We start from the raw sequence: 57,049 nt of genomic DNA, 5'->3' as shown, positions 1-57,049 counted from the left end.
ACCGCGTCTTCGAGATCTTCGGTGCCGTGGAGACCGCGCTGCGGGCGACCGGCGCAAGCCCCGAGGCACCGACCTTGAACGGGACCGTCCTGTGGGCGCATCTGACGCGCGCGTCGCTGCGCCAGTACTTCACCGACCGGGGCTCTCGGGCAGCCCTGGGCTTCACGGTGTCCTGCCACGCCCGCATCTGAGGAGGAGTCCAGTCATGGCGCGAGTGCGCTACCTGGGGCCCGAGCAGGTCACCGTGCCCGAGCTGGGCCGGACCGTCGAGCCCGACGAGATCGTCGAGGTCCCCGACGCCAGGTTCGAGGGCTACGCGTGTCAGCCCTCGAACTGGGAGGTCGTCGAGGAGCCCGGCGCCACGAAGAAGAAGACCACCGCGGCCAAGACGCCGCAGAACCAGGAGGGCTGATCCATGGCGATCGGATCCGGTCTCGGCGCCCAGCTCGGCATCGCGGCCGAGACCACGTACGGCACGTTCGTCGCGCCGACGAAGTTCATCGAGTTCTCGAAGGAGTCACTCGCGCTCAAGAAGACGACGGCTCTCAGCTCCGGTATCGCTGCGGGGCGGCTGCTGGGACTGTCGGCCCGCCGGGTCCTGACCCGCCAGGAGGTGCAGGGCAACGTCGACTTCGAGGTCACGAACAAGGGCATGGGCATCCCGCACCAGGCGCTCATGGGCACGACCGTGACGCCGGTGCAGCAGGGCGTGACGACCGCCTACCTGCAGACCCACACCCTCGCCTCGGTCGCGGGCAAGAGCCTGACGATCCAGAAAGGGGTGCCGCTGACCAGCGGCACCGTGACCGACAAGTCCTTCGTGGGCTGCAAGGTCACCAGCGCGGAGTTCGCGTGCGCGGTCGGCGAGATGCTTACGTGCTCCATGGAGTTCGACGGAAAGAACTCCGACGAGAGCCAGACCCTGGCCACCGCCAGCTACCCGTCCATGACGCCGTTCCACTTCGGGCAGATGTCCCTGAAGACCGGCACCTTCGGTACGGAAACGGCGCTCGACGGCATCCGCAAGGTGTCGTGCAAGATCGAGCGCCCGCAGGACGTGGAGCGCTTCTACGCCGGGCAGGCCGGGCTGAAGAAGGAGCCCATCGAGAACGACCTGGTGAAGATCTCGGGCACGCTGGAGACGGACTACGTCTCGACCGCCCTCGACGACCTCCACACCTCCGACGGCGCGACCAGCATGGTGTGGGAGTTCGTCGGCCCCCTGATCGCCTCGACGTTCTACGAGACGTGGCGGCTGACGCTTCCCGCGATCCGTCTCGACGAGGGTCCCCCGGTCGTCGACGGCTTCGGCGTGGTCAAGCCCAGCTTCAACTTCGTCAGCCTCTACGACGGCACCAACCAGCCGAAGATCGAGATCATCTCGACGGACGTCACGCTGTGAGGTGAGCGCCCCATGGTGCAGAACGTCCGCATCACCGGCACCGGCCAGCTCCTGGAGCTGGCCCGCAAGCTGCGGGCCGCCGGCCACGAGAACATCCGGGCCAGCTACATCCGCCGGATCCGGCGGGCGGCCGAGCCCCTGCGCAGCGATCTGCAGGACGCGGTCCGGCGCCAGCCCCTGCAGTCCGGCGGGCGGGGCGCCGGGAAGCGGGGCGGGCCGTCGCCCACCACGCGGCCCTTCCGGGAGAGCATCGCTCAGGCCATCCGGCTCAGCGTGCGGACCGCCGGGAACCCCGGCGCCCGGGTCTGGCTCGACAAGGGCCTTCTGCCGCCGGACATCCCAGTCGGTGCGGTGAATCAGATGAACGACCTGGGGCGCCTGCGGCACCCGGTCTTCGGCAACAAGAAGCGCTGGTCTACGCAGACCGCGGAGCGCGGGTTCTGGGAGAAGACCATCCGCGCGCACCAGGGCCGCATCACGCGCGAGGTGGAGCGCGTCACGGACGACGTGCGCCGCCGACTCGAATAGGAGCAACCCCTTGATCGTCATCTACACCCCGGCCGGCGGCGAGCCGGAGCACTACGACGCGCGGGACCTCCGCGTGTCCGAGGCTTCGATCGTGCAGCGCACCGTCGACATGAAGTGGGACGAGATCCAGAAGGGCCTGGAGGGCGAGGATCTGGACGCGATGCGCGGCATCGTGTGGGTCATCAAGAAGCGGCAGACGCCAGAGCTGCGCTTCGGCGACTTCGACCCCCGGGTCAGCGAGATGGTCACCCGCATGTCCGAGCGCGAGGTCGCCGACTACGTGGAGAACGCGTTCTCGATGGTCGGCACCGACCCGGACCTCACCAGGGAGCGAGTCGCGGAGATCCTCTCCGAACTCCCCGACAGCGCGGCCGCGACCCCGGAGCACGCGCGAGCGCTGATCGCGCGGCTGGCCAAGGACCCAAAAGACCAGCCCGACCCGGAGCCCGGCGAGGCGGAGGAGAACGGCGAGTCGTCGAGCCCGACCCCGACATCGAGCGCGCCCGAGACTCCTACCTCCCCCTCTTCGGACACCTCCTCAACTACCCCCCAGACGTCGTCGACGGCCTGACCGTCAGCGACTTCTACAACCTCACCGCCTGGATCGACCTCCACAACCAGGCCCAGCAGGAAGGCGGTGAGTGATGCCCTCAATGACGTTCCTGCTGACCGGCCGCGACGAACTGAGCGACGTCTTCGACGACATCGGGGATGCGGCCAGGCGGCTCGGCCGCCGCATGACGGTCATGTCGATCGAGGGCGACCGGGCAGTGCGCCGGATCTCACGCAACGCCTCCCGCGACCTGGCCGCCCTGCGCCGCGACACTGACGCCGGCGGCAAGGCGATGGACCAGCTGAAGAAGGCGACGTTGCTGCTGGCGCCGGCCGCGATCCCGGCGGCCGCGTCGCTGGCACCGATCGCCGCCGGGGCCGGGACCGTCGCGGTCGCGGTCGGTGTGATGGGCGCGGCGATGATCGCGCAGGTCTCGCAGATCAGCGAAGCCTCCGAGGCCCACAAGGCGTACCGCGAGGCGGTCGACAAGTCGGGAGCCTCCTCGCAGGAAGCTGTCACGGCGCAGCTGGAGTACCAGCGGCTGATCGCGAAGATGCCGCCGGAGACCCGGCAGGCGGCGGCCGCGGTGTCCGTGCTGAAGGACGAGACCCGCGCCTGGTCGGACTCGCTGGCAGGCGACACGATGGCCCCGTTCGTCAAGGGCGTCGGCCTGGCCAACGCCCTGCTGCCCAAGACGAAAGAACTGGTCAAGGGAACGTCGGCCGAGACCGACCGTTTCATGACGATCATCGGCGGGCAGGTGGCCTCGCCGGGGTTCGACGCCCTGAACGACAAGTTCACGAACTTCTCGAACCGGACGTTGCGCAACATCAACAGCGAGCTGGTCGGCCTGATGCGGACGTCGGGCTCCGGCGAGGTCGGCCAGAACGCGCGCCGCTTCATGGACTTCGCCCGGGCCCAGGGCCCGACCGTGGCGAGCGTGCTGACGAACGTGGGCACGGCCGTGATGAACGTGCTGGAGGGTGGCAGCGACGTCGGGGTCGGACTGCTGCAGACCATCGACGTCATCTCCCGGCTGGTATCTGCGGTGCCGCCCGGCGCGATCGCGATCTTCCTTCAGCTGGCGATCGCGCTGAAGCTGACGAAAGCGGCGGCGCTCGGCCTGGTCGCCGCCCGCTCCGCCCTCGCCGCATTCGGCGGGGGGCTCGTCGCGATGAACGCGGCGGCGGCCGCCACGCCCGGCCGCCTGGCTGCGGTGCGGGCGAGCGTGCTGGCGCTCAGCCGCACCACGAAGATCGCCATGGCGGGCACCGGGCTCGGCCTCGCGATCCTCGCGATCTCCGAGCTGGCCGAGCGCAGCGGGAGCGCGCCGCCGGACGTCGACCGGCTCACCACGTCACTGCGTGAGCTGGGTTCCACCGGCAAGGTGACCGGCGAGGCGGCGAAGCTGTTCGGCAGCGACCTGGGTGCGCTGTACGGCCACGTGAAGGCGCTCACCGACCCGGGCACCGCCGACAAGGTCCAGCAGTTCCTCGTCGGCTGGACCGGCTGGGACTCCACACCCGTGAAGGAAGCCAAGGAGGAACTCGGCGCGGTCGACAAGTCCCTGGCCGGCATGGTGCGGGACGGCAACGCCGACCTGGCGGCGGCCGCGCTGCAGAAGCTGACCAAGGCGTACGGCAAGGGCGGCCGGGACACCAGCGGGTTCACCAAGAACCTGAAGGAGTACAAGACTGCGCTGAAGGACGCTGCGTTCGAGCAGGAGCTGGCCGCCGCGAGCCAGGGCCTGTTCGGTGCGCAGGCGCAGAAGACGCAGGCCGCGCTGGCCGCGCAGAAGGCGTCGGCGGACGGGTTGCGGCAGTCGCTGCAGGCGCTCAACGATGTGCAGCGCCAGGGCCTCGGCGGGATGATCGGGTTCGAGGCGAGCATCGACGCGGCGGCGAAGGCGGCCAAGGAGAACGCCGGCGCTCTCGACATGGTCAACGGCCGCCTCGACTTGAACAGCCCGAAGGCACAGGCCGCGGCCGGTGCCCTGAACGACCTCGCGTCGAAGACCGACGAGGCGGCGGCGTCGGCGCGGGAGTCGGGCGCCAGCTGGGAGACCGTCAGCGGCATCTACTCGCGGGGGCGCGGCGAGTTCATCAAGTCCGCGCGGGCGATGGGCCTGACCAAGAGGGAGGCGGGTCTCCTCGCCGACCAGATCCTGAAGATCCCGGACAAGAAGACCCGGATCAAGATGGACAAGGAGGATGCGCAGAAGGGTCTGGAGGCTTTCAACGCTGCGGTGAAGCGGTCGCCGGGTTCGAAGTCAGTGACGCTGAAGACGCTGTCCAAGGGCGCCGAGCAGATCCTGGAGAGCTTCGGGCTGAAGGTGCGGCGCCTGCCGAACGGCAAGGTCTCCGTGACCGCGGCGACCGGCGGCGCACTGAGCGGCATCCAGAACGTGTCAGGCGCGCTGAGCCGCCTCAACGGCCGCACCGCCAACACCTATGTGAACACCTTCTACTCCTACAAGGGGAAGAAGATCGCCGGGGTCTCGGCGGGCCGCATGGCGACCGGCGGGCCCGTCGGTTTCCCCGGCGGCGGTGCAGTGTCCGGGCCGGGCACGGGCACCTCGGACAGCATCCCGGCGATGCTGTCCAACGGCGAGTACGTCATCAACGCCCGCTCCACCGCGAAGCATCGCGCGCTCGTCGAGGCCATCAACGAGGACCGTCTCGGTTCTGGGGCCGGGGCTGGCGGCGCCGGTGCGGCGGTCGCGGCCGGGCTCGCCGGGGGCATGGGCTCCGGGCTGCCGATGGTGAAGGGGTCCGCCCGTCGGCTGGCCGCGGCCGTCATCGCAGGCATGCGCGAGGAGCTGCAGATCTCCTCGCCGTCGAAGAAGGCCAAGGCTCTGATGGCCGATCTCGGCAAGGGCCTGATCGCTGGTATGACCGGCTCCCGCGACAAGATCAAATCGACGGCGAAGGATCTGGCCAAGGACATCTGGGCCGCGTTCGACGGGAAGAAGGACAACCGCCTGGTCGCGATGGTCAACCGGCAGACCAAGCGGCTCCTCGACCTCGCGAGCAAGCGGGACAAGATCGCAGAGACGATCAAGCGGGCGAAGGAATTCTCCGAGTCGACCCGGGCCAAGGCCAAGCAGGACGCCTCGCTCGGCGGGATGTTCGGCGGCGAGGAGGAGGTGAGCGCGGGCGGCATCAAGGGCAAGCTCGCCTCCCGCCTGGAGAAGGTGAAGCAGTTCTCCCGGTACATCTCCGAGCTGGCGAAGCGCGGTCTGAACAAGACGATGCTGCGGGAGATCCTGGAGATGGGCCCGGAACAGGGCTACGCCTACGCGTCCGCTCTGGCTGGCGCGGACAAGGCCACGTTCAACCAGATCAACTCCACTCAGTACAAGATCAACGACGAGGCGAAGAAGCTCGGCCGCAAGGGCGCCGACGCCTTGTACGACTCCGGCAAGAATGCGGGCAAAGGGTTCCTCGCCGGGCTGGCGTCGCAGCAGAAGGGCATCGAGGCCCTGATGCTGAAGATCGCGAAGGGCATGCAGAAGGCCCTGCGCAAGGCGCTCGGCATCAGTTCGCCTGCCAGGGCGATGATCCCCGACGGCATCAACACCGCTCGCGGTGTCGAGGTCGGCGTGCTGCAGGGCCTGCCGTTCATCGACCGCGCCATGGACACCATGGCCGGCCGGATGACGGGGCGGGCGGCCCCCGGTCTCTCGGCGACGGCCGGACGTCCGACCGTCGCAGGCGGGTCCGGTGTGCAGCGGGTGCAGGTCGACATCAACGTGTCCGGCACGTCGGATCCGGTTGCGATCGCCCGCGAACTCCAGAAGCAGCTGCTGCAGCTGAAGCGCGCGCACGGCATCAACGTCTCTCTCGGAGTGGGGTGATCGGATGCCGCTGCTGGTGGAGATGGGGTGGGGCGGCCTGGTGCAGGCGCCCACCACCATCACGTGGACGGACATCACCACCCGGGTCGACGAAGTCCAGGGCGTCAGCATCACCCGCGGCGCGTCCGACGAGCTGAGCGAGACCCAGGTGGGCACAGCGACCCTGTTCCTGGACAACCAGGACGGGGCGCTCACCCCCGGCAACGCCGCCTCGCCGTACTACCCCTACGTCCGGAAGCTGGCCCCGATCCGGATCTCAGCTGCGGTCATGCCGACCCTGTCCGGTTCGGCCCCCTACCCGATGGCCATGCTGGGGGACACCTTCGACGACGGCCGCGTGAACTCCACGCTGTGGCCGACGAACACCGGGGGCGCCGGCGTCGAGACGGCGGAGGGCCGCCTGCGTATCACGCTCGCCCCCGGTGTGGACACGAACTTCACCAGCGTTCGGCAGTGGTCCCTCGCCTCCAGCAAGGTCACGGCGAAGCTCACGAAGGTGCCCGCGGCCAACGGCTCGTCGAACTGCGCGGCGTCCATGTGGGTGCTGTCCACCACGTCGGGCACCCGGATCGGCTGGCGGTACGACGCCCTCACCGGCGTCCTCGCCGCGATGTCGCAGACCGGGTTCTCGGACGGCACGCCGACGAACCTCACCTACTCGGCGATCGACCACGCCTGGCTTCGGGTACGGGAGTCGGCGGGCACCGTGTACTGGGAGACCAGCGGGGACGGCTTCATCTGGACGACCCGCCGCACCCTGGCCACCCCGGCCTGGGTCACTTCGCAGCAGCACGCGCTGGACTTCCCCACCACCCGCACGGGCGGCACCTCCGGGTACATCGAGTGGGACCTGATCGGCGCGGAGATCCGGCCCCGCTTCTGGGGCGTGGTCAACGAATGGCCGGTGCGGTGGAAGGGGCTCGGCTCGAAGGTGGTCATCACCTGCTCGGACATGCTCAAGCGCCTGGGCACCGCGCCCGCCCTGCGGTCGGCGCTGGCCGAGGAGATCCTGCACCAGGACGTCGCCGGAATCACCGACGTCGTCTCCGCCTACTACCCGCTCTCCGAGCCCGCCGACTCAGCTTCGGCGGGTGACATCTCCGGCGGCGGCTGCGGCGCCCTCGCCCTCACGCAGGTGGGCAGCGGCGGCACCCTGGAGTTCGGCGGCGAAGGGGTGCCCGCCACCGGTGAGGGCGCGGCCACTTTCGCCCCGGCGAGTGCGTCGGCGGGCAAGTACCTGACCGGGGATGTCGGGGCAGTGTTCCAGTCGAACGCCGACGCCTACGCCTCGCAGACCATCGAGTGCTGGTTCAGGACCACGACGCCAAGCCGCGTCATCTTCGGGCTGTTCGAGACGGGCCTGGACCATCAGATCGTGGTGGCCATCAACGCGTCCGGACAGCTGACGGTGGAGTACACAGCAGCGGGCGGCACTCTGGCCGTCGACACCGCGCCAGCCGTCACCGTCACCGACGGCGAGTGGCACCACGTCGCGCACGACATCGGGCTGAACCCCCGGTTCTACATCGACGGCGCCCCCTCCACCTTCACGAACAACGTCCCCGTCATGACCGGGATACGCAACCTGCATGTGGGCGGCTACCGCGGCGGCCGGCTGTTCGCCGGGGACATCGCCCATGTGGCCGTCACGCATGCGGCCTCATCGGTCGTCGACGACATCGCCCCGCTGCACTGGGAAGCGGGGACCGACGGCTTCGGCGGCGAGGACGCCGACGCCCGCGTCGAACGCCTGGCCCGGTACGGCGGCGTGCCCAGTGTGACGGTGTGGGGCAGCACCTTCGACCCGGTCGCCTCTCAGAGCCCGGCCGGATCCAACGCCCTGTCACGACTGCGGGAGGTGGAGGCGACCGAGTCGGCGAAGCTGTTCGCCGAACGCGACTACTACGGCCTCGCCTTCCAGTCCCGGGACATCCGCTACAACCCGAGCCCGGCCAGCGAGGTGTTCACGATCTCGTACGCCGACCTGGACACCGACGAGGTCGAGGCGTCCGACGACGACCAGAAGATGGTCAACATCGTCGAGGCGTCCCGGCCGGGCGGGGCCACGCAGCGGGTGACGGCCCCGGCCTCCGTCCTGGCCTACGGAGAGAAGACGCAGCAGCTGGCACTCCTGAAGACCACCGACAATTCCGTCCTCGACGCGGCCGCGTGGATGGTGTCCCGGTACGCGGACCCGCCGACGGAACTGCGGGAAGTACCGATCGAGGCGTACACGATGTCCACCTACCTGGACATCCTCGACGCGGACATCGGGTCGTACTTCTCCGTCACCGACCTGCCGTCGCAGGCGCCGGCCTCGTCGATGCGGAACACCGTCGAGGGCTACACCGAGGTCATCAAGGACACCAGCCACAAGATCCAGTTCCACACGAGCAAGAGCGCCACCGACTCGGTGTGGGTGCTGGACGACGCCGTGTACTCCGTTCTCGGGTCGACGACCCGCCTCGCCTACTAGGAGGTCACGTGGCCCTCGGCATTCCCGTCGTCCGGGCGGAGACGTTCTACCTGCCGTCTCACCCCCAGCGCCCGGACGCCTGGGCCCTGGTCGCCCCAGCCGAGCGCGTCTTCCGCTGGTACGAGGACCGCGTCCAGCGCCGGGTCCGGCTACCCGACGGCTTCGTGATCGGACAGAAGGCGTACGCCCGGATCAACCACAACCGGTGGGTGGCCGACTGCCCGTGCGGCTCCGCGCAGGTCGTCACCCCGGCCGACCCCCGGATGGCGTGCACGGAGTGCGGTTACGGCTGGCTCGCCCTCACCTTCCCCGAGGGCGTGGCAGCGGTCGAGGCGTCGGTCGCCGATGAGCTGCCGCACCTGCGGAACTGGTGGCACCCCGACGACCCGGTCTCCTGGGGGATCCCGCCGTCCGATGCTGTTGACCCACTGGGTGAGGAGGTCAGCCCGTGACGTTCGCCCCGAGGACGTGGGTGGTGGGTGAGGTCGTGACCGCGGCCCTGCTCAACCAGGAGATCCGCGACCAGTTCAACAGCTTCTTCGGCGCGTGGACCGACTACTCCGGCACGTTCGTGTGGGGGGCCGAGTCCGGCACAGCGCCCGCGATCGGCAACGGCACGATCGTCGCCCGCTACCTGAAGGTGGGCCGCACGGTCGACTACCTGCAGCGGCTCACCATGGGCAGCACCACGACCTACGGCAACGGCGGCTCGGCCGCCAACTACTACTTCTCCCTGCCCGCTGCACCCGCCGCCACCTGGTCCGGGCACCGCGGGCAGTGGGTCGTGTGGCGAGACGAGTCCGCCTCCCTCAACCAACAGGGGACAGCCCAGTGCTCCACGGCCAACCACGCCAACGGATCACTGCGGCAGCTGGCCACCCCGGGCACCGCCTCCGCACCGTTCTGGGACTCGGTCGCCCCGTTCGCGTCGCTCGCGGCCGACGACGTGATGTGGCATCAGGGCCGCTACGAAGCAGCCGCATAAGGAGGAACGTGGACTACCCGTTCATAGAGGTGCAGGCCCGGAACACCGACGGCTCCCGCGCCACCGTCACCTTCCAGCTGGCGGGCGGCGACCTGCCCGTCTCCGAGGCCGACATCGTCACCGCGCTGGCCGAACGGCTGGCGGCGGTGCCCGGCGTCACCGGCGTCACGGCCACCCGCCACCACGTCGTGCAGACCGACCTCTGACCGCACCACCCCTGCCCGCGCCCCGAGCCACCAGGCCGGGGCCTCTCTCATTCCTGGAGGTCTGTGTGCCCGGCGTCCGCGTCGTCTCGCTCAAGGTGGAGACCCCACAGTCCATCCCTGCTGATGGGCAGTACCACCTGCTGAAGTTCCCGTACGACACCGAGTCGTACGACCCGTGGGAGATGCACAACCCGCTGCAGCCCGACGCCTACCGGGTCCCGGCCAGCAGCTGGCAGACCCAGCCCCGCTCCGGTCTGGTGTGGCCGTGCTGGCCGGACGGCGTCCCCGGCTGGGGCACCGTGCACGGCCTCGTCTACTGGGAGGCCGGCGACTACACCGAGGTCCGCTCCCGCATCGTCCGCGACCCGCTCGGCCTGGCGGGCGCCGCCGACTCCACGTGCACCGAGGACCACGCCGCCACCCCGGGCGGGCAGTTCCGCGCGAAGACGTGGGGGCTGTTCGTCGACCCGCAGGTGCCACTCGGACTGATGGTCCGCCACAACGCGAGCACCGCGAAGTCCGTGACCCTCGCCGAGCTGAAGCTCGTGATCCACCCGGTCGAGGAGCCTCCCGCGTAGCTCCCCGATCGCCGCCACACACCACGCCCCGAGCCACCAGGCCGGGGCGTTCCTCATGCCCAGGAGGCACCCCATGAAGCTCGTCACTCGCGCCCAATGGGGGGCGCGCGCGTACCGCACACCGAACGGGGCGACGCCGTACAGCGGGGCCCGCCGGGGCGTGAAGCTGCACTACCTCGGCACCGCCTACGCGGACCGGACCCACGACCGGTGCGCGGCGTACGTACGCCTGCTCCAGGACCAGCACATGGACGGCAACGGCTGGTCCGACATCGGCTACTCGTTCCTGGTCTGCACGCACGGCTACGTGTACGAGGGCCGCGGCCTGAAGCGCCGCAACTCGGCGAACGGCAACACCGGCCTGAACGAGCAGGACTACGCCGTGTGCCTGCTCGTCGGTTCCTCGGATCTGGTGAAGCCGACGGACGCGCAGCTGCACGGCGCCCGGGACGCCATCGAGTACTGCCGGAAGGAGGGACCGGCCGGCGCGTGGCTCGGCGGCCACCGGGACGGCTACGCCACATCGTGCCCCGGCGACGCGGTCTACGCCTGGGTCAAGCAGGGCGCCCCGCGCCCGAAGACCAGCGAGGAAGCAGACATGGACAAGGTCCAGATACACGACGCCGTGTGGGAGCAGGACCGGGCGCCCGCCCCGTCCACCTCCCCGAACGCAGCGACGAACAAGACGTGGAAGCCGATCAGCTTCCTGCGGGAGATCTACGACGGGATCACCCGCCTGTCCAAGGACGTCGCCGCGCTGCGCGCCGAGGTGGCCGCACTGAAGAAGGGCAACTGACCATGAGGATCTCGAAGTACGCCAAGGCTGTCGTCGCCGCGCTCGCCGCCGGCGCCGGATCCCTGTCCGTCGCCGTCACCGACGACGTCGTGTCGGCGGCCGAAGGGTGGGCCGCACTGATCGCCGTGCTGGCCGCGCTCGGCTTCACCTGGGCGGTACCGAACCGGCAGGACGGCGAGGCCGACGGATGACCACGCCCGACCCGGGCGTGTACATCAGCACGGCCCAGATGTACCAAGAGGTGAGGGACCTGGCTCAGACGGTCGGCCGCATCGAGTCCAAGGTGGACAGCTTCCTCGACGAGACCAAGGACATCCGCGGGGACCTCCAGGACCACGAGATCAGGATCCGCACCCTGGAACGCGCCCGGTGGCCCATGCCCACGATCGGCGTTCTCGCCGGTGTGGCCGGAGCCGCCACGGGCGCAGTCGCCCTGTTCTCACGCTGAACGACTACGCCCCCTGCACGGCCCACGCGGCCGTGCAGGGGGCGTTTCGTCATGCCCGGGGTCAGTGCAGTGCCTCGATAGCCCTGAGGATCAGGGCCCGCGCCTCCGCCCCGTACACGGCCATCCCCCGCAGCTGCTCGAACGCCTTCACGTACAGGGCGACCTCGGAGGGCTGGGTGACCCGCACCTGGGCGGAGAGCAGCTCAACCGAGACGAGCGTGTCGTCGTACACGTGGAACAGCTCTTGCGGCCACGAAGTCCGATCTGCCGTCGCGCTGGGGATGATGCCCAGGGACACCGAGGGAAGCGCCCCGGCGGTAAGCAGGTAGCCGAGCTGTGCGGCCATCGCGTCCTCGTCCCCCAGCTGGTAGCGGAGGACGCTCTCCTCGATCACCATGACGAACCGGTGCCCCGGCTGGTGGATCACCTTGGAACGCTCAAGGCGGGCCACCGCAGCCTCGTCCGAGTCGTCGGGCAGATCGAGCAGCTGGGCGGCGTTGCGCAGCACGGCGCGCGCGTAGCCCTCGGTCTGGAGCAGGCCGGGGACGAGGGTGGGCGAGTAGACCCGGAACAACTGGGTGGACTGGTAGAGCTCCACGTAGCTGTCCTGGAGACGCTTCAGGCCAGAGCGGACTCTGCGGCGCCATTCGACGTACTGGGCTTCGGCGTCCCGCGACTGGGCAATGATGTCCGGGGCCTGGTCGTCGGCGCCGCAGGCTCGGCACCAGCGGCGAATGTCGTCGGGGGTGGGCGGTGTGCGGGCGTTCTCGATGCGGGAGGTCTTCGGATGCGTCCAACCGCAGCGCACGGCCAGCTCAGTCCCGGTGATCCCGGCATCGGCACGCAGGTCTCGCAGGCGCTGAGCGACCCGCTCACGGGCGGCCTGGGCCGAGGACGAAGGGGAGATGGGCATGAGCTGGCCTGTGCACCTTCCGCGCTAGCTGATCTTGTACTCGTCGTGCGGGACCGCCCGCGCCCACACCGCTTCGAATGCGTCAGCGCACAGTTTCGCGGCGGCCTGGTCCTCGCTGATCTCGCCACCGCCCGAGGCTCCGTCGCCGGTGAAGTGGTTCCAGCGGATCAGCCGGCCGTCGATGAGCCAGAAGTCGTTGCCCGGCAGGGCGATGTCCGAGGCCTGTCGGCGCGGTAGCCAGCGGACGAGTTCACCGGCCCCGATGTTGACGACGGTGGCGGCGTGTTCGTAGCGGATGTACTCGGTGACCGGCTCGGACACGATGCGGGCCCGGCGAACGACCACGCCGCGGGCCACGGTGCGGCGGATCAGGTCAACCCACGGCAGCCAGTAGGCCGATCCGGGGTCGATGTCCCGTTCTCCTGTGCGCTGCCATCGCGCGAAGTCGTCGGCTTCGCTTGCGACCCCGTAGGAGTCCCGCATTTCCAGGTGGATGGCGGAGCGCTGCGCGCCGTCCAGGAGTTCATCGAACGTCGGCACGCTCGACGGCATCGCACGCCTCCCTGATCATCGACACCATCCTGGCGGGGATACGGATCACGGCTTCATGGTCCGGGATGCCCCGGGCGTGGCCCGGTACCTCGAACGCGGCACACTCCGCTTCCAGTTCGGCTCCCGGCTTCCAGCCCTGGAAGACGAGTTCCTTCTTCTCTTCGTCGACCCACACGGTGGGGCTCTCGCCTTGGCCTGTGCTCGGGTCGATTCCGATGAACCGTAGTGTCATCGCCGCCTCCAACGCTGGTGGTGTGCATGGATGTACAGCACCGTCAGTCCTGCGAGCTCAGCGGTCAAGAGGGCGAACCCGCCAGGGACAGGAGAAACGGATCCTCGTGAACATCCGTGTACATCAATGGATGTGGCGCGGTTCACCTTCCTAGCGTCGGGAGGTACGAGAAGACCCCGGCGAGGTGTCAGCCTCCCGGGGCGCGGCCCACGCTGCTGAGGAGCGCCGACGTGACCACTTCTACCACCCGCCCGGTGCAACAGACCACGGTGGACCGGCCGATCACGCTCGGCCTCCCCCTCGACGATCCGGAACCGCCGGCCGACTGCGGAGTCTGCGCCGCACTGGCCGTACAGCGCACCGACGCCCGGGGCCGCGGCGACCTGTCGAAGGTGTCGGACCTCAACGTCGAGATCCGGAACCACCACCAGCCCCGCCCGAAGCGGAGGCGGTGACCATGGCAACGCAGCTTCCGGACGCCGAGGCCGGCACCTCGATCGCCTGGTGCTCGTGGCATGAGGACTTCAGCCGCAGCGCCCGCCTCGTACGCCTGCCCGCAGACCAGGGCTCGGGCCGCGGCGCCCCCGGACTGTTCGCGTGCGCCTCGTGCCGCCACGCCTACGACTTGGCCCCGCTCGCGGACCAGCCGCTGTGAAGGCCGCCGAGAAGACCCCGGAGTGCGAGGCTCTGCTGCACCGTCTGTGCGAGGGCCCCGGCGACATCCGCCGCGAAGGCGCCCCGTCGTGGGAGGCGCCCATCATGACAATCCGCTGCGGATGCTCCTGCCACACGCGGAGGCGCTGAAGACTCCCGCCCGTCCCTGCACCCCGTGAGATCTGGGGGCGGGCGGGACCAGGCCCCGACCGGTGATGTGCGTCCCGGCCGGGGCCGCTCCATGTCAGTGGGGGCTGAGAAAGTGGGGGGCATGCCCCGGAACCTGCACCCCGCACGCGATATCTCCGCTCGGGTCCGCCGCGAAGTGCTGGACGCCTGCTGCGCGTACTGCGGCGACCCGTTCCCCACGGAGGTCGACCACATCGTCCCCGTGGCCCAGGGCGGCACGTCGGACCGCGAGAACCTCGCTCCCGCGCGCAGTCCGTGCAACGGAGAGAAGCTCGACTTCACGCCGGAGGAATGGAAGGCGTGGCGGCTGGAGATGGGCTGGTGCTGGCCGCCGAAGTCCCGCGCGGCGCGGATCCAGGAACTCGTCGAGCAGTACATGGCGAGCGCATGATCTCTGCGCTTCGGTTGAGCTTCGACTGAGCTATCGATCACTGAGCCCCTGAAAACGCCGTGAGCCCCAGCTCAGATGCGCTCTGAACTGGGGCTCAGCGGTAGGCCCTGTGGGACTCGAACCCACAACCAATGGATTAAAAGTCCACTGCTCTGCCAATTGAGCTAAGGGCCCAGGCGATGTTGCCTCCCCGAGCATAGCCGGACGTGGCCGGGAGTCCGATCGGGTATCGGTGACCCGGCCGCGTCGGAGTGCCGCAAAAAGGTCCGCCGCAGAACAGAACGGACGGAAGATCGCCGGAAGCAGGGCGAGTTGGCCGTTGCCGGGCCCGGCAACCGGTCGCCGCCCTGTCGCCCCGTCACCGGGTCATGGATCCATCGGCTCCGGCACCCCCTTGCGCGCCGCCGCCCGCGCCACGCTGCGCGCGTGCCCGGGGTTGAGGAACCAGTGGCGGGCGGAGGCGGCCCACCAGATCGCCGCGAAGCCCAGCACCACCAGGACGGCGACGGGCGCGTAGTTGAAGTTCTCCCAGGTGACCGGGGACAGCTGCGGGAGCATGAACAGGACGGTGATGAAGAGCACCCAGACCACCGCAATGACGCCGATCACCCGCGACCAGCGGCCCAGGTGCCAGGGGCCGCGCTCGAACGCGTCGCCCTTGCGCAGCCGCAACAGCGTCGGGATGACGTACGCGATGTAGAGGCCGATCACCGCGATGGAGGTGACGGCGGCGTACGCCGTGACATTGATCAGGTAGGGGAGGCCGAGGAGCAGCGCGCCGCCCGCCGCCAGCCAGACCGCCGCCACGGGGGTGCGGGTGCGCGGGCTGACGGTGTGCCAGACGTGCGAGAACGGGAGCGCGCCGTCGCGCGAGAAGGCGTAGATCATGCGGCTGTTGGCCGTGACGGACGCCATGCCGCAGAACAGCTGTGCGCCGATGACGACGAGCAGGAGCAGTTTGCCGCCGGTCGCGCCGAGCGCGTCGAGCAGGATCTGCGCGGGCGGCACCCCGGTCGTCGACTCGCGGGCGCCGTCGTAGGACTGGATGGCGAAGGTGAAGCCGAGGAGGAGGACCAGGCCCGCCACCCAGGACGTCCAGATGGACTGGACGATGCCCTTGGGGCCGGCCGTCGAGGCGTCGTGCGTCTCCTCGGTCATATGGGCGGAGGCGTCGTACCCGGTGAAGGTGTACTGCGCCATCAGCAGGCCCAGCAGCACCACGTACAGCCCGCTGCCCCAGCCCGTGTGGTTGACGAACTCCGTGAACACGAACGACGCCGACTGATGGCTGTCGGGGACGACGACGAGCGCGCCGACGATGACGATCACGCCCACCACGTGCCACCACACGCTGATGCTGTTCAGCAGACCGACGATCCGGACGCCGAAGGTGTTCAGCAGGCCGTGCAGCAGCAGGATCGCGGCGAAGAGGAGGATCGTGCGGCCCGGGGTCACCTCGAAGCCGAACTCCAGGTTCAGATAGGCCGCCAGGAAGGACGCCGCGCCGAAGTCGATGCCGGCGGTCACGGCGACCTGGCCGAGCACGTTGAACCAGCCCGTGAACCACGCCCAGGCGGCCGCGCTGCGCTCCGGCGCCAGTCGGTGGGCCCAGAAGTACAGGCCGGCGGAGGTCGGGTAGGCCGAGCAGATCTCGGCCATGGCGAGGCCCACGAAGAGCGTCATCAGGCCGACCGCGACCCAGCCCCAGGTGATCACCGCGGGCCCGCCGGTGTTCATGCCGAAGAGGTAGAGCGTCATACAGCCGGAGAGGACCGAGATGATCGTGAAGGAGACCGCGTAGTTGGAGAACGCGGACATACGGCGGGCGAGGACCTGCGTGTAGCCCAACTGGGCCAACCGCTCCTCGTCGGACACCGAGACCGACACAGAGTCCGGAGCCGAAGCCCCGGCCGCCCCACGGGCTATGTCGTCATCTGTCATGCCCCCAGCAATTCCCTCTCCGGGGACGTGACATGCGCCACACGGTGGCCGAAAATCGGCGGGGACCGGCCGGCACGGGACCGGGGCGGAACCTGTGGGGCGGAACACACGCGAAGGGCCCGTACGACCGGAGTCGTACGGGCCCTTCAGCGGAACTCAGCGAGTGGATCAGCCGTTGCGCTTCCAGCGCGGCTTGTCGTCACGGCGTCCGAAGGACGAGCCGGTGCCGGTGCCGGTGCCGGTGCCGGAGCCGGAGCCGGAGCCGCGGTGGTCGTCACGACGGCCGTACGGACGCTCGTGGCCGCCGGAGCGGAAGCCCGGACGGTCGCCGCCCTGGCGGTCGCGGTTGAACGGACGGTCGCTGCCCCGGTGGCCGCCACGCTCGTCGCGACGCTCGAAGGAGCGGCCGCCACGGTCGTTGTCGCGGCGGAAGCCGCTGCCGCTGCCGCTGCCGCTGCCGCCACGGTCGTCACGACGCTCGAACGAACGCCCACCGCGCTCGCCGTCCCGACGCTCGAACCCACCACGGTCGTTGTCCCGGCGGAAGCCGCTGCCGCCACGGTCGTCACGACGCTCGAAGGTACGGCCACCACGGTCGCCGTCCCGACGGTCGTTGTCGCGGCGGAAGCCGCTGCCGCTGCCGCTGCCGCTGCCGCCACGGTCGTCACGACGCTCGAACGAACGCCCACCGCGCTCGCCGTCCCGACGCTCGAACCCACCACGGTCGTTGTCCCGGCGGAAGCCGCTGCCACCGCGGTCGTCACGACGCTCGAAGGAACGGCCACCACGGTCACCGTCCCGACGGTCGTCACGGCGGTCGAACCCGCCGCGCTCGCCGTCGCGGCGGAACCCGCCACGGTCGTTGTCCCGGCGGAAGCCGCTGCCGCCACGGTCGTCACGACGCTCGTACGCCGGACGCTCGTACGCGGGACGCTCGGCCGGCTGCTCGGCGATCGCGGCCGGAGCCTCGGCCGCCGGGGCGTCCGCCTCGACGGCGGCGACGGCGGTGCCCTCCGCGGCGGCGGCGACGGCCGCCTCCGGGTCCTCGCCCCGCTCCCGCGCGGCACGCGCGGTCAGCCGGGTGGCCTCGTCACGCAGCTCGGCGGCGCGGCGCGTGACCCGCTCCAGCTCCTTGGTGAGCTGGGCGACCTCGCGCTCGGCCTGCTGCGCGGCGTTGTCGACCGACTCGGCCTGGACCTCGGTCATCGACCGGGCGCCGGTGATGTCGGCCACCTCGGTGTCGAAGGCCGTACCGCCCTGGATGATGTGGCGCGAGGCGTCGACGCCCGCGTCCTCCATCAGGCGGAAGATCTGCCGGCGCTGGTGCGGCAGGGAGAGCGACACGACCGTGCCGCTGCGGCCCGCACGGGCCGTACGGCCGGAGCGGTGCAGGTAGTCCTTGTGGTCGCCGGCCGGGTCCACGTTCAGGACCAGGTCGATGCCGTCGACGTGGATGCCGCGGGCGGCCACGTCGGTCGCGACCAGCGCGTTGACGTAACCGTCCTTGAAGTCGGCCAGCGTCCGGGTACGGGCGCCCTGGGTCATGCCGCCGTGCAGCGCGTCGGCCTTCACACCGGAGTCGCGCAGCTGCTCGGCGATGCGGTCGGCGCCCAGCTGGGTGCGGACGAAGATGATCGTGCGGCCCTTGCGGGAGGCGATCGCGGCGGTGACCGGCGCCTTGTCCTTGGGCTTCACGATGAGGATGTGGTGCGACATGGTCGTGACGTTGCCCTGGGCGCTGTCGACCTCGTGCGTCACCGGGTTGCTCAGGTAGCGCTTGACCAGCGTGGAGATCTCGTTCTCCATCGTGGCGGAGAACAGCATCCGCTGGCCGCCGGCCGGGACCTGGTCGAGCAGCTCGGTGACCTCGGGCAGGAAGCCCAGGTCCGACATCTGGTCGGCCTCGTCGAGGACGGCGATCTGGGTGTTCTCCAGCGAGCAGGCGCCGCGGTTGATGATGTCGCGCAGGCGGCCCGGGGTGGCGACGAGGATGTCGACGCCGCGCTCCAGGGCGTAGATCTGGTTGCCCATCGACGTACCGCCGCAGACGACCTTCATCTTCAGGCCGAGGACGTCGCCGTACGGCTGGAGGGCGTCCGCGACCTGCATCGCGAGCTCACGGGTCGGGGTCAGGATGACACCGCGCGGCTTCTTGCGCTCGGTGTGGCCGCCGGCCAGCTGCGCGAGCAGCGGCAGACCGAACGACAGCGTCTTGCCGGAGCCGGTGCGGCCGCGGCCGAGGATGTCCTTGCCGGCCAGGGCGTCCGGGATGGTCGCGGCCTGGATCGGGAAGGGGGTGGTCACGCCGTTCTGCGCGAGCTTGCGCACGACGCCCTCGGGAAGACCGAGCGTCGCGAAGGTCACCTCGGGAGCCTTCTCGGCGGAGCCGTTCTCGACGCTCGCGAGGGTGTCGACGTCTTCGCCGTTCTCGGGCACGACGACGTGATCAGTACTGGAAATGGACATGCGTATGCGAAACCTTCCGGAGTCTCGTCGGCACGCGCCCGTCAACTCCGTGATTCGCACACGACCGCCTCTATGCGGTCCGCCACGGCAAGGGAGAGTACGCGCCACACGGCGCGCTTCTGTGATGGCGCCGGGCAATGGGGCAATGGGATCAAACGATCTGCCACCATACGCACCCGCCACCCCTCTAGGCAAACCGGGCGGATGTCCGCAGGTCCGGGCCCGATCGATTCGGGCGGGGGTGAGGGCCGACGTCAAACGGCGGCAGATACATCATCGTACAGCATCCGGGGGCAGCTCTCCGACACACTTCTGCGGAGCGGCCCTACACCGCGTCCCCCGCCTGCGGCGCCGGCTCCCGTTCCATCAGCTGCGCGCCCTGCTCGTGCGCCGACGACGACGGCTCGGCCGAGGGCTCGGGCGGGGGCGACGGCGACTCCGCCGGCCTGGTCGGCTCCGGTTCGGGCTCCACCACCGGCGGCGGGGACGGTTCCCCCTCCGGCGGCTCGGGCTTCTCCGGCCGCTCCCCCTTCCCCTCGTCCCCGTCCCCCTTCGGCGGCGTCGCCCTGCCGGAGGGCCTGGCCTTCCCGGAGGCCGACGCGGACGCGGAGGGGGACGGGGAGGAGGACGGGCCCGGCGAGGCGGAGCGGGACCGCTTCCCCTGCCCGGACCGGTGTCCCGTGCCGCCCGCGTCCGTCACCGCCGTACCGCCGTCCGGCTTCTCGCCGCCCCGCTGCCCCGCCGTCGGCGACGGCCCGGGCGTCCGCGCCTCGTCCCCCACGCTCATACAGCCGGCCGCCGCCGCTACGGCCATGACCGTGGCGGCCAGACGGACGGATACGTTCAAGGCGCGCACGGCGGCCACCTCCGAGGGGGGCGTGAAGGGGAGTCCCCCTGCCCAACTCCCGCCGCCCGCAAGAGGACACGCGACCCTCCGGCGCCCGCGGCTCCTAGCCGTACCCCAGCGCGTGCAGCCGCGCGTCGTCGATCCCGAAGTGATGCGCGATCTCGTGCACCACGGTCACCTCGGTCTCCGCGACCACGTCCTCCCGCGACGCGCACATCCGCAGCGTCGGCCCCCGGTAGATCGTGATCCGGTCCGGCAGCACCCCCGCGTACCACTCCCCGCGATCCGTGAGCGGAGTCCCCTCGTACAGCCCGAGCAACTCCGGGTCGTCGGCGGGCGGCTCGTCCTCGACGAACACCGCCACGTTGTCCATCAGCCGTGTCAGCTCCGGCGGAATCCGGTCCAACGCCTCGGCGACCAGTTCCTCGAACTCCTCGCGCGTCATCTCCAGCACACGGCCATTGTCATGCACGACTCGCGGGTACGAGAGTCGCGGGCGGCACCCGGGCCCCGCCGGACACGGCCAACCCGGCACACCCCGTACGACGGCAGGGCCGCGACCACACCCCGTACGACGGCCGGACCGCGACCGCACCGTGCGACGACCGGGCGAAACCCCCGGCCCCCGCCCGCCCCCTCCGCATATCCGCCCCCACCCCTGGGCATACGCGACCAATGGCACGCGTCCCCGCCGACCCCTCCGCCGCCGACACCCCGCGCACGCCCCTGCGCCGGCTCCGCCGCGCCCTGGCCCGCCCCCACCGGTCCCGCCGCGCGCACCCGACCGCCGAGCTCGCCCAGCGCCCCCACCCCTGGAAACGGGCGCTCGGTCTGGTCGCGGTCGTCCTCGTCGGCGCCTGGCTGGGTCTGCTGGTCGTGGGGAACGTCCGCACTCCTGTCGGCCCCATGAACACGACGATGACGCTGCGCCCCTCCCTCACCGGCGGCACGAAGATCAACGTCTCGCCGCTGGGCGCCCTGGAACTGAACAGCCACCACGCCCCCGTACGCCTGGACGTCAACGTCGACCAGCTCGACCCGGAGCGCGCCCAGGCCCTGGTCGACCACCCCGAGCGGATCTCCGGGCTGCAGGAGGAGATCGCGGGCGACGTGCGGCACGGCACCATCGACCTGGCCGTACGCTCCGGCGTCGCCGTCGTCTCGGGGGCCACCGCGCTCGGGCTCGCCGTGTACCGCCGCCCCCGCCGCGCCCTCGCCGCCGGCGGCCTGGCCCTCGTGCTGCTGGCCGGCGCCGGAGGCACCGCCGCCGCCACCTGGAACCCCAACTCCGTCCTGGAGCCGAAGTTCTCCGGCCTGCTCTCCTTCGCGCCGTCGCTGGTCGGGAACGCGCGCAGCATCGTCACCGAATTCGACGTGTACCAGAAGGAGTTGGCCCGCCTGGTGACGAACGTGACCAAGCTGTACGACGTCACGTCCACGCTCCCCGCGTACCAGCCGGACCCGACGACCATCCGCGTCCTGCACGTGTCCGACATCCATCTGAACCCCGCGAGCTGGAAGATCATCGCCTCGCTGGTCGAGCAGTACGAGATCAACGTCATCGTCGACTCCGGCGACACCATGGACCACGGCAGCGCCGCCGAGAACGGGTTCCTCGACCCGATCGCCGACCTCGGGGCCCCGTACGTCTGGGTGCGCGGCAACCACGACTCGCTGCTGACCCAGCGCTACATGGAGGGCATCGACCACACCCACGTCCTCGACGAGGGGAAGGCGGTGACCGTGGGCGGGCTGCGGTTCGCGGGAACGGGGGACCCGCAGTTCACCCCGGACCGCTCGACCGGGAAGGCGGGCCTGCCGTCGGAGGAGGAGGCCGGGCAACGGCTGGCGGACGCCCTGCGCGCCCAGAAGGCGGCGGGCACCCCCGTGGACATCGCGGTCGCGCACAACCCGGACGCCGCCCGGGAGACGGACGGCCAGGTCCCGCTGGTGCTCGCCGGGCACCTGCACCACCAGGAGATGGAGATGCTGGGCCAGGGGACCCGGCTGCGCATCGAGGGCTCGACCGGCGGCAGCGGCCTGCGGGCCGTTGAAGGCAGGAACCCCGATCCGATCGAGGCGTCCGTCCTCTACCTCGACCGTGACACGCGCCGCCTCCAGGCGTGGGACGAGATCAGGCTGGGGGGTCTGGGGCTGACGACGGCGGAGGTCAGCCGTCATCTGCCGAAGGAGAACCAGCCGGGGGCCCGGCCGGGGGACGAGCGGTCCCCGTCGCCCTCCGGAAGGACGTCCACGGGCGGGTCCCCGAGCGGGTCACCCGGTGGCCCGTAAACCGTTTTGGCGATACCTCCTGCCATCCCATATGCTTCTCACGTCCCCGACGCGCTGACAAGGCGCCCAGGCGGGCCGATAGCCCTCATCGTCTAGCGGCCTAGGACGCCGCCCTTTCAAGGCGGTAGCACGGGTTCGAATCCCGTTGGGGGCACGCAAGATCGTGTGCGAGACTAGTCCCGCACAAGCTTGGTCCTGTGGAGCAGTTTGGAGTGCTCGCCACCCTGTCAAGGTGGAGGCCGCGGGTTCAAATCCCGTCAGGACCGCTGGTGTTTCTCACGAAGCACCGCGGCTGGGTAGCTCAGTTGGTACGAGCGATCGCCTGAAAAGCGATAGGTCGCCGGTTCGACCCCGGCCCCAGCCACATCGCGCGAAAACCCCCTCCGGGTAACCGGAGGGGGTTTTCTTCGCTCACAGTGAGGCCGCCGCGGAGCCGCGGCCCACCGAGAACCATGGGGGGTTCTTGAGACACATCACCAGGGGGCTCGTGACGGCCGGTGCCGTCCTGCTCTCCACCTTCGCGATACCGGGCACGGCCCACGCGGCCGCTCCGGTCGTCCAGGAGGCGTCCAGCGACTCGGCGGACTGGTCGGTCATCGACGTACGCCTCGGCCACGGCAGCGCGGCCGGCGAGGACGTCAAGAAGATCACCGCGAAGCTGCGTCCGCTCGGCAGCGCCGACACGGACACCCCGGTGGCCACGGTCACCGAGTTCACGCAGACGTACTTCGCGAGTCCCTGGGCGGGCACCTGGTCCTCCCCGCCCGTCCACCTGGACACCCTCGGCGAGTACACGATCGACGTCGAGGCCACCACCAGCGGCGGCGAGACCACCGTCCAGCAGAACGCGGGCGTGCTGCGGTACCAGAAGCAGCCCGTGATCTCGGGCTTCTCCGTCACACCGACCGAGCCGACCATCGACGACAAGCTCGTCACGGCCACCGGCGATCTGCTCCTGCGCGATCCCGCCACGCGGGCGACCGAGGCCATGCCCGACGCCTCCGTCGACATCGACCTGGGCAGTTCGGTCGAACAGACCGTCACCACCGACGACCAGGGCCACTTCTCGCTCGCGCGCGAGGTGAGCCAGGGCGGCTGGGCCCGCGCCGAGTACCGCAGCGACCTGGGCTACGCCACGGTCCCCTGGGTCAGCATCACGCCCAAGGCCGCGGCGACCCGCCTGCTCCTCGACAAGAGCAGCTTCCATGTCGTGGCGAACGCCGAGATGAAGGTCACCGGACGGCTGGAGTACCGCAGCGGCACCGAGTGGAAGCCGCTGGCGGGCATCCCGCTGGAGCTGGACTACAAGAACAGCAGCATCACGGACGCGACCGAGGCGACCAGCGACCCCGCCGGCCGCTTCACCTTCGTCAGGCGCGTGTACGGCGACACCACCTTCGAGGTCGGCTTCCCGCCCTACCCGTACAACCCCTGGATCCAGCGGACCGCGACCGCCGACGTGAAGGCCAAGGTCACCTCCACGAGCAGGTTCACCGAGTTCACGGCGGCGCAGGACGAGCGGGCCCAGCTCGACATCACCGGCAGCGTCGACCTGTCCGGCAACTACTACAGCGGCCGGATCAAGGTCGGCATCCAGTACTCCGCCGACGGAAAGACCGGCTGGACGACCAAGAAGACGGTCACGACCGGCTTCGGCTCGCAGTTCATCGTCGAGGGCCTCAAGGGCAACCCGGACGGCTACTGGCGACTGCGGTACGCCGGTGACACGAAGCGGGACTTCAAGGGCACCACCAGCAAGGCGATGCGCAAGGTGAAGGCCCTCACCCGGATCAAGGGCGCGGGCGCCTCGCCCGAGCCGGTCCGCAAGAACCACACCCTCACCGTGAAGGGCGTCCTCCAGGAGGCGAAGCCCGCGAGCACGGTGGGCTGGACGAGCTGGAAGGCGTACGGCGGCAAGCAGGTCCAGATCCTCTTCCGGCCCCGGGGCGAGAAGGACTGGTACCTGATGGGCACCGTCAAGACCAAGGCGAACGGTTCCTTCGCCAAGGGCATCAAGGCCCCGATGGACGGCACCTGGGTGCCCGTCCACCTGGAGCCCGACGGCAAGCACTTCGCGGGCGCCGGCGCGGAGGACTACGTCGACGTGCGGTAACGCGCATCACAGGCACACGGCGAGGGGCGGACGCAAAAGCGTTCGCCCCTCGTTTCGTCGAGGTGAGATCCTGGGTTCCGTATGTCTACGCCACCTGCCCCCGCCTTCGGCGCCCTCGCCCCCCGCCTGGCCGAGCTGTCCCTGCGCGACGCGCACCGGCTCGGACGCAGGCTCGAAGGCGCGCGCAAGATCCGCAAGCCCGAGGCCCGGGCCGCCGTGCTCGCCGAGATCGAGGCGGAGGTGGCCAAGGGCGAGACCCGCATGGCCGAGCGCGCCGCGCGCGTGCCGGCCGTCTCGTACCCCGAGCAGCTGCCCGTCAGCCAGAAGAAGGACGACATCGCGGCCGCGATCCGCGATCACCAGGTCGTCATCGTCGCCGGTGAGACCGGCTCCGGGAAGACCACGCAGATCCCCAAGATCTGTATGGAGCTGGGGCGTGGCGTACGCGGCATGATCGGGCACACCCAGCCCCGCCGTATCGCCGCCCGCACGGTCGCCGAGCGCGTGGCGGAGGAGCTGCGGACGCCGCTCGGCGAGGCCGTCGGCTGGAAGGTGCGGTTCACCGACCAGGTGAACCCGGACGCCACCTTCGTCAAGCTGATGACGGACGGCATCCTGCTCGCCGAGATCCAGACGGACCGCGAGCTGCGCGCCTACGACACGATCATCATCGACGAGGCCCACGAGCGGTCCCTCAACATCGACTTCCTGCTGGGCTACCTCGCCCAGCTGCTGCCCAAGCGCCCCGATCTCAAGGTCGTCATCACCTCGGCGACCATCGACCCCGAGCGCTTCTCCCGCCACTTCGGCGACGCGCCGATCGTCGAGGTCAGCGGCCGTACGTATCCGGTGGAGGTGCGCTACCGCCCCCTGCTGGAGGAGGACGGCGACGACGCCGACCGGGACCAGATCACCGCGATCTGCGACGCCGTCGAGGAGCTGCAGGGCGAGGGGAAGGGCGACATTCTCGTCTTCCTCTCCGGGGAGCGGGAGATCCGTGACACCGCCGACGCGCTGATCAAGAAGAACTACCGGTTCACCGAGGTCCTCCCCCTCTACGCCCGGCTCTCGCACGCCGAGCAGCACCGGGTCTTCCAGCCGCACACCGGCCGCAGGATCGTGCTGGCCACGAACGTCGCCGAGACCTCGCTCACGGTCCCCGGCATCAAGTACGTCATCGATCCGGGCTTCGCCCGCATCAGCCGCTACAGCCACCGCACCAAGGTCCAGCGGCTCCCCATCGAGGCCATCTCCCAGGCCAGCGCCAACCAGCGCAAGGGCCGCTGCGGCCGTACGTCGGACGGTGTCTGCATCCGCCTGTACAGCGAGGACGACTTCGAGACGCGGCCCGAGTTCACGGACGCGGAGATCCTGCGGACGAACCTCGCCTCCGTCATCCTGCAGATGACCGCCGCCGGTCTCGGCGACATCGAGAAGTTCCCCTTCATCGATCCGCCGGACCACCGCAACATCCGTGACGGCGTCCAGCTCCTCCAGGAGCTCGGCGCGCTCGATCCGGCGCAGAAGGACGCACGCAAGCGGCTGACCCCGATGGGCCGCAAGCTCTCGCAGCTGCCCGTCGACCCGCGGCTGGCCCGGATGGTCGTCGAGGCCGACAAGAACGGCTGTGCCCGCGAGGTCATGGTGATCGCCGCCGCGCTGTCCATCCAGGACCCGCGCGAGCGCCCCGCCGAGAAACAGGCGCAGGCCGACCAGCAGCACGCCCGCTTCAAGGACGAGACGAGCGACTTCCTCGCCTATCTCAACCTCTGGCGGTACGTCCGCGAGCAGCAGAAGGAACGCGGTTCGTCGTCCTTTCGCCGGATGTGCAAGCAGGAGTACCTGAACTTCCTGCGGATCCGCGAGTGGCAGGACATCTACAGCCAGCTGCGCACGGTCGCCCGGCAGATGGACATCCACCTCAACGAGGACGACGCCCCCGAGCAGCACGTCCACCTCTCCCTCCTGGCCGGTCTGCTCTCCCACATCGGCATGAAGGACGTGAAGGAGACCGGGGGCGAGAGCGGGCGGAGCACGGGCAAGAACGAGTACCTGGGCGCCCGGAACGCCAAGTTCGCGATCTTCCCGGGCTCGGCCCTCTTCAAGAAGCCCCCGCGCTTCGTGATGTCCGCGGAGCTGGTGGAGACGAGTCGCCTCTGGGCCCGCGTCAACGCGAGGATCGAGCCCGAATGGGTCGAGCCGCTCGCCGAACACCTCCTGAAGCGCACGTACAGCGAGCCGCACTGGGAGAAGGACCAGGCGGCCGTGATGGCGTACGAGAAGGTCACGCTGTACGGCGTGCCGATCGTCGTCCAGCGGAAGATCAACTACGGGCGGATCGACGCGGAGGCCAGCCGTGAGCTGTTCATCCGCAACGCGCTGGTCGAGGGCGACTGGCGTACGCACCACAAGTTCTTCGCCGACAACCGCCGGCTGCTCAGCGAGGTCGAGGAGCTGGAGCACCGGGCCCGGCGCCGGGACATCGTGGTCGACGACGACACCCTCTTCGACTTCTACGACCAGCGGGTCCCCGAGCATGTGGTCTCCGGCGCCCACTTCGACTCCTGGTGGAAGCACAAGCGCCATGAGCAGCCGGACTTCCTGGACTTCGAGCGCGCGATGCTCATCCGGGAGTCGGCGGAGGCGGTCACCAAGGCCGACTACCCGGACTCCTGGCGGCAGGGGCAGCTGAAGTTCCGGGTCACCTACCAGTTCGAGCCGGGTGCCGACGCGGACGGTGTGACGGTCCACGTCCCCCTCCAGGTCCTCAACCAGGTCACCGACGAGGGCTTCGACTGGCAGATCCCGGGGCTGCGGGAGGAGGTGGTGACGGAGCTGATCCGTTCCCTGCCCAAGCCGATCCGCCGCAACTACGTGCCGGCGCCCAACTTCGCGCGCCGCTTCCTCGACCAGGCGGTACCCCTCCAGGAGCCGCTGCCGGTGACGATGGCCCGCGAGCTGAAGCGCATGGTGGGTGTCCCGGTGACGCCCGAGGACTTCGACTGGTCCCGGGTCCCCGACCACCTGAAGATCTCCTTCCGGATCGTCGACGAGCGGCGCCGGAAGCTGGCCGAGGACAAGGACCTGGAGTCGCTGCGGCTGCGGCTGAAGCCGAAGGCCCGTCAGGCCCTCTCCCAGGCCGCCGCCGCGACCGCCGAACGCGAGGGCGGCGAGTCCCTGGAGCGCAAGGGCCTCACCGACTGGACGATCGGCTCGCTCACCCGTGTCTTCGAGACCCGCCGCGCCGGGCAGCCGGTGAAGGCGTACCCCGCTCTCGTCGACGACGGTCCGGCGGCCGGCACGGTCTCCGTCCGCCTCTTCGACACCGAGGCGGAACAGACCGAAGCGATGTGGAAGGGCACCCGGAGGCTCATTCTCCGCAACATTCCGGTCAACCCTGCGAAGTTCGCGAGCGAAAAGCTCACCAACGCTCAGAAGCTGGCACTGTCCGCGAATCCGCACGGTTCGATCCAGGCACTGTTCGACGACTGCGCGATGGCTGCGGCCGACAAACTGATCGCCGACTTCGGAGGACCCGCCTGGGACGAGTCGTCGTACCGCAAGCTGTACGACAAGGTGCGCGCGGAGATCGTCGACACGACGGTCCGTACGGTCGGGCAGGTGCAGCAGGTGCTGGCCGCCTGGCAGGCCTGTGAGCGCCGTCTGAAGTCCACGCGCAGCCCCGCCCTCCTCGCCAACCTGGCGGACGTACGGGGGCAGCTGGACGCCCTCGTGAAGCCGGGGTTCGTCACGGAGGCGGGCCTGCGCCGGCTGCCGGACCTGATGCGCTATCTGGTGGCGGCCGACCGGCGGCTGCAGCAGATGCCGACCGGCGTCCAGCGGGACACGTCCCGGATGGAGAAGGTCCACGAGATGCGCGACGAGTACGCCTGGCTGCTGGAACAGCTGCCCCAGGGACGGCCCGTGCCCTCGTCGGTCCTGGAGATCCGCTGGATGATCGAGGAGCTGCGCGTGAGCTATTTCGCGCACGCCCTGGGCACGGCCTACCCTGTCTCCGACAAGCGGATCGTGAAGGCGATCGACGCGGCGGTGCCGTAACCGCCCCCGCACGGAAAGTGAGTTCGCGCGGGGGCACCCGCTCCTGTACAGTCTCTTCTCGCAGGCCAGCGCGGCAACAAGGCGCGGACTGCGAAACCTGGTCCTGTGGAGCAGTTTGGAGTGCTCGCCACCCTGTCAAGGTGGAGGCCGCGGGTTCAAATCCCGTCAGGACCGCACGAAGAAGAAGGCCCGCATCCGAACGGATGCGGGCCTTCTCGCTGTTCGGCCCCAAACGCGACCCCGCCGACCGAGGGCCGGGCGCACGCCGGCTCCCCCTTCACCCTCGTGGAGGCGGACGGGGGCGTGCGGGGCGCCTGTGCCGGATCGTGCGACTCCCGCGCCCGCAGGAGGGGCCCAAGGCCCTCCCTCCGGCCCGGCGGGGTTGACGGCGTCACATTCCGCCGGTACCTCAGACTCAGGGCCCCGAGACCCCGGAGGTGGCGTATGACGACGTCCGCTCGGCACGAGACCCGCGCACTGCTCCGCGCTCACCTGTCGGCCGCATCGTCGTACCGCCACCTCACCCGCCACTGCCCGATCTGCCACCGCCTGCTGCGGCTGGCCACGGAGCACGGGACGGGCGGCGAGGACGGCGCGGAGGGCGCCACGGAGGACGGGGCGCCCTCCAAGGCGTGAGACGCGCCCCGGAGGGAACGTACTCGGCTGGGGCGCGCGACGGGCAACTCCCGCCCCCTTTACCGCAGATGCCGATCGGGCAACAAGCACCCCGCCATGTGACGGGTGTCACTGTATGAGTTTTCGGAACGCGGGTTCTTACCGGTCTCCTACAACTGGTCAATTTAATATGTGCAATTGCACCACTCTCCCGGGGCCTGCACAGGAGATCCGACAGGCCTCCCCAGAGTCCGACAAGCCCGCGCACAACCTGTCGCTTCCGGACCGGAAAACCGCGGTTCGGCGCACAAAAAAGATCGCGCTGGACCCGGCGGAGTCCAGCGCGATCTACGACGCACCCTTGGTGCTTGCCTGACCGATACCCGGGGGACCTGGGGCCTCCCGGAAAGTTCTGTGTGGCTGGGGCGTGGGATCTGTTGGGGCAGAACCCGCGTCGTTCAAAGCAGTTCGAGCGGTGGTGCTTCCGGGCGCCCGGCCGATGGGGGACCAGCCGAAATGCCCTGTCGGGCGAGGTTTCAGGCCTCGCTGCGCTGCTGCGGGATACCCGCGAGCAGTGCGCGGACCTCAGCCTCGCGGTAACGGCGGTGTCCGCCGAGCGTGCGGATGGACGTGAGCTTGCCGGCCTTCGCCCACCGCGTGACCGTCTTGGGGTCGACGCGGAACATGGTGGCGACCTCAGCCGGGGTCAGCAGCGGCTCGGCATCAGGGGTGCGAGCGGTCATGAGCGGCCTCCTCGGGAGAACCGAACCTTCTCGGTTCTTTCCTCTAAATTCTGCACCTTGACCCGCGTTGCCCGAAATGGCGGACGCGAGTCGAGTCGGTTATAGGACGAACGGCTTGTCCTCGGCACTACAACTACACCATCCGTCCAGCCGCGTCGGCCAAACCGATGGAATTGCCCTCCCAGGTGTTCATCAGCGACGGATGCCGATGGACCATGCCATAGCGGACAGTCACGCCACTGTGACGATCAGTCACAGTGGCGTGCAGGAGTCTCAAGACCCCCCAATAGCGTGCAATGCTGAGATTCCACCCATACGCGGGCAGAGGGAGCCTCCCCCGGGCTCCTTGTCCTATTTTGACACGAGGAGGTGCGTAAGAGGCAAGGCCCGCGTAAGTGCAATCCGTCACGCTTGGCGGCTTCTTGACGCAAAAGCCCGGATCGGGACCTACGTCCCTCCTGTGACGCCTCGCAGATAACTGCGCGGTGTCAAGCCTTGGTCAAGGATGGACAGTTCACCATGGTTCGGCCTCCATGGAAAGCCTTTGCCCACCGCCCCCACACGTCACAAGTACGGCTGCGGGGTTGAGTCGGTTCAACCGGATCAGTCCGGTTCTGCTCGCCGAGTGCTCGAATCTGATCGCCGAGGAACGGTCTCAGTTGGCCGAGCGCCTGTCCCGCACCGCCCGCCAGCGCTCCACCAGCCGCCCGTACGCCGCTCCGGCGGCGGCCCCGTCCCCCTCGCGCAGGGCCTCGATGCCCTCGGCGACATCGGCGGCCGAGTGGTCGCCGTCCAGCTCGGCGGCGGGCAGGACGTGCACGAGGCCGCCGTAGTCCAGCTCGACGAGCGAGCGCGGATGGAACTCCTCCAGCCAGCGGCCCACGTCGACCAGACCCTCGACGAGCGGCCCCTCGTCGACGGTGTCCCGCAGCGTCCGCAGCCCCCGCGCCACCCGTCGCCGGGCCTGCACCATGGGCGTGCGATAGCGAAGCACCGGCGAATTCTCGCCGGATCCCTTCTCGTACGTGCGCTCCTCGTCCGAGACGAGCACGAACCAGTTCAGCGGCACCTGCCAGGTCGCCGTGCGGATCCACGGGCGGGCGTCGGGGTTGCCGGCCATCCACCGCTCGTAGTCCAGGCTCGCCTGGCGGCGCACCAGCGGCGGCAGCACCGCGTCCAGGACCGGGGCGGGCAGTTCCTCGGCCAGGTCACCGAGCGCCTGCCAGCCGCGCAGCCGGGTCCGCCAGGGGCAGACACAGACCACCCCGTCGGCCTCCAGCACGAAGGCGTCCCCGCTCTCGTGCACCGGCACCGGGACGGGCGGGGTCGGCAGCAGGTCCGCCAGCGAGCGGCGCAGCTCGTCCTGGTACGAGGGCCGGTCGGTGCGCTGGGCGTAACGGGTCCAGTGGCCGCGCTCCGGCTCGGGGAAGGCCGCCAGCGGCTCGTACACGCGGAGGTAGGACGCGTACGGGACGATCACCGAGGACACCTTGGGCACGCCTGCTCCCTCCCCCGGCTGCCACCGGGGAAACCTGCCGAACCCGCCCACCGGCGGGCCGGAAAACTGTGCGGATCACACACCTGCGTACTCCACCCGTGGGGTGATCCTGAAGCTGCGCCGCTGTACGGCGGACGCAGGCTCTACTCTCATGCCCACAGACCCCGCCACCCGTACGGGAGCCTGTACCCCACCGCCGCTTCTTACCCAGGAGTCACCACAGTGACCGAAGTATCTGACGGCGTCCTGCACACCCTGTTCCAGTCGGACCAGGGCGGTCACGAGCAAGTCGTGCTCTGCCAGGACCGGGCCAGCGGCCTCAAGGCCGTCATCGCCATCCACTCCACCGCGCTCGGCCCCGCTCTCGGTGGCACGCGCTTCTACCCGTACGCGACCGAGGCGGAGGCCGTCGCCGACGCGCTCAACCTCGCGCGCGGGATGTCGTACAAGAACGCCATGGCCGGCCTCGACCACGGTGGCGGCAAGGCCGTGATCATCGGCGACCCCGAGCGGCTCAGGAGCGAGGAGCTGCTGCTCGCCTACGGCCGGTTCGTGGCCTCGCTGGGCGGCCGGTACGTCACCGCCTGCGACGTCGGCACGTACGTCGCCGACATGGACGTCGTGGCCCGCGAGTGCCGCTGGACGACGGGCCGTTCCCCCGAGAACGGCGGCGCGGGCGACTCGTCCGTGCTCACCGCCTTCGGCGTCTACCAGGGCATGCGGGCCTCCGCCCAGCACGTCTGGGGCGATCCCTCGCTCCGCGGCCGCCGCGTCGGTATCGCGGGCGTCGGCAAGGTCGGTCACCACCTCGTGGCCCATCTGCTGGCCGAGGGCGCCGAGATCGTGATCACGGACGTGCGCGAGGACGCCGTACGGCGGATCCTCGACCGGCACCCCGAAGGCGTCACCGCGGTCGCCGGCACCGACGCGCTCATCCGGACCGAGGGGCTCGACATCTACGCCCCCTGTGCGCTCGGCGGGGCCCTCGACGACGACTCCGTGCCCGTCCTCACCGCCAAGGTGGTGTGCGGCGCGGCCAACAACCAGCTCGCGCACCCCGGCGTCGAGAAGGACCTCGCCGACCGCGGGATCCTCTACGCGCCGGACTACGTGGTGAACGCGGGCGGGGTCATCCAGGTCGCCGACGAGCTCCACGGGTTCGACTTCGAGCGGTGCAGGGCGAAGGCCGCGAAGATCTACGACACCACCCTGGCGATCTTCGCACGTGCGAAGACAGATGGGATTCCGCCGGCCGCCGCGGCCGACCGGATCGCCGAACAGCGGATGCACGAGGCGGCCTTGCGCCGCGGCCACTGAGTCCGGACGGCCGGCGCCGCGGGGTCTTCGCGCGGCGCCGGCCGGTACCCGTCGGCGGCTTTAGAGAGAACTCTCACTTCCGTCGGCGGGTCGCCCGCCCAGAAACGGTTAAAATCACCTTTGACCAGCGGGGAAAGGGCTCCTCGCAGGTTCTGGGTACGGGCACGTCCTGCGGGCGACGTACCGTATGGGCGTGGGCTCAGGTACCGTGGAAGCCCTACGGACCGGTCTCTCCATGGAGAGTCCGTTCCAGATCATGAACGCGTGTCAAGACTCTGGGGCCACCGAGCCCCGTATCCGAGGGGGTCGAGCCATGGGGCGCGGCCGGGCAAAGGCCAAGCAGACGAAGGTCGCCCGCCAGCTGAAGTACAGCAGCGGCGGGACTGATTTGTCGCGTCTGGCCAATGAGCTGGGCGCTTCGACTTCGAGCCAGCCGCCGAATGGCGAGCCGTTCGAGGATGACGAAGACGACGACGACCCGTACTCCCAGTACGCGGATCTCTACAACGACGACGATGAGGACGAGGACGACGAGTCCGGTCCCGCGTCGCATCGCCGCGGGGCTTGACGCCGTAACGCCGCGCTTACCCGGTCCGGGTGGGTTTCCACCGCCGGACCGGGTTTTGTGCGGTCTCGCTCCGCTCAGGGCGGGGGGCGCCTCATAGCTCGGGGGTGACTGTGTTCTGGCGACTGCGGGTTGTTCGTGGTTGCTCGCGCAGTTCCCCGCGCCCCTGATGGCGCCGCCTTCGGCTGCCATCAGGGGCTTGGTGCTGTTCAGCCGCGCGCGTAGTCGCCCACCAGTTCCGCGCCGGTCGTGTGGTCGGCTCGGTCGGTGATCTCGCCTGCCACCCAGGCGTCGACACCCCGGTCCGCCAGGGCCGTCAGGGCCACGTCCGCGGACTCCTGGGGGACGATGGCGATCATGCCCACGCCCATGTTCAGGGTCTTCTCCAGCTCCAGGCGCTCGACCTGGCCGGTCCTGCCGACGAGGTCGAAGATCGGGGCCGGGGTCCAGGTGGAGCGGTCGACCGTGGCGTGCAGGGCGTCGGGGATCACCCGGGCCAGGTTGGCCGCCAGACCACCGCCGGTGACATGGCTGAAGGCGTGGACCTCGGTGGTGCGGGTGAGGGCCAGACAGTCCAGCGAGTAGATCTTGGTGGGCTCCAGCAGCTCCGCGCCGAGGGTGCGGCCCAGCTCCGCGATCTCGGCATCCAGGGAGAGACCCGCCTGCTTCAGCAGGACATGCCGGACGAGCGAGTACCCGTTCGAGTGAAGGCCGGAGGCCGCCATGGCGATCACCGCGTCACCCGTACGGATACGATCCGGGCCGAGCAGGTGCTCCGCCTCGACCACGCCCGTGCCGGCACCGGCCACGTCGAAGTCGTCCGGGCCGAGCAGACCGGGGTGCTCGGCGGTCTCGCCGCCGACGAGGGCGCAGCCGGCGAGCACACAGCCCTCGGCGATGCCCTTGACGATGGCGGCGACCCGCTCCGGGTGGACCTTGCCGACGCAGATGTAGTCGGTCATGAACAGCGGTTCGGCGCCGCAGACCACGATGTCGTCCATCACCATCGCGACCAGGTCGTGGCCGATGGTGTCGTACACGCCGAGCTGCCGGGCGATGTCGACCTTCGTGCCGACGCCGTCCGTGGCGGAGGCGAGCAGCGGGCGCTCGTAGCGCTTGAGGGCCGAGGCGTCGAAGAGGCCGGCGAAGCCGCCGAGGCCACCGAGGACCTCGGGGCGCTGCGTCTTCTTCACCCACTCCTTCATCAGCTCGACGGCGCGGTCGCCCGCCTCGATGTCGACGCCCGCGGCTGCGTAGCTGGCACCAGTTGTCTCAGACATGACGGTGAGAACTTTCGTGTCGTACTGCAGGTGGGACGGGCTTACGGGCGACGGATCGCGTCGGTCGCGGCCGTGGCGGCCGGTCCGGCGGCCAGCTCGGTCTCCAGGAGCCGCTTGCCGAGCAGTTCCGGGTCCGGCAGCTCCATCGGGTACTCGCCGTCGAAGCAGGCACGGCAGAGGTTCGGCTTGGCGATGGTGGTCGCCTCGATCATGCCGTCGAGGGAGATGTACGCCAGGGAGTCGGCGCCGAGCGAGGTGCCGATCTCGTCGATCGTCATGCCGTTGGCGATGAGTTCGGCGCGGGTCGCGAAGTCGATGCCGAAGAAGCAGGGCCACTTCACGGGCGGCGAGGAGATCCGGATGTGGACCTCGGCCGCGCCCGCCTCGCGGAGCATCCGGACCAGCGCGCGCTGGGTGTTGCCGCGGACGATCGAGTCGTCGACGACCACCAGGCGCTTGCCCTTGATGACTTCCTTCAGCGGGTTCAGCTTCAGACGGATGCCGAGCTGGCGGATCGTCTGCGAGGGCTGGATGAACGTACGTCCGACGTAGGCGTTCTTCACCAGACCCGCACCGAACGGGATGCCCGAGGCCTCCGCGTAGCCGATGGCGGCCGGGGTGCCGGACTCCGGGGTCGCTATGACCAGGTCGGCCTCGACGGGCGCTTCCTTGGCCAGCTTGCGGCCCATCTCCACGCGGGAGAGGTACACGTTCCGGCCGGCGATGTCGGTGTCCGGGCGGGCCAGGTAGACGTACTCGAAGACACAGCCCTTGGGCTTCGCTTCCGCGAACCGGGAGCTGCGCAGGCCGTTCTCGTCGATGGCGATGAACTCGCCCGGCTCGATCTCGCGGACGAAGCTCGCGCCGCAGATGTCGAGGGCGGCACCCTCGGAGGCGACGACCCAGCCGCGCTCCAGCCGGCCGAGGACCAGCGGGCGGATGCCCTGCGGGTCACGGGCGGCGTACAGGGTGTGCTCGTTCATGAAGACCAGGGAGAAGGCACCGCGGACCTGCGGGAGGACCTTCGGGGCGGCCTCCTCGACGGTCAGCGCCTTGCCGTCCTCGTCGACCTGGGCCGCGAGGAGCGCGGTGAGCAGGTCGGTGTCGTTGGTGGCCGCGACGCGGGGCGTACGGCCCTCCTGCTTGGGCAGGTCGGCGACCATCTCGGCGAGCTGGGCCGTGTTGACCAGGTTGCCGTTGTGGCCGAGCGCGATGGAACCGTGCGCGGTGGCACGGAACGTCGGCTGGGCGTTCTCCCACACCGAGGCACCGGTGGTCGAGTAGCGGGCGTGACCGACCGCGATGTGACCCTGGAGAGAACCGAGCGAGGTCTCGTCGAAGACCTGGGAAACGAGGCCCATGTCCTTGAAGACGAGGATCTGGGAGCCGTTGCTGACCGCGATACCCGCGGATTCCTGGCCCCGATGCTGGAGGGCGTAGAGCCCGAAGTAAGTGAGCTTCGCGACCTCTTCACCGGGAGCCCAGACACCGAAGACGCCACACGCGTCCTGGGGGCCTTTCTCGCCGGGGAGAAGGTCGTGGTTGAGTCGTCCGTCACCACGTGGCACGCCACCGAGTGTAGGCGAGATCGCGCACCGGTCCGAATCCGGTGATCCCGCCCGCCCTCGCCCCCGACTACGGCCCTTCGCACGTCACTTGTCGGCGACGGCACCGATGCCCGCGTCGTTTTCGCTGGTCAGCGTGATACTGCGGTGATCGATCCGATACTTCACCGTGCCCTTGAAGAGCTCCAGGAAGCTCCGCTCGGCGGCCATGAGTGAGTCGGAGCACATCTTGCGGGTGGTCCGCGGACTGCCGAGAGTGATGCGGTCCTCGCTCACCGTGGCCTTCGCGGAGATGTCGTTGCAGCCGACGCTCGCGCTGAGGGTCCCGGCCTCCTTGTCGAGGGTGAACCACGCCTTGCCCCGGGCCGCCTCGGGGAGGGAGGTGGCGACGTCGTGGTCCATGAGGGAGTCGACCCGCCACTTCGTGCCGTACAGCGCGGCGGGCTTCTCCTTCGTCAGCTTCAGGGTGTCGCCGTCACCCGTGGTGAGGGTGAGACCGCCGTCGGTGGTCTGGGGCGTGAACGTTCCGGCATCGAGGGTGCGCGCGAAGGTGTTCTCGAACTTCATGAGCGCGTCGCCGCAGGCCATCTCGGTGGACCGGGCGTTCTCGAAGTCGATGCCGTCCTTCTTGAACGCGGCGGTCGAGCCGAAGGTGTTGCAGCCGTAGTTGCCGTCGACCTTGCCGTTGTCGGCGATCGTCAGGTAGGCGCCGTCGGGGGCCTGCTCGGTCTTCCCGCCCACGGTGAGGCTGTCCACCTTCCAGCGGACGCCGGTGACCGAGGACTTCTTGGTGCTCGCGTCGACGGCGCCGCTGCCGGGGTCGCCGGCGGACTCGGAGCCACAGGCCGCGAGCAGGGGCAGCGGAAGCACGGCCAGGGCGGTGAGGGTCAGTCGCAGTCGCTTGTCCATGGCGGTGGGACGGGTGGGATGCGTGGGTGGTTCCACCGGGTTCCGTGGCCCGGATCAGCGCATGAGGGGCAGGAGCGTGCTCAGGTCGGCCCGCTCGCCGCTCGCGCCGACCTTGGCCTCGTCCAGGGCGCCGGTCCAGTCCAGGCGGCCGGTGGCCAGCCGGATCCACGTCAGCGGGTCGGTCTCGACGACGTTCGGCGGGGTGCCCCGGGTGTGCCGCGGCCCCTCCAGGCACTGCACCACGGCGTACGGCGGGATCCGCACCTCCGTCGAGCCGCCGGGCGCCCGCGCGGCCAGGGTGTCGGCGAGCAGCCGGACGCAGGTGCCGAGGGCGGTCCGGTCGTACGGAACGTCGAGGCCGGGGACGGCGGCGTTCAGGTCGTCGGTGTGGACGACCAGCTCGATCGTGCGGGTGACCAGGTAGTCGTCGAGCAGCATGCCGCCGGCCCGGGTGTCGATGATCCGGCCCGGCGGGGCGGCGGCGAGCGCCTCGGTGATCCGGCGCTCCACGTCCGCGTAGAGGGCGGCGAGGTCAGGGGTGGCCGCGGCCAGGCCCCGGCTGCCCTCGTCGATCGCCTCGGCGTGGGCGGCGGTCGCGGAAGCGTAGTCGAGGGGGTTCAGCTCGGCCTTCGGCGGCGAGGGCCGCTCCAGGGCCCGGCTGACGCTCTCCACGGCCATGGTGAGGTGCGCGGCCAGGTCCCGGACCGTCCACGCGCCGAGCCGGGTCGGCGCCGCGAGCTGCTCGCCGCCGAGGGCGCCCACCGCCTCCCGTACGTTCCCGAACTGGGCCAGCACGGCCTTGCGGGTCTTGGCGGGGTCGTACGTGCGGGGGCGTTTCCTGGCGGGGGGCATGGGACGAGCGTATGTGGCCGCGCCTGCGGGGACTCCCGGTCACTCGACAGTGTGGTCGACGGCGAAGTGCCCCCGGCGGCGTCCGGACCCCGGTGACACTGACCCTCACCTGGAAGGGGGCGCCATGAGGGCCGGAGCCGAGCGCACGTCCCAGATGTCGGTGGAGGAGTTCGAGGCGATCGCCTCCGCCGCTCCCGAGACCGTCACGCTGGAGTTCATCGACGGACGGCTCGGCGTGAAGAGGGCGGCGGACGGGAGCCGGGGCACCGTCGTGGCCTGGCTGGCCCGGCGCTGTATGCGGTCGAGGCCCGATCTGGACCTGTACCGGGGCCAGAGGCTCCGGGTCGACGTGTCCGGGGAGGGCAGGGCGAGACCGGACGCGGTGCTCGTGCCCGAGGCGCACTTCGCGGGGCACGGCGAGTGGGCCGACCCCGACGGGGTGCTCATGGTCGTCGAGGTCACCCCCTACGACGCAGACACCGACCGGTGGGACCGGCAGGAGAAGCCGGCCGTCTACGGGCGGTCCGGGATCCCGCTGTACCTGCTGATCGACCGGGGCTCCCGCACGGTCGTCGTGCACAGCCGCCCCGACCCGCTGGTCGGCGGGTACCGCGAGGTGCGCACGGCGGCGTTCGGCGAGAGGGTGTCCCTCCCCGAACCGGTCGGTACCGAACTCGACACGGAGATCCTCGGGGCCTACGTCCGCTGACCCGCCCGAACGCGGGGAAGCCCCGCCCGGACGTACCGATCCGGGCGGGGCTCCGTCGTGCGGGGGACTACGCCAGCAGCGCCGGGATCGTGCCCTCGTGGGCCGTGCGCAGCTCTTCCAGGGAGAGCGTGAACTCGCCCTGGAGCTCCACCGCGTCGCCGTCGACGACGCCGATGCGGGTGGCCGGGAGGCCGCGCGCGCCGCACATGTCGGTGAAGCGGAGTTCCTCGGAGCGGGGGACGGCCACGACGGCGCGGCCGGCCGACTCCGAGAGGAGGAAGGTGAAGGCGTCCAGACCGTCCGGGACGATCAGGCGGGCGCCCTTGCCGCCGAGCAGCGCCGACTCCACGACCGCCTGGACCAGGCCGCCGTCGGAGAGGTCGTGCGCGGAGTCGATCATGCCGTCGCGGGAGGCGGAGATCAGGATCTCGGCCAGCAGGCGCTCGCGCTCCAGGTCGACCTGCGGGGGCAGGCCGCCGAGGTGGTCGTGGACGACCTGGGACCAGGCCGAGCCGCCGAACTCCTCACGGGTGTCGCCGAGCAGGTAGAGGAGCTGGCCCTCTTCCTGGAAGGCGACGGGGGTGCGGCGGGCGACGTCGTCGATGACGCCCAGGACCGCGACGACGGGGGTGGGGTGGATGGCCACCTCGCCCGTCTGGTTGTAGAGCGAGACGTTGCCGCCGGTCACCGGGGTGCCCAGCTGCAGGCAGCCGTCCGCGAGACCCCGTACGGCCTCGGCGAACTGCCACATGACCGCCGGGTCCTCCGGGGAGCCGAAGTTGAGGCAGTCGGAGACGGCCAGCGGCTTGGCGCCGGTGGTGGCGACGTTGCGGTACGCCTCCGCCAGGGCCAGCTGGGCGCCGTGGTACGGGTCCAGCTTGGCGTAGCGGCCGTTGCCGTCGGTCGCGATGGCGACGCCCAGGCCGCTCTCCTCGTCGACGCGGATCATGCCGGAGTCCTCGGGCTGCGCGAGCACCGTGTTGCCCTGCACGAAGTGGTCGTACTGCGAGGTGATCCAGGACTTCGACGCCTGGTTCGGGGACGCCACCAGCTTCAGGACCTGGTCCTTCAGCTCCTCGGACGTCTCAGGGCGCGGGAGCTTGTTCGCGTCGTCCGCCTGGAGGGCGTCCTGCCACTCGGGGCGGGCGTAGGGGCGCTCGTACACCGGGCCGTCGTGCGCGACCGTGCGCGGGTCGACGTCGACGATCTTGCCGCCGTGCCAGAAGATCTCCAGCCGGTCACCGTCGGTGACCTCACCGATGACGGTGGCGATGACGTCCCACTTGTCGCAGATCTCCAGGAACCGGTCGACCTTCTCCGGCTCCACGACCGCGCACATGCGTTCCTGCGACTCGCTCATGAGGATTTCCTCGGGCGAGAGCGTGGAGTCGCGCAGGGGGACGTCGTCGAGGGTGACGCGCATGCCGCCGGAGCCGTTGGACGCCAGCTCGGACGTGGCGCAGGACAGGCCCGCCGCGCCGAGGTCCTGGATGCCGACGACCAGCTTCTCCTTGAACGCCTCCAGGGTGCACTCGATGAGGAGCTTCTCCTGGAAGGGGTCGCCGACCTGCACCGCGGGGCGCTTGGAGGGCTTGGCGTCGTCGAAGGTCTCGGAGGCCAGGATGGAGGCGCCGCCGATGCCGTCGCCGCCGGTGCGGGCCCCGTAGAGGATGACCTTGTTGCCCGAGCCGGAGGCCTTCGCGAGGTGGATGTCCTCGTGCCGCATGACGCCGATGGCGCCGGCGTTGACCAGCGGGTTGCCCTGGTAGCAGGCGTCGAAGACGACCTCGCCGCCGATGTTGGGCAGGCCGAGGCAGTTGCCGTAGCCGCCGATGCCCGCGACGACGCCCGGCAGGACGCGCTTGGTGTCGGGGTGATCGGCCGCGCCGAAGCGCAGCGGGTCGACGACCGCGACCGGGCGGGCGCCCATCGCGATGATGTCGCGGACGATGCCGCCGACGCCCGTGGCCGCGCCCTGGTAGGGCTCGACGTAGGAGGGGTGGTTGTGCGACTCGACCTTGAAGGTGACCGCGTAGCCCTGGCCGACGTCGACGACGCCGGCGTTCTCGCCGATGCCGACGAGGAGGGCGTCCGACTGGGGCGCCTTCTCACCGAACTGGCGCAGGTGCACCTTGGACGACTTGTACGAGCAGTGCTCGGACCACATGACGGAGTACATGGCCAGCTCCGCGCCGGTGGGGCGGCGGCCGAGGATCTCCACGACCCTCTCGTACTCGTCCTTCTTCAGGCCCAGTTCGGCCCAGGGCAGCTCGACGTCGGGGGTCGCGGCCGCGTGCTCGACCGTGTCCAGAGGCGTCCGGCTCATGCGTTGACCAGCTTCTTGAGGATCGAGGTGAAGAAGGGGAGGCCGTCGGTGCGGCCGGTGCCGATCAGCGGCTCCACGGCGTGCTCCGGGTGCGGCATGAGGCCCACCACGTTGCCGGCCTCGTTGGTGACGCCGGCGATGTCCCGCTGGGAGCCGTTGGGGTTGAAGTCGAGGTACCGGAAGGCCACACGGCCCTCGGCCTCCAGCTTGTCGAGCGTGTACGCGTCGGCGACGTACTGCCCGTCGTTGTTCTTCAGCGGGATGTGGATCTCCTGGCCGGCCGTGTAGTCGGTGGTCCAGGAGGTCTCGGCGTTCTCCACCCGCAGCTTCTGGTCGCGGCAGATGAAGTGCAGGTGGTCGTTGCGCAGCATCGTGCCCGGCAGGAGGTGGGCCTCGGTGAGGATCTGGAAGCCGTTGCAGATGCCGAGGACCGGCAGTCCGGCCTTCGCCTGCTCGATGAGCGTCCCCATCACCGGCGAGAAGCGCGCGATGGCGCCGGCGCGCAGGTAGTCGCCGTAGGAAAAACCGCCGCACAGCACCACGGCGTCGACCTGGTGGAGGTCCTTGTCCTTGTGCCAGAGAGCGACGGGTTCGGCACCGGCGAGCCTGATCGCACGCTGGGTGTCCCGGTCGTCGAGGCTGCCGGGAAAGGTGACGACGCCAATACGAGCGGTCACTTTCCGGCCTCCGCGACTTCCTCGACCTTGACGGTGAAGTCCTCGATCACGGTGTTGGCGAGGAAGGATTCCGCCAGCTCGTGGATGCGGGCGAGCGCGGCGTCGTCCACCGGTCCGTCAACTTCCAGTTCGAATCGCTTTCCCTGACGTACGTCGGAGACGCCCTCGAAACCGAGACGCGGCAGCGCGCGCTGCACCGCCTGGCCCTGGGGGTCGAGGATCTCCGGCTTGAGCATGACGTCGACTACGACGCGTGCCACTGGCACTCCCGGTGTGTGGTGCTGAGCAGGTTCCTTCAGACTACCCGTACAAAATTTCTACGCGGGTAGATTCGTAGGAAACTACAGGGATTCCGGGTGACGGCGGTCACGATCCGGTATCGGGTGATCACCCTCATGAAAACTTCTGGGAAAGATCCAGGATCCCTATTGCGCGAGGGACACGCGGGCGGATTAAGTCTGTCCTCACATTGCAATGCCGGGCACTGTACAAATGAATTGGCAATAGCGATAATTTGCCCAAATAACAGCCGGACAACCGACATCTTGCTGACGTCTGGGCACGTCAACGACGGAGATGTCGCACGAAGGGACCGATATTCGTGGCGCAGCGTGTCGTGGTCACTCTCTCCGACGACATCGACGGCTCGGAAGCGGCGGAAACGATCGCCTTCGGACTCGACGGCAAGTCGTACGAGATCGACCTGAACGAAGCCAATGCCAGGAAACTGCGTAAGGCGCTCGCGCCCTACGTGGACGCCGGCCGCAAGCGGTCGAGGTCGGGCAAGGCCTACAAGCAGACCCAGGTCGCCCCGGACCCCGCGGCCGTCCGCGCCTGGGCCCAGGCCAACAAGCTGGAGGTCCCCGCGCGCGGCCGGATCCCCAAGCGGGTCTACGAGGCGTTCGCCGAGGCGCAGTAGGCGCCGCTCCCGGCACGGCCGCCCTCAGGACCCGTCAGCGGGCCCCGGAGGCGGCCGACTTGGCCCCCGGGGGCAACCGACTTGCGTTGCCCCCCGGCGGATCGGCTAGAGTCTGGAGCACGCCGAGGGGCAAGGCCGAAAGGCCCGGCTCACCGGAGTCACGCGGGTGTAGTTCAGTAGTAGAACATCCCCCTTCCAGGGGGAAGGCGCAGTGTGCAATTCCTGTCACCCGCTCTGGATCGCTTGACCGACCACTCTTGTGGATCAGGTAAAGTGGTCCTCGCGCCGATCGGTGGGAGCCGATCGGAGGCAATGCGGACGTAGCTCAGTTGGTAGAGCGCAACCTTGCCAAGGTTGAGGTCGCCAGTTCGAACCTGGTCGTCCGCTCGTGAAAGAAGGCCCCGGTCCACTGGACCGGGGCCTTCTTCGTGTTCCCTCGTGTTCCGTCGTGTTCCTCGCGTTCCTCGTGTTCTTCATGGCCGTCCTCCGCTCTTCCTCGTATCCCGGTCCCGCGTCTGACATTTGTCATGCCGAGTGATGACACCGCGCACTGCTCCGCGGCCCGTGCCACCGCGACGCTTGAGGACATGAAGACGAACGGGCACGACGACGTGAACACTCACGATCACGAGAACGTGATCGAGGTCACCGACCTGCGCCGTGTGTACGGGGGCGGCTTCGAAGCCGTACGGGGAATCACCTTCTCCGTCGGCCGGGGCGAACTCTTCGCGCTCCTGGGCACCAACGGCGCCGGCAAGACATCGACGGTCGAGATCCTGGAAGGGCTCGCCCCGCCGTCCGGCGGCCGGGTACGGGTCCTCGGGCGCGACCCCTACGGGGAGCGCGCGGCCGTGCGCCCCCGGATCGGGGTGATGCTCCAGGAAGGCGGCTTCCCCTCCGAGCTGACCGTCGCGGAGACGGTACGGATGTGGGCCGGCTGCACCAGCGGGGCGCGGCCCGTCGGGGAGGCGCTGGAGATCGTCGGCCTCGGACGGCGGGCCGGCGTCCGGGTCAAGCAGTTGTCCGGGGGCGAGAAGCGGCGCCTGGACCTGGCGCTCGCGCTCCTCGGGCGCCCCGAGGTGCTCTTCCTGGACGAGCCGACGACCGGGCTCGACGCGGAGGGCCGCCAGGACACCTGGGAACTGGTGCGGGAGCTGCGGGACGGGGGAACGACCGTCCTGCTCACCACGCACTACCTGGAGGAGGCCGAGGACCTGGCCGACCGGCTCGCCATCCTCCACGAGGGCACCGTCGCCGTCACCGGCACCCCGGCCGAGGTGACCGCCTCGCAGCCGTCCCGCATCTCCTTCGAACTGCCCGCCGGGTACTTCCTCGGCGACCTGCCGCCGCTCGGCGAACTGGGCGTCACCGGGCACGAGGAGCACGACCGCGTGGTGGTGCTGCGCACGAACGAACTCCAGCGGGCGGCCACCGGGCTGCTGCTGTGGGCCGAACGGTCGCGGATCGAACTGCGCCGGCTGGAGGTGCGGTCGGCCTCGCTGGAGGAGGCGTTCCTGCGGATCGCGCGGGAGACGGCGGAGGCGGCGCGGGCGGGCGCCGGGGCACGTACGGACATGGGATCGCCCGCGGGCGAGGGAACGCACAAGGGCGGGGTGGCGGTATGAGAACGACGACGGGTACGAACAACGGTACGGGTACGGGTACGGGGACGGCCGGTACGGGCGCGGGCGCGGCGCCGGTCGGCACGGCCGGGACGACGACCCTCAAGGGGCGGATGACCGCGCTCGCCCGCGCCGAGCTGACGCTGCTGGGGCGGAGCCGGGCCACGCTGTTCACGGCGCTGTTCGTACCGCTGCTGATGCCGCTCAGCGTGCGCACGGCGACGGACCAGATGGACCTCGGCGAGGCGGGACTGGACGTCGGAACGGTCATGCTCACCGCCGCCGTCGGCTTCTCGCTGCTCTTCGCGGTCTACACCGCACTGACCAGCATCTTCGTCGTACGCCGCGAGGAACTCGTCCTGAAGCGGCTGCGGACCGGCGAACTGCGCGACCCGGAGATCCTGGTGGGGGCCGCACTGCCCGCCGCCGGCATCGCGCTCGCGCAGTGCGTGGTTGTCGCGATCGGATGCACGGTCCTGCTGGACATGAAGGCCCCTGCCGCGCCGCACCTGGCCGTGCTGGGGGTGCTGCTGGGTGTCGTGCTCTGCGTGGCGCTGGCGGCGGTCACCGCGAGCTTCAGCCGGACCGCCGAGAGCGCGCAGGTCACCAGCCTGCCGCTGCTGTTCGTGTCGCTGCTCGGGTCCGGCATCACCGTGCCGCTCGAAGTGCTGCCGGACCGCCTGGCCTCCTTCCTCGAACTGCTGCCGCTCACCCCGGTCATCACGCTGGTGCGCGGCGGCTGGACCGGTGACCTGTCCGCGTACGACGCCCTGGGCGCCGTCGCCACCGCGCTGGCCTGGACCGTGATCGCGGTGTTTGCTGTACGACGGTGGTTCCGCTGGGAACCGCGCCGATGAGGGGAGTTGAGCCATGCGGGGGCCGGGGACCTGGTGGCGGGTGAAGAGCACACCGGCGAAGGTGGAGACGTACACACGGTGGTCGTTCCACATGTTCGCGGGGATCGAGCTCCTCGCGGCCGGACTGCCCGCCTTCGCCGAGGTGGGGCCGGGGCGGCCGGCCGGCTGGCTGCTGCTGCTCCTGGTGAGCGCGCACGCCGCGACCTGTGCGGTGACCGCGTCCCGGGCGCTCGACTGGACGCGCGGCCGACGGGCCCAGCCCGTACGGCTGCTGTGGGTCCTCACCGGCGTGACCGCGCTGATCGCCGTCCTCACCTTCGTGATCGCCGACCACGGCGTGACGGGGGACGTCGCCGACAATGCCGGCATCTTCGGCATCGTGGTGGTCTTCGGCGTCGGTAACGTGACGCTCGGCATCCGCGGCCGGAGGCAGGTCCTGGGAATCGTCGGCGGCTTCGCGGCCGGTTCCGCGCTGCTGCTCCTCCTGCTGCGTGCCCCGGTGGCCGACGCGCTGATCGCGTCGATGGTCGTGGTGATCAGCGGTGGGGCCCTCGCCTTCACGGCCGTCTTCTCCGTCTGGCTCCTCGACGCCGTCTACGAGCTCGCCGACGCCCGAGAGACCCGCGCCCGGCTCGCCGTCGCCGAGGAGCGCCTCCGCTTCGGGCGCGACCTGCACGACGTGATCGGCCGCAACCTCGCGGTCATCGCCCTCAAGAGCGAGCTGGCCGTCCAGCTGGCCCGCCGGGAACGGCCCGAGGCCGTCGAGCAGATGATCGAGGTCCAGCGGATCGCGCACGACTCGCAGCGCGAGGTGCGGGAGGTCGTCCGGGGATACCGGGAGGCCGACCTCGGGGTCGAACTGGCCGGGGCGCAGGGTGTGCTGGCGGCGGCCGGCATCGACTGCACGGTGGACGGTGCCGAGGCCGCCGGGCTGCCCGGCGAGGTGCAGTCCGCGCTCGCCTGGGTGGTGCGGGAAGGAACGACGAACGTGCTCCGGCACGGGAACGCCGTGCGGTGCGCGGTGATGCTGAAGGTGACCGAGGGGCAGGTGGTACTGACCGTGGAGAACGACGGAATGCGGACGGCGAGTGCGCAGGCGGACGCCGGCCGTCCCGTCGGCGCCGGGTCCGGGCTCGCGGGGCTGCGGGAGCGGCTGGCGGTCGTGGACGGGACGCTGGAGGCGGGGCCGGTGGGCGGGGAGGCGTTCCGCGTGGTGGCGCGGGTGCCGCTGGGCCCGGCCGGTCCGTGGGCCCCCTCGGCCCCGGGGGCGGAGTCGGCCGCGGTGTCCGGCACGGCCGCCCGGGGTTCGTCCGCCGCGGCCGTGGCCGGGGGCGCGTCATGACCGGCGCCGCCGGAGCACCGGCGGGCGCGGGGCGGCCTGTGCGGCTGCTGCTGGCCGACGACGAGCATCTGATCCGTGGTGCGCTGGCCGCGCTGCTGTCGCTGGAGGACGACCTGACCGTGATCGCGGAGGCGGCGAGCGGGCCGGAGGCGCTGGCCATGGCCCGGGCGCACGAGCCCGACGTCGCCGTGCTCGACCTGCAGATGCCGGGGGCGGACGGTGTGAGGGTCGCCACATCGCTGCGGGCCGAACTGCCGGACTGCCGGGTGCTGATCGTCACCGGGCACGGACGGCCGGGGCATCTGAAGCGGGCACTCGCCGCGGGTGTGCGCGGGTTCGTCCCCAAGACCGTCAGCGCGCAGCGGCTCGCGGAGATCATCCGGACCGTGCACGCGGGGAACCGCTACGTGGACCCGGAGTTGGCCGCGGACGCCATCTCCTCCGGCGATTCCCCGCTGACGGCGCGGGAGGCCGAGGTGCTCGAACTCGCGGCCGACGGGGCGCCCGTCGCGGAGATCGCCGAGCGGGCCGCGCTGTCCCAGGGCACGGTCCGGAACTATCTGTCGTCGGCGGTGTCCAAGCTGGGGGTGGAGAACCGGCACGCGGCAGTGCGTCTCGCACGGGAGCGAGGTTGGGTATAGTGGTGCTCGCGCCACGGCGCAACGCGGACGTAGCTCAGTTGGTAGAGCGCAACCTTGCCAAGGTTGAGGTCGCCAGTTCGAACCTGGTCGTCCGCTCGTGACAGAAGACCCCGGTCCAGTGGACCGGGGTCTTCTTCGTTCCGCCCACGCCACGGCCGTGGGCGAGGCCGAGGCGGGTGGCCTCGGCCTCGCGGATCAGCTCCAGGTGACGCCCGTCAGCCGCTCGTACGCCTCCACGTACTTGGCGCGGGTCGCGGCGACGATCTCCTCGGGCAGCGGCGGCGGGGGCTGCTCGCTCCTGCGGTCCCAGCCGGAGGCGTCCGAGGTCAGCCAGTCGCGGACGAACTGCTTGTCGAAGGACGGCTGGGCGTGGCCCGGCTCCCACAGGTCGGCCGGCCAGAAGCGGGACGAGTCCGGGGTGAGAACCTCGTCGGCGAGGACGAGGGTGTCGCCCTCGTAGCCGAACTCGAACTTGGTGTCGGCCAGGATGATGCCCCGGTCCCGGGCGATGTCCCGGGCGCGGCCGTACACGGCGAGGGTCGTCTGGCGCAGCTGGGCGGCGGTCTCGGCGCCGACCTGGCGGGCGACCTCCTCGTACGACACGTTCTCGTCGTGCTCGCCGACGGCGGCCTTGGTGGCCGGGGTGAAGATCGGCGCCGGCAGCTCCGAGCCGTCGACCAGGCCCTCGGGGAGGGCGAGGCCGCAGACCGTGCGGGAGTCGTTGTACTCCAGCAGGCCCGAGCCGGTGAGGTAGCCACGGGCCACCGCCTCCACCGGGACCATCTTCAGCGACTTGCAGACGAGCGTGCGGCCCGCCCAGTCGGCGGGGGCGCCCGGCGGGAGTTCGGTGCTCAGGACGTGGTTGGGGACCAGGTCGGCGAGCTGGTCGAACCACCAGAGGGACAGCTCCGTCAGGACGCGCCCCTTGTCGGGGATCTCCGTCGGCAGCACCCAGTCGAACGCGGACGTTCGGTCGCTGGCGACCATCACGAGGTCGCCCGCCTCGTTCTGGTACAGCTCGCGCACCTTGCCGGTGTGCAGGTGCACCAGGCCCGGAACCTGGATCGGCTCGGGCTTTTCTACGAATCCGGACACGGTTCCTCCCCGTGGTGATGTCCAAGTGGCTCGATTCTCCCGTACGCGGGCGACCGATCTTGGCCAGGGGCTGTGTGCGATGCCCTCAGTCGCGTTTGCAGATGCGGTCCAGGAGGTTCGCCGTGGCGCGCTGGACCCTGGTGTCGACGTGGCCGGGACGGTCCAGGGCCGGGGACCACGCGAACGTCCCGGACGCGAAGACCCAGGCTCCGGACGGGGCCCGGTACAGGGAGGTCTCCTGGTGCCGGACGGTCTGGTCCTTGTCCCGGTAGGGGGAGTGCGCGAGGAGGATGCGGCCCCGGTGCTCCGGGAGCGGGGTGCGCGGGAAGTAGCGGTCGGCCTCCCCGGCGACCATGCCCGGCAGCTCGTCGTTCTCGTGGGCGCCGGTCGCGTCCCAGAGCCAGTGGTCGGCGTTGCGCACGACCAGGGGGTGCGGTTCGGGGACCCGGCCCTCGTACTGGATGCCCATCAACTGCTGCTCGGGGCGGTCGATTTCGCGCCACAGTGCGGGTTTGCCGGGGCCCCGGCGTTTTCGGCAGGTGAGGAGACGGTCGGGGACACCGGACGGGGACGGGCTCAGCTCCACCTGCCAGTACATGGTGTTGGAGGAGAGGAAGACCAGCGAGGTGCCGCCGTCCCGGGCGAGTTCGGTGGTGCGGCGCATCTGCGGCGACCAGTACTCGTCGTGCCCCGGGAAGACCAGTCCCCGGTAGCGGCCGGGGTCGACCCGGCCGGAGTGCAGGTCGCGGGCGTCGGCGTAGGCGAGGTCGTAGCCGTACCGCTCGGCCCAGCGGATGAAGTCGTAGGCGTGGCCCACGTGGAGGGGGAGGCCGGCGCCGGCGTACGGGCGGTCGAAGGAGACCGTCGTCGCGGCTTCGGACTCGCCGAGCAGACGGCCGTCCTCGTCCCAGGCGTGGTAGAGGCTGGCGCCGGTGCGACCGTCCTCCGGGTACAGGTTGTACGCCTGCCAGGTGATGTCCGGGAGCAGGAGCAGCAGGTCGGCCCGGCGGTCGTCGCGGACGGTGAACGGGACGTGGGAGCGGTAGCCGTCGGCGGTGGTCAGGACCGCCACGTACGCGCCGACGTTCCAGTAGACGGGGATCTGCAGCCGCCACGAGAGCCACCAGTGGTGGCAGGAGACCGTGCGGTCGGCGGCCAGGGGCGGGGGCTGGACGATGCCGGAGAGACGGGGGCTGGTGGTGATCTTCGCCGCGCCGTCGCCGCTGTAGTGGCCGATGCGGTAGATGTCGACGGCGAATTCCTGGGGCGGGTCCACCGTGACGTGGAAGTCGATGGACTGGCCGGGGGCGGCGGCGCCGGTCGCCGTGAACCCCTTGATCTGCCGGCGCACGTCGTCGGCGGAGCGGGGGCCCGGCGGGGTGCGAGGGGCGGGGACACGGGCGCGGGTGCCCCGGTCGGACGCGGGGGGCTCGGGCGGGCCCGGCTCCACGTACCAGGGGACCACCTGGCCGGTGTCGTCGAAGTACGTCACATTGCCCCGGAGCCAGGGCACCGGGCCCTGGCCGAAGGGGTCCGTCACGGCATGGGCGAGGGCGCCCGATTCCCAGCGGCGGATGTGGTGGTGCTCCGAGCTCATGAGTTCTCCCCTCCCTCGCCCCCGTGAGCTGTCGCAAGCACATGCTCCGTACACGATCGGTTCCAGCACATCACATGACGCACGCGGTTCGTCACCGTTCGTCGCTAATCGGTGAGAGTGGAACAGCCGGGTCCGGACGGGGAGTTGGGCTCCCCTTTCCGACCGGCCACACCCCCCTCGGGACCACCTCGGTCACCGCGCGTCCGGCCGCCCGGCCCGCGTCGCGCTCAGACCAGACGGACCGGCTTCTCCGGGCGGACGCCCAGGCGCAGGAGCCAGTCGCGGAGGGGGGCCGGGTCGCCCTCCTCCACGAGGGTGAGGACGCGCGGCGCGAGATCGGCCGCCCGTACGCCGTCGACGAGGAGCGAGGGGCCGTCCAGCCAGTCCAGGCCCGGGGTCGCGCCCGCCGTGTCCATCGCCGCGCAGCACACCATCGCGGCCACGTGCTCCGTGAGCAGATCGCGGCCCGTGCGGGGCGGCTGCATCGGGAACAGCGGCAGCAGGCCGTCGTCCCACAGCGCCCGGTCCGGTCCCGGCGCCTCGACCGCGCCGGCGGCGGGGTGCCCGCCGGCCGGGACCGCGGCCTCCTCCCGCGCCAGCTCGGCGGTGAGGGCGGCGGCGAGAGCGGCGGACCGGACGTTGGCCAAGCCGGGTTCGTCGTCGGAGTCGAGGTCGGGGCCGGGATCGCCGTCGGGGTGGGCCTCGGGGCCGGCGTCGGCGTGGGGCGGGGATATGTGGTGGCTGTCCGGCTCCAGGCCCGGGTTGTGCTCGTGTGCGTGGTCGTGGGGGGCCGGGGGTGCGCCGGGGAGGGTCTCCTCCTCGGCGGCGGAGGCGTCGGAGGCGGTGGCGGCGTCGGAGGCGGTGGCGGCAGTGGCGAGCGGGTGGTGCTCGGAGGCGGTGGAGGCGAGCGGGTCGTGCCCGGGGGCTGCGGGGGTGGCGGGCCGCCCGGTGAGGGGGTGGGGGGAGGGCCGGTCGTGCGGTGCGGTCGTCGTGGCGACGCCCGGATCGGAGGCCCCGGTGGTGGCCGACGGGTGCGTGGCGCCTGCCGTGAGGGTGGTCAGGTGGGTCAGTACGCGGGAGAGCGTGGGGCCGCCGGGGGCCGGGCCGCCGGGGTCGTCCGCCGGGAGGCGCGCGCCCAGGGTGTCGAGGACGCGGTGGAGACGGGCCGCGTCGGTGCGCCACTTCCGGTCCACGACCTCGTCCGGGTACTCGTGCCAGTCGACCGGGGACCAGTCGGGGCCGGCCTCGGCGGGACCGCCGTGGAAGAGGCGGGCGGCGAGCAGGGACGCGGCCTCGTCGACCACGCCGGGCTCTTCGAGCAGGTCGCAGGCGGGGCGCTCGCCCAGCCGGGAGGTGAAGCCCTCGGCGAGACGGTCACGGCGCGACAGCTCCGTGAGCGCGGCGACGACACCCGCGTCCAGGCGGGACGGCCATCGGCCCATCCGCCACGCGGGCAGCGCGACCCGGGTGAGGAGCCGGTCCCAGCCCGCGTAGGCGAGCCCGACCTGCTCCTGGGCGACGATCCGCAGACCGTAGTCCACAGCCTGTGCACGCTCGGCCGCCGCCGCGGCGACCCCGCGCTCCATCTCGGCCGCGTGCCCCCGGCAGCCGCGCAGGAGCAGCCGGGTCACCCAGCCGACCCCGGCCAGCGCCGGACGGACGAGCACACCGCGCGACGGGGCCGAGGCGACGGCCACGGCCGCGTCCAGTCCGCGGACGAAACGGCGTGCCGCGGCTATGTCCGGGTGCGCCGACGGCCCCGTGCCCGCGACGACCGGCGCGAGCACCGCCCGAAGCTCGCCCACCCGCATCCACCACAGGAACGGCGAGCCGATGACGAGCACCGGAGCGGTGGGCGGGCGGTGCCGCCGGGGGGACGGCAGGCCCGCGGACGAGCCGCGTCCGTCCGCCATCTCGTCGGCGCGCGGGCCGCCTCGGCCGCCGGTGGCGGTCCTTGCGCCGGCCATGTCGACCGTGTCGCTCCCGGCGGCCCCTGGGGCCCCTTCGGCACCATCGGCGCCTTCGGCCCCGTCGGCCGAGGAGTGGTGGGGTTCGGCGGGCGGCTTGTGGGACGGGTGCGTGCGGTCCTCCAGCCAGCTGTCGCAGTCCGGGGTGAGCGCTATCGCGGAGGGGGGCGGGACGTCCAGGCGGTCGGCCAGGTCCCGGACCAGGCGGTAGAGATCGGGCGCGGCCTCCTCGGTGACCGCGACCGTGGGGCTCACGGCGGGCCGGGCCCGGGCGACGACGAGGGCGATGCCCGCGGCGGCGAGGAGCACGACGAGGGCGAGGCCGGACACGACACGGCTCGCCAGGGACCAGCCGGAGCCGGTCAGCCGGCCGGTCGCCCCGCCGACCAGCAGCACGACGGCCACGGCCGCGGGCAGCACCGCCACGGCCAGCGCCCTGCTGCGGACCCGCAGCACGGCGAGGGCCCGGGCGCGCGCGGCCTGTGCGCCCGCCTCCTCACCACCTGCCATACCGGTCACGACCCGACGTCACCCCCTGCTGTCCCGAACGGCGCACCCCGCGACGACTGCCACCGCGGCGACTGCTCGTCACCGTGGTCGCCGCCGAATGCCCTGACGTTGCTCACTCCCCCACTGTGGCACCGACCACCGACATCGCAATGCCGGTGGGCCAAGTGCCGGAACGCTTGCGCCGCACCCTAGTTGGGGCCCAGGCCGTCGTCAGCCGGATGGGCCATCGCTCACTCGATGGAATGGCTTTGGGGAGAGGTGAAGGACGCCGGGCAAGGATCGGGCCCCGGATTCCGGCGGATTTCCCAGGGGTTCCTGGGAGCTCCGAGGGATTCCGGGGCCAGGGTTTCGTACCCGTTGGCGGTGCTTCGCATGCAGATGTCGCGAAGGGGATGGGTGTGGACGGATACGGAGGGGGCGTGAGGGGGCCGGCGAGGGCCGCCGGGGCGGACGACCGTCAGGCGGTCACGCCTCGGCCGCCGCCTTCGCCGCGATGTCCGACCGGTGCTGGGAGCCGTCGAGGCCGATGCGGGCCACGGCGGTGTAGGCGCGGTCACGGGCCTGGGTGAGGTCCTTGCCGGTGGCCGTGACGGAGAGGACGCGGCCGCCGGCGCTGACGACCTCGTCCCCGGCGAGCTTGGTGCCGGCGTGCAGGACGTACGCGTGCGGGGCGTCCACGGCGGCGACCTCGTCGAGGCCGGTGACGGGGTCACCGGTGCGCGGTGAGCCGGGGTAGTTGTGCGAGGCCACGACCACGGTGACGGCCGCGTCGGCGCTCCAGCGCAGGGGTTCGAGGTCGCCGAGCGTGCCGTTGGCGGCGGCGAGCAGCACACCGGCCAGCGGGGTCTTCAGACGGGCGAGGACGACCTGGGTCTCCGGGTCGCCGAACCGCGCGTTGAACTCGATCACCCGTACGCCTCGGCCGGTGATCGCCAGGCCCGCGTAGAGGAGGCCGGAGAAGGGGGTGCCGCGGCGCCGCATCTCGTCGACGGTCGGCTGCAGCACGCTCTGCAGCACCTCGTCGACCAGCTTCGGGTCGGCCCACGGGAGCGGCGAGTACGCGCCCATGCCACCGGTGTTGGGGCCCTCGTCGCCGTCGAGCGCGCGCTTGAAGTCCTGCGCGGGCTGCAGCGGGACGACGGTCACGCCGTCGGTGATGGCGAAGAGGGAGACCTCGGGGCCGTCCAGGAACTCCTCGATGACGACCCGACCGCAGGCGAGCGCGTGCTCGCGGGCCTGGGCGAGGTCCGCCGTCACGACGACGCCCTTGCCGGCCGCGAGCCCGTCGTCCTTGACGACGTACGGCGCGCCGAACGCGTCCAGCGCCTCGTCGATCTCCTCGGCCGTGGTGCAGACGTACGACCGCGCGGTCGGCACGCCGGCTCCGGCCATGACCTCCTTGGCGAAGGCCTTGGAGCCCTCCAGCTGAGCGGCCTCGCCGGACGGGCCGAACACCGGGATGCCCGCCGCGCGCACGGCGTCGGCAACGCCCGCGACCAGCGGGGCCTCCGGGCCGACGACGACCAGGTCGGCCTCCAGCCGGGTGGCCAGCGCGGTCACGGCGGCGCCGTCCAGCGCGTCGACCGGGTGCGACTCGGCGACCTCCGCCGTGCCCGCGTTGCCGGGTGCGCAGTGGAGTGCGGTGACATCGGGATCGAGGGACAGCGAACGGCACAGCGCGTGCTCACGGGCACCGCTACCAATGACGAGGACCTTCACGGTGCCAGCCTAGCCGGAGGGGGCGGGGGGACTTGTGGGGGCTTCCGAAGAGTGGGACGCGGCGGGTTCGTAGGATCGCACCAGAGACGGGCGGGATCCCGCCTGTCCCCGCCCCTGCGCGCCCCCTACTCGTTCGTGATCTCCTCCACCACGGTCGCCCCCAGCTCGCGCACGATGAGGTCGTGGCCGGAGAGGGCGGACTCGTCGAGGTCGGGGTCGTCGTCCTCGGGGATGTCGTCCTCGGGGGAGACGGGCGGCGGCTCGGGGGGCGGGGGCGGAGCCGCGACGGGCCGGGCGGCCGTGGCCGACGCGTGGGGCGCCGCAGAGCCGGGGGAAGCCGGGCGGGAGGCCGCCGCGGGCTGGGGCGCGGCGGGGCGTGCCGCGGGGGCCGGGGAGCCGCCGTAACCGCCACCGCCGTAGCCTCCGCCACCGCCACCGCCCGTGCCGCCACCGCCGTAGCCACCGGCGGCCGGCGCCGGAGACCCGTAGCCGCCGGGGGCGCCCGGTCCCGCGGAGCCGCCCGAGGTGTCGATGACCGCCTCGATCTTCCAGTGCACGTTGAACTGCTCGGCCAGGGCCGCACGCAGGACGTCCTCGCTGCCGCTGCTCGCGAAGTTGTCCCGGGCGCCCGCGTTGACGAAGCCGATCTGCAGGGTGGTGCCGTCGAAGCCGGCGACGTGTGCGTTCTGGCTGAGCAGGATCCAGGTGAAGCGGCGGCGGTTCTTCACCGTCTCCAGGATGTTCGGCCAGAGCGTGCGGGGGTCGGGGCCGCCGGGGGCCGGGTTGTAGGCGGCGGGGGCCTGGGGGGCCGACGGGGCGCCGGGCTGGGCGTACGCGGCGGGCGGGCCCGAGGCGGGGGGCGCGGCCGGGGGCACGGGCGCGGGGCCGCCGCCTGCGGGAGCGGCCGTCGGCCAGCCGCCCGGACGGCGCCCGCCTCCCGCGGAGGCGGGGGTGGGCCAGGAGCCGGGGGCGGAGGCCGGAGCGTCGGCGGGGGCGGTGGGGGGCGGAGGCGGTGTGGGCGCCGAGGCGGGCGGCGGGGCCTCCTGGGGGACCGGCGGGGCCGCCGCGGCCGGGGCGGGCTGTCCGGCCACGGGGGCAGGGACCCCGTACGCGTCCGGGCCCGGCGTGCCTGCCCCGGAGGCGCTCCCGGTCCCGGCCGCTGGGCCGCCACGGACCGCGGCACGAGCGGCTGCGGGCCCGCCACCGGGCGGGACCTGGGCGGCCGGCGGAACATGAGGGGCCCCTCCGGCCTGCGGAGTCATACCCGTGGGCGGGGCCGCCGCTCCCCCATGTGCCTCGGGGCCGGGCACATAGCCCATGGCGGGTGCGGCGCCGCCGCCCGAGAAGTTGACCCCGCGCTCCAGACGGTCCAGGCGGGCCATGACGGAGCGTTCGTCGCCGTAGGTGGCCGGGAGGAGCACGCGGGCACAGATCAGTTCGAGCTGAAGGCGGGGCGAATTGGCGCCGCGCATCTCGGTGAGGCCCTCGTTGACGAGGTCGGCGGCGCGGCTGAGCTCCGCGGCGCCGAAGACTCCGGCCTGGGCCTGCATCCGCTCCAGGACCTCGACGGGGGCGTCGATCAGGCCCTTCTCGACGGCGTCCGGCACGGCGGCCAGGATCACCAGGTCGCGCAGCCGCTCCAGCAGGTCGGCGACGAACCTCCGCGGGTCGTTGCCCTCCTCGATGACGTGGTCGACGACGTCGAACGCCGCGGCCCCGTCCCCGGCGGCGAAGGACTCGACGACCGCGTCGAGCAACGAGCCGTCCGTGTATCCGAGCAGCGACGTGGCCATGGCGTACGTCACGCCCTCGTCCGTGGAGCCCGCCAGCAGCTGGTCCATGACGGACATCGAGTCACGCACGGAGCCCGCCCCGGCGCGCACGACGAGCGGGAGGACCGCCTCGTCGACCGGGATCTTCTCCTTGCCGCAGACCTCGGCGAGGTACTCCCGGAGCGTGCCGGGGGGCACCAGCCGGAACGGGTAGTGGTGCGTACGCGAACGGATCGTGCCGATGACCTTCTCGGGCTCGGTGGTCGCGAAGATGAACTTGAGGTGCTCCGGCGGCTCCTCGACGACCTTCAGCAGCGCGTTGAAACCGGCCGACGTGACCATGTGGGCCTCGTCGATGATGTAGATCTTGTACCGGCTGCTCGCGGGGCCGAAGAACGCCTTCTCGCGCAGCTCACGGGCGTCGTCCACACCACCGTGAGAGGCCGCGTCGATCTCGATGACGTCGATCGAACCCGGTCCGTTCCGCGCCAGGTCCTGGCAGGACTGACACTCCCCGCACGGTGTCGGGGTGGGCCCCTGCTCGCAGTTCAGACAGCGGGCCAGGATCCGCGCACTGGTCGTCTTCCCGCAGCCGCGCGGCCCGCTGAACAGGTACGCGTGATTGACCCGGTTGTTCCGCAGCGCCTGCTGCAGCGGGTCGGTGACATGCTCCTGCCCGATGACCTCGGCGAACGACTCCGGGCGATAGCGGCGGTACAGCGCGAGAGACGACACGCATACGAGGTTATAGGCGCCCACTGACAACCCGGACCGGCGGACGGCCGGGCATCGCCGTCGGCCGGGGCGGGCACCCCACGCCCTCGGGGCACGGGCCCGGACTGTCCAGAACGCACAAGACCCCTCACGCACCCGCCAGAGCCAACCTACCCTTGCTGCCTTCCGGCCCTGGGGGAGTTCAGTCAGATAGCGCCGCGTGAGGGGCTGCCCCCACCCTACCCGATCCCCGGCGGCCGCCGTCCCGCCTCCCCGCCCCTCCCTCCGCGTCGATCACCCGCCCCCGAACGAGTTCGCAACCACCCTCCGACGTCATGTAATGTTCCCGGCGGAGGATTCGCCTAGAGGCCTAGGGCGCACGCTTGGAAAGCGTGTTGGGGGCAACCCCTCACGAGTTCGAATCTCGTATCCTCCGCCAGTGCCTCACCGGGCACGATGTCGAAGGGCCCCACCGTTCGCGGTGGGGCCCTTCGACGTTGTCCGTCTCGGTTTCCGTCTCAGTATCGGCTACGACGCCCACGCCCGGCGGCACGGCGGCCCCGGACTCGACGGCTGGCGTGACTGGCTGGTGGCCAGGCGCGGCCGGGAATGCAGCCACGCTTGGATGGGTCTGGTCCGCCACATCGCCCTCCCTGAGGAACAGTGGAGTCACTGGGAGCTCTCACACGAGCAGGAAGAGCGTGTCATCACGACCCTTTTCGCCCTACTCGACGGCTTCCTCTCGGAGCGGGAAGAGGAGA

General features: G+C 70.9%; 51 protein-coding genes, 9 tRNA genes and 1 other RNA gene (2 of these 61 running past the window's edge). 38 read left to right on the top strand and 23 right to left on the bottom strand.

Annotation, left to right across the window (positions count from 1 at the left end; all coding sequences use genetic code 11):
• From SCAB_RS22985 to SCAB_RS22920, 14 genes are all read left to right on the top strand, one after another.
• Positions 1-191, top strand: the final stretch of a protein-coding gene (locus SCAB_RS22985; protein ID WP_013002459.1) for a hypothetical protein. The gene continues 277 nt to the left of window position 1, outside the view; 191 of the gene's 468 nt are visible here — the last part of the coding sequence; the start codon falls outside the window, past its left edge; its stop codon occupies positions 189-191.
• Between the two features lie 14 nt (positions 192-205).
• Positions 206-412, top strand: coding sequence for a hypothetical protein (locus SCAB_RS22980; RefSeq protein WP_013002458.1), 207 nt, complete (start codon positions 206-208; stop codon positions 410-412).
• A gap of 3 nt (positions 413-415) precedes the next feature.
• Entirely contained in the window at positions 416-1,402 is a 987-nt protein-coding gene (locus tag SCAB_RS22975) for a phage tail tube protein (RefSeq protein WP_013002457.1), read from the top strand.
• 12 nt (positions 1,403-1,414) lie between these two features.
• A complete protein-coding gene (locus SCAB_RS22970; RefSeq protein ID WP_013002456.1) occupies positions 1,415-1,930 on the top strand; it encodes a hypothetical protein in 516 nt (171 codons plus the stop codon).
• A 10-nt stretch (positions 1,931-1,940) separates the two neighbouring features.
• Complete coding sequence (locus SCAB_RS22965; RefSeq protein ID WP_013002455.1) at positions 1,941-2,501, top strand: hypothetical protein; 561 nt, start codon at positions 1,941-1,943, stop codon at positions 2,499-2,501.
• Between the two features lie 73 nt (positions 2,502-2,574).
• Complete coding sequence (locus tag SCAB_RS22960) at positions 2,575-6,339, top strand: hypothetical protein (RefSeq protein ID WP_148274221.1); 3,765 nt, start codon at positions 2,575-2,577, stop codon at positions 6,337-6,339.
• Between the two features lie 4 nt (positions 6,340-6,343).
• Positions 6,344-8,815: a LamG-like jellyroll fold domain-containing protein gene (locus tag SCAB_RS22955; protein ID WP_013002453.1), complete on the top strand. Its 2,472-nt coding sequence runs from the start codon at positions 6,344-6,346 to the stop codon at positions 8,813-8,815.
• Positions 8,816-8,823: 8 nt separating this feature from the next.
• Entirely contained in the window at positions 8,824-9,267 is a 444-nt protein-coding gene (locus SCAB_RS22950) for a hypothetical protein (protein WP_013002452.1), read from the top strand.
• Positions 9,264-9,800, top strand: coding sequence for a hypothetical protein (locus tag SCAB_RS43815; RefSeq protein ID WP_013002451.1), 537 nt, complete (start codon positions 9,264-9,266; stop codon positions 9,798-9,800). The genes SCAB_RS22950 and SCAB_RS43815 overlap by 4 nt, the downstream gene beginning before the upstream one ends.
• An 8-nt stretch (positions 9,801-9,808) precedes the next feature.
• Positions 9,809-10,006, top strand: a complete 198-nt coding sequence (locus tag SCAB_RS22940) for a hypothetical protein (protein WP_013002450.1) — start codon at positions 9,809-9,811, stop codon at positions 10,004-10,006.
• Between the two features lie 65 nt (positions 10,007-10,071).
• Positions 10,072-10,584, top strand: a complete 513-nt coding sequence (locus SCAB_RS22935; RefSeq protein WP_013002449.1) for a hypothetical protein — start codon at positions 10,072-10,074, stop codon at positions 10,582-10,584.
• Between the two features lie 73 nt (positions 10,585-10,657).
• Positions 10,658-11,380, top strand: a complete 723-nt coding sequence (locus SCAB_RS22930) for a peptidoglycan recognition protein family protein (protein WP_013002448.1) — start codon at positions 10,658-10,660, stop codon at positions 11,378-11,380.
• Between the two features lie 2 nt (positions 11,381-11,382).
• Positions 11,383-11,571: a hypothetical protein gene (locus SCAB_RS22925; RefSeq protein WP_013002447.1), complete on the top strand. Its 189-nt coding sequence runs from the start codon at positions 11,383-11,385 to the stop codon at positions 11,569-11,571.
• Positions 11,568-11,828: a hypothetical protein gene (locus SCAB_RS22920; RefSeq protein ID WP_013002446.1), complete on the top strand. Its 261-nt coding sequence runs from the start codon at positions 11,568-11,570 to the stop codon at positions 11,826-11,828. Before SCAB_RS22925 ends, SCAB_RS22920 begins: the two co-directional genes overlap by 4 nt.
• A 61-nt stretch (positions 11,829-11,889) precedes the next feature.
• Here the strand turns inward: SCAB_RS22920 and SCAB_RS22915 are convergent, their stop codons facing one another.
• From SCAB_RS22915 to SCAB_RS22905, 3 genes are read right to left on the bottom strand one after another with little or no spacing between them, the layout of a single operon-like run.
• Entirely contained in the window at positions 11,890-12,741 is an 852-nt protein-coding gene (locus tag SCAB_RS22915; protein ID WP_013002445.1) for a helix-turn-helix domain-containing protein, read from the bottom strand.
• Between the two features lie 24 nt (positions 12,742-12,765).
• The gene (locus SCAB_RS22910; RefSeq protein ID WP_013002444.1) at positions 12,766-13,293 is read right to left on the bottom strand and encodes a DUF6879 family protein; all 528 of its coding nucleotides are present in this window, start codon (positions 13,291-13,293) and stop codon (positions 12,766-12,768) included.
• A complete protein-coding gene (locus tag SCAB_RS22905) occupies positions 13,265-13,525 on the bottom strand; it encodes a hypothetical protein (RefSeq protein WP_013002443.1) in 261 nt (86 codons plus the stop codon). Before SCAB_RS22905 ends, SCAB_RS22910 begins: the two co-directional genes overlap by 29 nt.
• Positions 13,526-13,755: 230 nt before the next feature.
• Between SCAB_RS22905 and SCAB_RS22900 the strand changes: the two genes are divergently transcribed.
• From SCAB_RS22900 to SCAB_RS22890, 3 genes are all read left to right on the top strand, one after another.
• Positions 13,756-13,980, top strand: a complete 225-nt coding sequence (locus SCAB_RS22900; protein ID WP_013002442.1) for a hypothetical protein — start codon at positions 13,756-13,758, stop codon at positions 13,978-13,980.
• Between the two features lie 2 nt (positions 13,981-13,982).
• A complete protein-coding gene (locus tag SCAB_RS22895) occupies positions 13,983-14,180 on the top strand; it encodes a hypothetical protein (RefSeq protein WP_041669510.1) in 198 nt (65 codons plus the stop codon).
• Positions 14,181-14,450: 270 nt separating this feature from the next.
• Positions 14,451-14,759 carry an HNH endonuclease gene (locus tag SCAB_RS22890; protein WP_041669508.1) on the top strand — a complete coding sequence of 103 codons (309 nt, stop codon included), beginning with the start codon at positions 14,451-14,453 and terminating at the stop codon, positions 14,757-14,759.
• Between the two features lie 101 nt (positions 14,760-14,860).
• On the opposite strand, the gene SCAB_RS22885 is transcribed toward SCAB_RS22890, so the two are convergent.
• The 5 genes from SCAB_RS22885 to SCAB_RS22865 form a co-directional block, all read right to left on the bottom strand.
• Positions 14,861-14,933, bottom strand: a tRNA-Lys gene (locus SCAB_RS22885).
• Between the two features lie 192 nt (positions 14,934-15,125).
• A complete protein-coding gene (locus SCAB_RS22880) occupies positions 15,126-16,700 on the bottom strand; it encodes an amino acid permease (RefSeq protein ID WP_037725894.1) in 1,575 nt (524 codons plus the stop codon).
• 168 nt (positions 16,701-16,868) lie between these two features.
• The gene (locus SCAB_RS22875; protein WP_013002438.1) at positions 16,869-19,166 is read right to left on the bottom strand and encodes a DEAD/DEAH box helicase; all 2,298 of its coding nucleotides are present in this window, start codon (positions 19,164-19,166) and stop codon (positions 16,869-16,871) included.
• A 325-nt stretch (positions 19,167-19,491) separates the two neighbouring features.
• Positions 19,492-20,022: a hypothetical protein gene (locus SCAB_RS22870; RefSeq protein ID WP_037725897.1), complete on the bottom strand. Its 531-nt coding sequence runs from the start codon at positions 20,020-20,022 to the stop codon at positions 19,492-19,494.
• A gap of 94 nt (positions 20,023-20,116) precedes the next feature.
• Entirely contained in the window at positions 20,117-20,467 is a 351-nt protein-coding gene (locus SCAB_RS22865) for a metallopeptidase family protein (protein WP_013002436.1), read from the bottom strand.
• Between the two features lie 221 nt (positions 20,468-20,688).
• On the opposite strand from SCAB_RS22865, the gene SCAB_RS22860 reads away from it, so the two are divergent.
• The 8 genes from SCAB_RS22860 (at position 20,689) to SCAB_RS22825 (ending at position 29,113) form a co-directional block, all read left to right on the top strand.
• Complete coding sequence (locus SCAB_RS22860; RefSeq protein WP_013002435.1) at positions 20,689-22,305, top strand: metallophosphoesterase family protein; 1,617 nt, start codon at positions 20,689-20,691, stop codon at positions 22,303-22,305.
• 81 nt (positions 22,306-22,386) lie between these two features.
• Positions 22,387-22,459: transfer RNA gene (locus SCAB_RS22855), tRNA-Glu, on the top strand.
• Positions 22,460-22,496: 37 nt separating this feature from the next.
• Positions 22,497-22,571: transfer RNA gene (locus SCAB_RS22850), tRNA-Asp, on the top strand.
• A gap of 24 nt (positions 22,572-22,595) precedes the next feature.
• A tRNA-Phe gene (locus tag SCAB_RS22845) sits at positions 22,596-22,669 on the top strand.
• A 99-nt stretch (positions 22,670-22,768) separates the two neighbouring features.
• On the top strand, positions 22,769-24,418 hold the full coding sequence (locus SCAB_RS22840) for a hypothetical protein (protein WP_013002434.1): 1,650 nt from the start codon (positions 22,769-22,771) through the stop codon (positions 24,416-24,418).
• Positions 24,419-24,499: 81 nt separating this feature from the next.
• Positions 24,500-28,477, top strand: coding sequence for an ATP-dependent RNA helicase HrpA (gene hrpA / locus SCAB_RS22835; RefSeq protein WP_013002433.1), 3,978 nt, complete (start codon positions 24,500-24,502; stop codon positions 28,475-28,477).
• A gap of 99 nt (positions 28,478-28,576) precedes the next feature.
• Positions 28,577-28,651: transfer RNA gene (locus SCAB_RS22830), tRNA-Asp, on the top strand.
• Positions 28,652-28,921: 270 nt separating this feature from the next.
• Positions 28,922-29,113, top strand: coding sequence for a DUF6274 family protein (locus SCAB_RS22825; protein ID WP_037725900.1), 192 nt, complete (start codon positions 28,922-28,924; stop codon positions 29,111-29,113).
• 515 nt (positions 29,114-29,628) lie between these two features.
• Here SCAB_RS22825 and bldC read toward each other — a convergent pair.
• Together bldC and SCAB_RS22815 are read right to left on the bottom strand one after the other, a co-directional pair.
• Complete coding sequence (bldC, locus tag SCAB_RS22820; RefSeq protein ID WP_003949541.1) at positions 29,629-29,835, bottom strand: developmental transcriptional regulator BldC; 207 nt, start codon at positions 29,833-29,835, stop codon at positions 29,629-29,631.
• 655 nt (positions 29,836-30,490) lie between these two features.
• The gene (locus tag SCAB_RS22815) at positions 30,491-31,333 is read right to left on the bottom strand and encodes a hypothetical protein (protein ID WP_013002432.1); all 843 of its coding nucleotides are present in this window, start codon (positions 31,331-31,333) and stop codon (positions 30,491-30,493) included.
• Between the two features lie 222 nt (positions 31,334-31,555).
• On the opposite strand from SCAB_RS22815, the gene SCAB_RS22810 reads away from it, so the two are divergent.
• Complete coding sequence (locus SCAB_RS22810; RefSeq protein ID WP_013002431.1) at positions 31,556-32,650, top strand: Leu/Phe/Val dehydrogenase; 1,095 nt, start codon at positions 31,556-31,558, stop codon at positions 32,648-32,650.
• Between the two features lie 313 nt (positions 32,651-32,963).
• Positions 32,964-33,218, top strand: a complete 255-nt coding sequence (locus tag SCAB_RS22805; protein WP_037726253.1) for a DUF3073 domain-containing protein — start codon at positions 32,964-32,966, stop codon at positions 33,216-33,218.
• Positions 33,219-33,424: 206 nt separating this feature from the next.
• On the opposite strand, the gene purM is transcribed toward SCAB_RS22805, so the two are convergent.
• The 4 genes from purM to SCAB_RS22785 form a co-directional block, all read right to left on the bottom strand.
• Positions 33,425-34,495, bottom strand: coding sequence for a phosphoribosylformylglycinamidine cyclo-ligase (gene purM / locus SCAB_RS22800; protein ID WP_013002429.1), 1,071 nt, complete (start codon positions 34,493-34,495; stop codon positions 33,425-33,427).
• Positions 34,496-34,536: 41 nt separating this feature from the next.
• Entirely contained in the window at positions 34,537-36,063 is a 1,527-nt protein-coding gene (gene purF / locus SCAB_RS22795) for an amidophosphoribosyltransferase (RefSeq protein ID WP_013002428.1), read from the bottom strand.
• An 84-nt stretch (positions 36,064-36,147) separates the two neighbouring features.
• On the bottom strand, positions 36,148-37,005 hold the full coding sequence (locus SCAB_RS22790; protein ID WP_374195901.1) for an META domain-containing protein: 858 nt from the start codon (positions 37,003-37,005) through the stop codon (positions 36,148-36,150).
• Positions 37,006-37,023: 18 nt separating this feature from the next.
• On the bottom strand, positions 37,024-37,821 hold the full coding sequence (locus SCAB_RS22785; RefSeq protein ID WP_041669502.1) for a maleylpyruvate isomerase family mycothiol-dependent enzyme: 798 nt from the start codon (positions 37,819-37,821) through the stop codon (positions 37,024-37,026).
• 124 nt (positions 37,822-37,945) lie between these two features.
• Here SCAB_RS22785 and SCAB_RS22780 point away from each other — a divergent pair, with 124 nt between their 5' ends.
• Positions 37,946-38,530 carry a Uma2 family endonuclease gene (locus SCAB_RS22780; protein WP_013002425.1) on the top strand — a complete coding sequence of 195 codons (585 nt, stop codon included), beginning with the start codon at positions 37,946-37,948 and terminating at the stop codon, positions 38,528-38,530.
• Positions 38,531-38,597: 67 nt separating this feature from the next.
• Here SCAB_RS22780 and purL read toward each other — a convergent pair whose 3' ends face one another.
• The 3 genes from purL to purS are packed head-to-tail and all read right to left on the bottom strand — an operon-like array spanning position 38,598 to position 41,793.
• Complete coding sequence (gene purL / locus SCAB_RS22775) at positions 38,598-40,856, bottom strand: phosphoribosylformylglycinamidine synthase subunit PurL (RefSeq protein ID WP_037725912.1); 2,259 nt, start codon at positions 40,854-40,856, stop codon at positions 38,598-38,600.
• Complete coding sequence (gene purQ, locus SCAB_RS22770) at positions 40,853-41,533, bottom strand: phosphoribosylformylglycinamidine synthase subunit PurQ (protein ID WP_005482676.1); 681 nt, start codon at positions 41,531-41,533, stop codon at positions 40,853-40,855. The genes purL and purQ overlap by 4 nt, the downstream gene beginning before the upstream one ends.
• Positions 41,530-41,793: a phosphoribosylformylglycinamidine synthase subunit PurS gene (gene purS, locus SCAB_RS22765; protein WP_005482678.1), complete on the bottom strand. Its 264-nt coding sequence runs from the start codon at positions 41,791-41,793 to the stop codon at positions 41,530-41,532. The genes purQ and purS overlap by 4 nt, the downstream gene beginning before the upstream one ends.
• Before the next feature lie 341 nt (positions 41,794-42,134).
• Here purS and SCAB_RS22760 point away from each other — a divergent pair, with 341 nt between their 5' ends.
• From SCAB_RS22760 to SCAB_RS22725, 8 genes are all read left to right on the top strand, one after another.
• Positions 42,135-42,452 (top strand): histone-like nucleoid-structuring protein Lsr2, encoded by a 318-nt coding sequence (locus SCAB_RS22760; RefSeq protein WP_013002422.1) that lies wholly within the window; start codon positions 42,135-42,137, stop codon positions 42,450-42,452.
• 162 nt (positions 42,453-42,614) lie between these two features.
• A tRNA-Gly gene (locus SCAB_RS22755) sits at positions 42,615-42,686 on the top strand.
• A gap of 80 nt (positions 42,687-42,766) precedes the next feature.
• Positions 42,767-42,839 (top strand) — tRNA-Gly (locus SCAB_RS22750).
• Positions 42,840-43,039: 200 nt separating this feature from the next.
• Positions 43,040-44,077 carry an ABC transporter ATP-binding protein gene (locus SCAB_RS22745; protein WP_037725915.1) on the top strand — a complete coding sequence of 346 codons (1,038 nt, stop codon included), beginning with the start codon at positions 43,040-43,042 and terminating at the stop codon, positions 44,075-44,077.
• Positions 44,074-44,931 (top strand): ABC transporter permease, encoded by an 858-nt coding sequence (locus tag SCAB_RS22740; RefSeq protein ID WP_078580170.1) that lies wholly within the window; start codon positions 44,074-44,076, stop codon positions 44,929-44,931. The genes SCAB_RS22745 and SCAB_RS22740 overlap by 4 nt, the downstream gene beginning before the upstream one ends.
• A gap of 13 nt (positions 44,932-44,944) precedes the next feature.
• Positions 44,945-46,273, top strand: coding sequence for a sensor histidine kinase (locus SCAB_RS22735; RefSeq protein WP_013002419.1), 1,329 nt, complete (start codon positions 44,945-44,947; stop codon positions 46,271-46,273).
• Positions 46,270-46,914, top strand: a complete 645-nt coding sequence (locus SCAB_RS22730) for a response regulator transcription factor (RefSeq protein ID WP_046773944.1) — start codon at positions 46,270-46,272, stop codon at positions 46,912-46,914. Before SCAB_RS22735 ends, SCAB_RS22730 begins: the two co-directional genes overlap by 4 nt.
• Before the next feature lie 23 nt (positions 46,915-46,937).
• Positions 46,938-47,010, top strand: a tRNA-Gly gene (locus tag SCAB_RS22725).
• 99 nt (positions 47,011-47,109) lie between these two features.
• Here SCAB_RS22725 and SCAB_RS22720 read toward each other — a convergent pair.
• The 6 genes from SCAB_RS22720 to ffs form a co-directional block, all read right to left on the bottom strand.
• The gene (locus SCAB_RS22720) at positions 47,110-48,009 is read right to left on the bottom strand and encodes a phosphoribosylaminoimidazolesuccinocarboxamide synthase (protein WP_013002417.1); all 900 of its coding nucleotides are present in this window, start codon (positions 48,007-48,009) and stop codon (positions 47,110-47,112) included.
• Positions 48,010-48,094: 85 nt separating this feature from the next.
• Positions 48,095-49,606 (bottom strand): N,N-dimethylformamidase beta subunit family domain-containing protein, encoded by a 1,512-nt coding sequence (locus SCAB_RS22715; RefSeq protein WP_013002416.1) that lies wholly within the window; start codon positions 49,604-49,606, stop codon positions 48,095-48,097.
• Positions 49,607-49,833: 227 nt separating this feature from the next.
• Positions 49,834-52,083, bottom strand: a complete 2,250-nt coding sequence (locus SCAB_RS22710; protein WP_041669498.1) for a M48 family metalloprotease — start codon at positions 52,081-52,083, stop codon at positions 49,834-49,836.
• Positions 52,084-52,548: 465 nt separating this feature from the next.
• Positions 52,549-53,802 (bottom strand): phosphoribosylamine--glycine ligase, encoded by a 1,254-nt coding sequence (purD, locus tag SCAB_RS22705; RefSeq protein ID WP_013002414.1) that lies wholly within the window; start codon positions 53,800-53,802, stop codon positions 52,549-52,551.
• A gap of 125 nt (positions 53,803-53,927) precedes the next feature.
• Positions 53,928-56,309, bottom strand: a complete 2,382-nt coding sequence (locus SCAB_RS22700; protein WP_013002413.1) for a DNA polymerase III subunit gamma and tau — start codon at positions 56,307-56,309, stop codon at positions 53,928-53,930.
• Between the two features lie 115 nt (positions 56,310-56,424).
• An RNA gene (ffs, locus tag SCAB_RS44045) (signal recognition particle sRNA small type) lies at positions 56,425-56,521 on the bottom strand.
• Between the two features lie 118 nt (positions 56,522-56,639).
• Here ffs and SCAB_RS22695 point away from each other — a divergent pair.
• Both SCAB_RS22695 and SCAB_RS22690 read left to right on the top strand, forming a co-directional pair.
• A tRNA-Ser gene (locus SCAB_RS22695) sits at positions 56,640-56,727 on the top strand.
• Positions 56,728-56,769: 42 nt separating this feature from the next.
• On the top strand, positions 56,770-57,049 hold the 5' portion of the coding sequence (locus SCAB_RS22690) for a hypothetical protein (protein WP_049875770.1). It continues 14 nt past the right edge of the window; the window shows 280 of its 294 coding nt (coding positions 1-280); it begins with the start codon at positions 56,770-56,772; the stop codon falls past the right edge of the window.

It is taken from the genome of Streptomyces scabiei 87.22 (assembly GCF_000091305.1).
Classification (GTDB): domain Bacteria; phylum Actinomycetota; class Actinomycetes; order Streptomycetales; family Streptomycetaceae; genus Streptomyces; species Streptomyces scabiei.
The sequence above is the reverse complement of the archived record's forward strand: the minus strand, read 5'-3'. Positions and strand labels throughout refer to the sequence as shown.

Bases quoted from the DNA above. Each gene is read 5' to 3' on its own strand.
- SCAB_RS22710 (WP_041669498.1), bottom strand. From the start codon at position 52,083: ATGGCAGGTGGTGAGGAGGCGGGCGCACAGGCCGCGCGCGCCCGGGCC.
- SCAB_RS22730 (WP_046773944.1), top strand. From the start codon at position 46,270: ATGACCGGCGCCGCCGGAGCACCGGCGGGCGCGGGGCGGCCTGTGCGG.
- purL (WP_037725912.1), bottom strand. From the start codon at position 40,856: ATGAGCCGGACGCCTCTGGACACGGTCGAGCACGCGGCCGCGACCCCC.
- bldC (WP_003949541.1), bottom strand. From the start codon at position 29,835: ATGACCGCTCGCACCCCTGATGCCGAGCCGCTGCTGACCCCGGCTGAG.
- SCAB_RS22825 (WP_037725900.1), top strand. From the start codon at position 28,922: ATGACGACGTCCGCTCGGCACGAGACCCGCGCACTGCTCCGCGCTCAC.
- SCAB_RS22805 (WP_037726253.1), top strand. From the start codon at position 32,964: ATGGGGCGCGGCCGGGCAAAGGCCAAGCAGACGAAGGTCGCCCGCCAG.
- SCAB_RS22745 (WP_037725915.1), top strand. From the start codon at position 43,040: ATGAAGACGAACGGGCACGACGACGTGAACACTCACGATCACGAGAAC.
- SCAB_RS22975 (WP_013002457.1), top strand. From the start codon at position 416: ATGGCGATCGGATCCGGTCTCGGCGCCCAGCTCGGCATCGCGGCCGAG.
- SCAB_RS22980 (WP_013002458.1), top strand. From the start codon at position 206: ATGGCGCGAGTGCGCTACCTGGGGCCCGAGCAGGTCACCGTGCCCGAG.
- SCAB_RS22875 (WP_013002438.1), bottom strand. From the start codon at position 19,166: ATGTCCATTTCCAGTACTGATCACGTCGTCGTGCCCGAGAACGGCGAA.
- SCAB_RS22960 (WP_148274221.1), top strand. From the start codon at position 2,575: ATGCCCTCAATGACGTTCCTGCTGACCGGCCGCGACGAACTGAGCGAC.
- SCAB_RS22910 (WP_013002444.1), bottom strand. From the start codon at position 13,293: ATGCCGTCGAGCGTGCCGACGTTCGATGAACTCCTGGACGGCGCGCAG.
- SCAB_RS22930 (WP_013002448.1), top strand. From the start codon at position 10,658: ATGAAGCTCGTCACTCGCGCCCAATGGGGGGCGCGCGCGTACCGCACA.
- SCAB_RS22735 (WP_013002419.1), top strand. From the start codon at position 44,945: ATGCGGGGGCCGGGGACCTGGTGGCGGGTGAAGAGCACACCGGCGAAG.
- SCAB_RS22785 (WP_041669502.1), bottom strand. From the start codon at position 37,821: ATGCCCCCCGCCAGGAAACGCCCCCGCACGTACGACCCCGCCAAGACC.
- SCAB_RS22970 (WP_013002456.1), top strand. From the start codon at position 1,415: ATGGTGCAGAACGTCCGCATCACCGGCACCGGCCAGCTCCTGGAGCTG.
- SCAB_RS22905 (WP_013002443.1), bottom strand. From the start codon at position 13,525: ATGACACTACGGTTCATCGGAATCGACCCGAGCACAGGCCAAGGCGAG.
- purM (WP_013002429.1), bottom strand. From the start codon at position 34,495: ATGTCTGAGACAACTGGTGCCAGCTACGCAGCCGCGGGCGTCGACATC.
- SCAB_RS22880 (WP_037725894.1), bottom strand. From the start codon at position 16,700: ATGACAGATGACGACATAGCCCGTGGGGCGGCCGGGGCTTCGGCTCCG.
- SCAB_RS22740 (WP_078580170.1), top strand. From the start codon at position 44,074: ATGAGAACGACGACGGGTACGAACAACGGTACGGGTACGGGTACGGGG.
- SCAB_RS22915 (WP_013002445.1), bottom strand. From the start codon at position 12,741: ATGCCCATCTCCCCTTCGTCCTCGGCCCAGGCCGCCCGTGAGCGGGTC.
- SCAB_RS22780 (WP_013002425.1), top strand. From the start codon at position 37,946: ATGAGGGCCGGAGCCGAGCGCACGTCCCAGATGTCGGTGGAGGAGTTC.
- SCAB_RS22890 (WP_041669508.1), top strand. From the start codon at position 14,451: ATGCCCCGGAACCTGCACCCCGCACGCGATATCTCCGCTCGGGTCCGC.
- SCAB_RS22860 (WP_013002435.1), top strand. From the start codon at position 20,689: ATGGCACGCGTCCCCGCCGACCCCTCCGCCGCCGACACCCCGCGCACG.
- SCAB_RS22920 (WP_013002446.1), top strand. From the start codon at position 11,568: ATGACCACGCCCGACCCGGGCGTGTACATCAGCACGGCCCAGATGTAC.
- SCAB_RS22895 (WP_041669510.1), top strand. From the start codon at position 13,983: ATGGCAACGCAGCTTCCGGACGCCGAGGCCGGCACCTCGATCGCCTGG.
- hrpA (WP_013002433.1), top strand. From the start codon at position 24,500: ATGTCTACGCCACCTGCCCCCGCCTTCGGCGCCCTCGCCCCCCGCCTG.
- SCAB_RS22715 (WP_013002416.1), bottom strand. From the start codon at position 49,606: ATGAGCTCGGAGCACCACCACATCCGCCGCTGGGAATCGGGCGCCCTC.
- SCAB_RS22955 (WP_013002453.1), top strand. From the start codon at position 6,344: ATGCCGCTGCTGGTGGAGATGGGGTGGGGCGGCCTGGTGCAGGCGCCC.
- SCAB_RS22925 (WP_013002447.1), top strand. From the start codon at position 11,383: ATGAGGATCTCGAAGTACGCCAAGGCTGTCGTCGCCGCGCTCGCCGCC.